This is a genomic window from Bradyrhizobium sp. Rc2d, from assembly GCF_900099855.1.
Lineage (GTDB): Bacteria > Pseudomonadota > Alphaproteobacteria > Rhizobiales > Xanthobacteraceae > Bradyrhizobium.
In genome coordinates this window covers 1-55,854 of sequence record NZ_FNCU01000010.1, presented here as the reverse complement: position 1 = coordinate 55,854, position 55,854 = coordinate 1, and the positions used below count along the sequence as shown (strand labels likewise).

The following is a 55,854-nucleotide window of genomic DNA, read 5'->3' as shown; positions in this document are numbered from 1 at the left end:
CGTTATTCCCCTTTTCGCGTTTGAGCGCGGCGCGAGTGTCCCCCGCACGACGACGTCTGTTTTGGCGACTAGGACGCCCGATTTTGACCGCAAATGGGCCGAGATGCGGCAAGGGCGGACCATTCGGGGGTTTTGCCGTGGCGTATGGTTAGGAGAGTGTGAATGGCTGCGGTTCGAGCAGGCGTCGACTCCCTCGCCCCGCTCTTGCGGGGAGAGGGTGGGGTGAGGGGCGTGGCCGCAAACACGGTGAGAGTTGGACTCGCGGAGGCTCCCCCTCACCCGGAATTTGCTATCGCAAATTCCGGCCTCTCCCCGCAGGCGGGGAGAGGCGAAAGAGCTACCAGCTCTTCTTGAACCCGGCCGTCAGGCTCTTATTGATCGCGCCTTGCGAGGTCTCGCCGACCGAGCCGGAGACGGTGACGTTGTCGAACAGCTTCTGCTCGGCGCCGAACTTGCGCAGCCATTTGTCGTCGGTGGTCGACAGCGTCTGGCCGGCGGTGATGCTGGTTCCGGTGTCAGTGAGGGTGATCTTGGCCGATTGGTCGGTCTCGTAATTTCGCGTGATGTGGCCGCCGATGCCGGGGACGGCTGTCGTGCCCTGCTGGTTGACGCTGTAGCCGTTCTGGAGCGTCAGCGACGTGTCGCCGGACAGCGGCACCGACTTGGTCAGCGAGGCCCCGATCTTGCTCTGTTCAGTGCCGGGATCGACCCGGGCTTCCACCGCGGTCTTGTCCCAGATCGAGCCCGCGCCCGGCGCGGTCGCGGCGGCCCAGGCGCTGCCGGAGGATTGCGGCAGGTTGCCGCCATTGGTGGCTTTCTGCGCCAGCAGCTCGGACATCGTCCGCGGCTCGCGCGTCACCGTCATGTCGGCGCCGATCCGCGTATCCCAGAACGAGAACACGGATTGCTTCACCTTCACCGCCGAGGAACCGTTTGCATTGGGGTTCGACGACCAGTCCAGGCCATCCTTGGCCGCGGCCTGGGCGCGCTTCTTGGCGGCGATGGGGTCAATGCCGGTGCCGGCATCGACCGCGAGCTGGCTCCAGTCGAGCTTGTCGACGTCAATGCCTTTGAGCACATCGGGGTCGTTGACGTCGGGGGCCTCCGTCGCCGCAGTCTCAGCCTCGTCGTCAGGCGCGGCCGCTGTGGGCGGAATGATCTGCGCCGAGACCGTCAGCACCGACCCCAGAATGAATGCGGCCGCCAGCAACGGCAGCCTGGTCCAGCCCAACCCTGTCGAGAATTCCATCGTCCTGCCCGCGAACCCCAGCGCATGCTTTTCGATAATATATATATCGGCATTCGGCCACGCGCCATTCCGCGCGAAACATGCTGATTCATCGTCGCGAAATTGTGACGGCTCGCCGCGAAATGACGAACCAACGGGCCGCGCGGCAGGCGCGCGCCCGATGACGAGCTTCTGACACGGCCGCATCCGGCGGGGCTGGAGGCCAGGGCGTCATGTGAGCGTCGTCATCGGTCCCGAACAGCGGGACCCGTTGGCGTCCCCCTCAGCCGGCGCGGCTCATCTTCGGCAGATGAATGGCGCGGCCGAGTGCCTGCTCGACCAGGTCGAAGGTGTCGATCAGCACCCGCATGCTGACGAGCTTGCCCGCCCTGAACTGGGCGAACTGCGCGACGCGCAAGCTGATCGGTTTGTTGGAATCGAGCGCCGTCAGCGAATAGCGCAGCATCGAGGCGGCGGAATCGACGCCGAGCATGATGCTCTCGCGATCGAAGCGGCGCACATGGAAATTGTCGGCGAGCTGGCGGATGACGTCGAGCACGGCGTCCTTGCCCTGCCGTGCACCGAGGAATGGAAACATGTCGATCGGGCCGTACAGCGCCCACTCGATGTCCTCGTCGATCAGGGCCTCGATATCGCTGAAATGCCGGTCGTTGATGGCGCGGTGCAATGCGCGCGAGAAACGCCAGAGGCTGTGCTCTGTCATTTGGGGCAGTCCTGAAGCTGGCTTGCAAAAAAAACGGAAAACAACCCCATGCACAGTAAGGTGCCGGGGCTCAACTCGTTCGTGTACGAATAACTACGGGATTTCGGTCAAAACGCAATTCACGTTTTCGCAAAGCACCATTGAACGCGGTTTGTGAGATTTACAATAGAGTCCCGTATTTTCCGGTTCTGAGCGCAGGCAGGCCTTATGGAACCGAAGGCCCGCGTCCACCCCCGGTGTCGTCCTGGCGCAGGCCAGGACCCATATCCACCGGCCTCCGCAATGGGCAGGCTGGTGGTTGACCGCGTGCCGGCGCACCGGCAGTCGGGGTAATGGGTCCTGGCCTTCGCCAGGACGACGCCATGGAGATGGTGGGCAGCGGAGCCGCCGCTCGACCTTACATCCCGCCCGCCCGCGCGAGACGCCCGCTTTGGCGGGCTCCGCAAGCGGGGCGAGGTGAAGGGCCCGCCGCACCGCGTGACCCATCTCACATCACCCCTGTCCCGACCCCGCTAACGTCATCGGCATGTCATCAGGGAGACGTGCTATGGCCGCCATCGCCACCGCGAGAAAGTCCCGCCTGCATAACGCGCTCGAAGGCCTCGCGCTGACCGCGACCCTCCAGAGTTTCCCGACCTTCGCCGCCGCGGCCTTCCTGCTCAAGCTCGTCGGCAGCCACGATCTCGTCGGCGACCCCGGCGTCGCCATCTTCGTCGCCATCGCCTCGCTCGCCCACGCGCTGCTCGCGGTGACCCTTGGCCCGAGCTTCCCGGCCTTCTTCAAGACCGTCTACGAGCCAAAATTCTTCGAGGCCCATCTGTCGCTGTCCGACAAGATCACCGCCTGGCGCACCCAGCCAGTCGCCTCGCTCCAGCTCGTGACCATCGTACTGCTGCTGTCGGTGATGGCCGTGGTAACGGCGAGCGTGGGGTGAGCAGCGCAAATCTCTCCTCGTCATTCCGGGGCGCCGCAAAGCGGCGAGCCCGGAATCCATAGCCACCACTCGCGCGGATGCGCCTATCTCTTCTTCCAGCCACCCCGTCGCCCTGGCGCCCCGCCCGTCGACTTCGGCGCGGGCCCGAACTCCGGGCCCGACTGCCGCGAGTCCGTCGGCTGGATGATCCGGCTGGTGCTGCCGAACGGCTTTGACGGCAGCGTCGGGCTCGCGCGGTAGGGCAGGGATTCCGGGCCGTGCATCTCGTCGAGATGCGGCTTGTGCACGCGGGAGCCCTTGCCGCCGCCGGCCTTCAGCGCCGTTGCGGCGCTCTCGTTCTTCATCGCGCTGACCGGGAGGTTGGCGGCATCGCCGTATTTCTTCGTGCCGGCATAGGCGCCGGCCTTGCCCTGCACGGTGCGCTGCTTGGCGGTGGGGTCGTCGACCACCGCGAGCTCGGTGGCGCGCAGGCGCTTGACTTCGTCGCGCAGGCGGGCGGCTTCCTCGAAGTTCAGATCGGCGGCGGCCTCGCGCATGCGCGTCTCGAGATCGGCGAGCACGGCTTCGAAATTGTGGCCGATCGAGATGACGTCGTCGGTCATGTCGTGGCCGCCGACCTCGACCAGCACGTGGTCGCGCTCGTAGACCGAGTTGAGGATGTCGCCGATCTGCTTCTTCACGCTCTCCGGCGTGATGCCGTTGGCGGTGTTGTACTCGACCTGCTTCTCGCGGCGGCGGTTGGTCTCGGCGATGGCGCGCTCCATCGAGCCGGTCATCTGGTCGGCATAGAGGATCACCTTGCCGTCGACATTGCGCGCGGCGCGGCCGATGGTCTGGATCAGCGAGGTCTCGCTGCGCAGAAAGCCTTCCTTGTCGGCGTCGAGAATCGCGACCAGCGCGCATTCGGGAATGTCGAGGCCTTCGCGCAAGAGGTTGATGCCGACCAGCGCGTCGAAGGCGCCGAGGCGGAGATCCCTGATGATCTCGATGCGCTCGATGGTGTCGATGTCGGAGTGCATGTAGCGGACGCGAATGCCCTGCTCGTGCAGATATTCGGTGAGGTCCTCCGCCATGCGCTTGGTCAGCACGGTGATCAGCGAGCGATAGCCGGCCTGCGCGGTGGCGCGGACCTCGCCGACGAGATCGTCGACCTGGGTGCGGGCGGGGCGAATATCCACGGGAGGATCGATCAGCCCCGTCGGGCGGATCACCTGCTCGACGAACACGCCGCCGCTCTCGTTCAGCTCCCAGCCGCTCGGCGTCGCCGACACCGCGATGGTCTGCGGCCGCATCATGTCCCACTCCTCGAAGCGCAAGGGGCGGTTGTCCATGCAGGAGGGCAGGCGGAAACCGTATTCGGCGAGCGTCGCCTTGCGGCGGAAGTCGCCGCGGAACATGGCGCCGATCTGCGGGATGGTGACGTGGCTCTCGTCGGCGAAGATCAGCGCGTTGTCGGGCACGTATTCGAACAGCGTCGGCGGCGGCTCGCCGGGGCGGCGTCCGGTGAGATAGCGCGAATAGTTCTCGATGCCGGCGCAGCTCCCCGTCGCCTCCATCATCTCGAGGTCGAAGGTGGTGCGCTGCTCCAGCCGCTGCGCCTCCAGAAGACGTCCCTGATCGTGGAGCTGGTCCAGCCGCTGCTTCAATTCGAACTTGATCGACTTGATCGCCTGAACCAGCGTCGGGCGCGGCGTCACATAGTGCGAGTTGGCGTACATCTTGATGAACTCGAGCTCGTCCTGCTTGTGGCCGGTGAGCGGATCGAACTCCTCGATGTTTTCGATGGTGTCGCCGAACAGGTTCACGCGCCAGGCGCGGTCCTCATAGTGCGCGGGGAAGATGTCGATGACGTCGCCGCGGACGCGGAACGTGCCGCGGGTGAAATCCGCCTGAGTGCGCTTGTACTGGAGCGCGACGAGGTCGGCGATGAGCTGGCGCTGGTCGATGCGCTCGCCCTTCTTCAGCGCGAACGTCATCGCGGTGTAGGTCTCGACCGAGCCGATACCGTAGATGCAGGACACCGAGGCGACGATGATGACGTCGTCGCGTTCGAGCAGCGCGCGCGTCGCCGAGTGGCGCATGCGGTCGATCTGCTCGTTGATCGAGGAATCCTTCTCGATATAGGTGTCGGTGCGCGGGACGTAGGCTTCCGGCTGGTAGTAGTCGTAATAGGAGACGAAATACTCGACCGCGTTGTCCGGGAAGAAATTCTTGAACTCGCCATAGAGCTGGGCCGCGAGCGTCTTGTTCGGCGCGAGGATCAGGGCGGGGCGCTGCGTCGCCTCGATCACCTTGGCCATGGTGTAGGTCTTGCCCGAGCCGGTGACGCCGAGCAGCACCTGCGAACGGTCGTTGCGATCGACGCCCTCGACCAGCTCGGCGATCGCGGTCGGCTGGTCGCCCTTGGGCTCATATTCAGACTTGATCTCGAAGCGCACGCCGCCTTCGGATTTTTCCGGGCGCGGCGGCCGGTGCGGCGTCCAGACCCGCATCGAGCCATCGTCCTTGCGGAATTCCGGGCGGCCCTCGCGGATCAGCGCCTCCAGCGCATCCGCGGTGGCCTTGACGCCCAGCGCCTCCATCTTGGAGCGCGGCGGCCGCGCCAGCGCCTCGGCGTCGTCCTCTTCAGTGGGAAGACCGAGCTGACGGGCCAGTTCCGGATCGAGTTTCGGGATCGTGGCCGAGGTTCCGTAATTGGCCTGCGGTGCTTCGTCGAAGCCTTCGGTCGAGGCCCGCGGCGGCATCGGCTTTGCAATAGTCTTTGCAATGTTCTTGGCCGTATCCTGCGGAAACTCCTTCGGCGTCGATGCGCGCGCGCGATGCGCGGCGGCCTCGCCCCCGGACCGGCGATCGCGCGAATTGTCCGGCGGCGGCTGAAGGCCGGTGCCCGATCCCAGGCCCGCATCGCCGCGATTGATCGCGGGATTGAGCAGCTCGGCCAGCGCCGGCCCGATCGGCTGCACATCGGGGCGATGCGCCTTCGAGTTCGGGGCCTTGGTCTTCGGGGATTTGCCGGATTTTTCGGAGGATGCAGGTTTCTTCGCCATGGGGCGAATATGGGACGAGTCCGCCCCGCGATAAAGGGCGAATGCCCGTCGTCATGCAGCCTGCTGACAGCAGGTTGGCAGCAGCCTCGAGGCTCACGCCGCCGGCCGCGGCCCCTCGTCGTCCTCACCCGCCTGATGCGGCCTCAGGATGTCGAGATGGATGCCGCCGCAATCGCTGCAGCGCATGGTCCAGTACTCGCATCCGGCGCGACCGCCGATCACACGGAGCACCATAAGATCGCCGTCGCATTCCGGGCAGTTGGACAGCACGGCGCGGGCATAGATCCGCGGCCGTAGTCCGTCGGCTTCGATGATTGACATGACCGGTTCCCCGCCGCCCTGTCGCTGATCCGTTGCAGACCCGCTCGTCTATTCGTCGTCGCTATCGGCCCGCCGGCGGAAGCGATCGATGTGGTGCTTTGCATCGGCAATCGCAGCGTCGCGATCAGGCCAGGCGAAGCCGACTTCCATGGCCGGAAACAGCACGCCGTCGATGGCAACCGGGCTGAAATCGGCGCGCCGGATGCGGGCGTGCCACAGTCCCTTGCCAGCTTCGAAGGATTCGATGTCAAAGCCGTCGTAAAGGGTCGTCATTCTTGTAGGTCCCACTTTTCTTTTCGGAGGGTCAGGGGACCACATTTGCGAATTTCAGGATGTGAAGCCGTTCACAAGCCGCGGCGCTTTTTTGCCGAGCGCGTCAGTTCCGCGCTGCAGCACGGCCGATCCGCCGCACCGGACGCGCCGCCGGTTCCGACGCCGTCCGCATGATCCAGCGGCGGAACGCGGCGAAGTCGCGTTGCTCGGTCTGGAAACTGCGATAGAGCAGGTACCAGCGCATGCCCTTGGGCACCGAGAGATCGAATGGCGCCACCAGCCGTCCGGCGGCGAGATCGTCGTCGATGTAGGGTCGGATGCCCATGGCGATGCCGAGCCCGTCGGCGGCGGCCTGGAGCGCCTGGCCGTAGAACTGGAACTCAGGCCCGCGCGCGCTGATGCGCGCCAGGTTCGCGGCCTTGAGCCAGAGCGGCCAGTCCTCCGGCGAATGTGCGACGCGAATCAGGCTCGGTCCCCTCAGATCGGCCGGCCGCTTCAGGCCGCTCGCAAGGCGCGGCACGCAGACCGGCGTGAGGTCGCCGGCGAACAGCGGCTCGGCGACGAGGCCGGGCCAGTCGCCGGTGCCGAGCTTGATGCCGCAGCTCCAGTCCTCGCCAAATGGCACCGAGGCGCCGCCGGTGGTGAAGCGCACCTCGATGTCCGGCTCCTCGCTGCGAAATTCCGACAGGCGTGGGATCAGCCAGCGCATCGCAAAGGTGTGGCCGACGCCGATGGTGAGCACGCGCATGCTGGAGGGCGCGGTCACCTGCGCGGTGAGGCTCGCCAGCGCATCGAAGATCGGCGTCAGACCGCTCTGATAGGCACGGCCGGCCTGCGTCAGCACGAGCTTGTTGGCCTTGCGCTCGAACAGCGCGAGGCCGAGCCGCTGTTCCAGCAGATGCACCATGCGGCTGACGGCGGCCGCCGAGACGTTGAGCTCGACGCCGGCCGCGGCAAAGCTGCCGGTCCGCGCCGCCGCCTCGAATGCCTTGATGCCGTTGAGAAACAGCAGCCGCCGCAAATGCCCGACCCTCAGGAAAGCTGATGCCAGGCCAAGATAACTCAGTTTGCGAAGGAAGGGCAAGCGAGGCACGTTCTCTTAGCCTCTCCCCGCGTGCGGGGAGAGGCCGACGCGCGCCGAGCGATGCGAAGCATCGTCCGAAGCGCGGCGCAAGCAGCCTGCGTCCCTTACCAGCCGACAGGAGACTCCCTTCGTGACGTCCATCATGATCGCTGCCCTCGGATTGCTGATGGTCGCCACCGCGTTCCTGTCCGGGCTGTTCGGCATGGCGGGCGGGCTGATCCTGATCGGTGTGCTCTTGGCCTTGATGCCGCTGCCGACCGCGATGGTGTTGCATGCGATCACGCAGATGGCCTCGAACGGCTGGCGCGCCTTGCTGTGGCGGGCGCATATCCGCTGGCGGCCGGTCGCGAACTACATGGTCGGCGCTGCCGTCGCTCTGACAGTCTGGTCGCTCACCCGCTATGTGCCGGACAAGCCGATGGCGCTGCTGCTGCTCGGTGTGACGCCGTTCATGGCGCGGCTGCTGCCGTCAAACATCAAGCCCAACCCCGACCGTCTCTGGCAGGGCACGGTCTACGGCACGATCTGCATGGGTTTGATGCTGATGACCGGCGTCTCCGGCCCGCTGCTCGATACCTTCTTCCTCGGCGGCGATTTCGGCCGGCGCGAGAAGGTGGCGACCAAGGCAATGTGTCAGCTCGTCAGCCATTTCACCAAGCTGGTCTATTTCGGCGGCATCATCGACCAGGCCGCGAGCCTCGATCCCGTGCTCGCCGGCGTCGCGATTGCGGCCTCCATGCTCGGCACCACGCTGGCGCGGCGCATCCTCGAAGCGATGACCGACCAGCAATTCGTGGCCTGGTCGAACAAGCTGATCACCACCATCGCCTGCTACTACATGGCCTATGGCGGCTGGCTCCTGGTTCGCACACCGGTGCTGGCGGCCTTCGACAAGGGAGGTTTGCAATGAGCGAGGCCACCGATCCGCTGGTGCTGGATTTCGTCGAATGGGTCGCACGCGAACCGCGCGCCTATGCCGAGGTGATCGCGACCTGGAAGACCTCGTGCCCGCGCCTCACCATCTGGGAAGACGCCACTGAGCGCGGCTACGTCGCGCGCGAGACGGTGCCCGGAATCGGGCTGATCATCGCGGTGACGGAAGGTGGCGAGCGGCTGTTGCGCGCGAACGGGCGGTGATGCCTTCACTTTCCCCACGCCCTCGCTGTCATCATCCGCGAAGGCGGATGATCCAGTAAACACCAGCAGCAGTGTGTCTCACGACCGCCGCGGCGTACTGGATGCCCCGGTCAAGCCGGGGCATGACAGTCGTCGTCGGCGCGCCCCGCTCTCCACATCGTCATTGCGAGCGTAAGCGAAGCAATCCAGAATGTCCCTGCGGCGGCGGTCTGGATTGCTTCGTCGCAAGAGCTCCTCGCAATGACGGAGCGGATGGAGTTGCCTTTCATGTCACTCAAACTCTTCGAACTCGTCGGCACCGACGCTTCGCGCCCGTTCAGCCCGTATTGCTGGCGTACGCGGATGGCGCTTGCGCATAAGGGGCTGACGGCGCAATCGCTGCCCTGGCGCTTCACCGAGAAGAGCGCGATCGCGCCGCACGGCTCTGAGAAAGTCCCGGTACTGCTGCATCACGACAAGCCCGTGGTCGATTCCTGGATCATCGCGAACTATCTCGAAGACAATTTTGCGGATCGTCCGTCGTTGTTTGGCGGCGAGGGCGGTCGCGCCATGGCGCGCATGATCAATGCCTTCGGCGATATCGCCATCGTCGGCGGCATCTTTCCGCTGATCGTCGCCGACATTCCGAACAACCTCGCCGAGGTCGATGCCGCCTATTTCCGCCAGTCGCGCGAGGCGCGCTTCGGCGGCAAGTCGCTGGAGGAGGTTATGGCCCACCGCGACACCGGCGTGGTCGCGTTCCGCAAGTCGCTGGAGGTGATGCGGCAGACGTTGAAGAAGCAACCCTTCATCGGCGGCGCCGCGCCGAACTATGCCGACTACATTGTGTTCGGCGGTTTTCAATGGGCGCGGGTGGTGAGCCCGTTCAAGCTGCTCGAGGCGGACGACCCGGTCTACGTCTGGCGCGAGAAATTGCTCGACGCGTTCGACGGCATGGCGCGGAAGTCGCCGGGGCATGAGGTATAAGCTTCGTAGGGTGGGCAAAGGCGCAAAGCGCCGTGCCCACCATGTTTCCAATCGCTCCAAAGGTGGTGGGCACGCTTCCGCCTTCGCTCTTCGAGCTACGGCGGACAAGTCGCTTTGCCCACCCTACGATACTGCCGTAGCCCGGATGGAGCGAAGCGCAATCCGGGATTTGCGTTCGCGGAATGATTCCCGGATTACGCTTGCGCTCCATCCGGGCTACGCGCCTCTGCCGCCGCCTTCCGCAAACACGCCCGGCACAGGCAATCCTCGCCCTCGATTGGCATCGGCAGTTTTGCCGTCTCCTCCGCGCACCAGCAATTGCCTGAGAGGTCGCAGCCGAACTCGGTGCCGCAGCGGGAGCAGGTGAGGCGGCGCGGTTCCTGCGATGAGGATTCTTGCGGATTTGTCATGATCTACGTCGAAGCTTCGCCGTCATTTTCATGTCGGGTTCATCTGTCGCTGCGGTATATTACGCGTTGCGCACGGACTCCGAAAGCGGCTCCCAACGCGCGAAGGACAGATCGATGGCCCGCGATTCGCAAGCCGCGCTCGTTGCGCTCAACCGCTTCGGCTTCGGCGCCCGCGGCGGCGCGTCCGGCGATCTCATCAACGCCGCCTCCGATCCGCGCAGTTTCGTGAAGGCAGAGCTCGCGCGCCCCCATGGCGTGCTGCTGGAAGCGCCGGGCTTGCAATCGACGCCGCAGCTTGGGCAGGCGGTGTTCGCCTATCAGGATCAGGTCAAGCAGGCGCGCGAGGCCGCGAAGGCGGCCGCTGAAGCACCGCCGACACAAGCGCCTGCCGATCAGAAGCCCGCCCTGCGCCGCAATCTCTCGCTGAACGCAGCGGCGGCGGAGGTCGCCGGCCAGATGGCGGATGCAAGACCGGCCGATCATGCGGCGAAGCCGGAGGCCATGCAGCCCAACGCCGCCGCGCCGCCCGCCGCAAAGCCCGCGCCGCAACCGCTCAACGTTATCCAGAAGACGTTTCGCGCCGAGGCGCTGGCCCGATTGCAGCGCGCCACCCTCGCCGAGTGCGGCTTCACCGAGCGTCTCGTCGTGTTCTGGTCTAACCATTTCTGCATCTCCGCCGGCAAGGGCGAGCTGGCGCGGATCTGGGCCGGCGCGTTCGAGCGCGAGGCGATCAGGCCGCATGTGCTCGGGCGCTTCGCCGATATGCTGAGGGCGGCCGAGCAGCATCCGGCGATGCTGTTCTTCCTCGACAACCAGCAATCGCTCGGACCGGATTCGCGCGCAGGGCAAAACCGCAAGCGCGGGCTGAACGAAAATCTGGCGCGCGAGATCATGGAGCTGCATACGCTCGGCGTCGGCGGCGGCTACACGCAGGACGACGTCACCTCGCTCGCGCGCATCATCACCGGCTGGACCTTTGCCGGACGGCAGGGGCAATTAGGAGTGCCTGGCTCCTTCGTGTTCAACGTCAATGCGCATCAGCCCGGGTCGCAGATCCTGCTTGGCAAGACCTACGCTCAGGCGGGCCTCGCGCAGGGGGAGGCCGCGCTCGCCGACATCGCGCGCCATGCCTCGACCGCGAATTTCATCGCCACCAAATTGGTCCGTCACTTCGTCGCCGATGATCCGCCGCCTGCTCTCGTTGCGCGGTTGCGCGACATCTTCGTCAAGACCGACGGCGACCTCAAGGCGCTTGCCATGGCGCTGGTCGATTCCGATGAAGCGTGGAAAGCGCCGCTGACCAAGATGCGCTCGCCGTACGATTTCCTGGTCGCCAGCGGCCGGCTGCTCGCGCGCGTGCCGGAGGATCCCGGCACCTATCTGAACAATCTGAACTTGCTCGGCCAACCTCTGTGGTCGCCGGCGGGACCGAATGGTTTCCCCGACACCAGCGCCGCCTGGGCCGCGCCCGAAGGCATGAAGCTGCGGCTCGACATCGCGGCGCAGATGGGGGCGCGGCTCGGCAACAACATCGATCCGCTGGACCTGCTGGAATTCGCGGCTGCGGACGCGGCCTCCATCGAGACACGGCGAACCATCGAGCGCGCGGAGTCGCGGCAGCAGGCGCTGGCGCTGCTGTTGATGTCGCCGGAAATGCAGCGGAGATGATGATGATCGACTGCGTCGAGAACCGGGTCCTCACCTCGCGCCGCGGACTCTTGCTCGGCGGCGCCTCCTTCGCCGCCTGGGCTTATCTGCCCAAATTCGCCCGCGCCGCCGACGGGCGCGATCCGCGCCTGGTCGTGGTGATCCTGCGCGGCGCACTCGACGGGCTTTCGACCGTCGCCCCGATCGGCGACCCCGATTACGCCGGCCTGCACGGCTCGATCGCGCTGACCGCGGATGGCGCGCATCCCGCGATCATGCTTGACTCGTTCTTCGCGCTGCATCCGGCGATGCCGGAATTTTCCCGCATGTATCGCGAGATGCATGCCGCGGTGATCCACGCGGTCGCAACACCGTATCGCGATCGTTCGCATTTCGACGGCCAGGACGTGCTCGAAAGCGGCTATGCCGGCCCGGGCCGGGTGCAGTCCGGCTGGCTCAATCGCGCGCTGGAAGCGCTGCCGCGCGGCGAGCGCGTGTCGAGCGGGCTTGCCGTCGGCCCGACCACGCCGCTAGTGCTGCGCGGCAATGCACCGACCGTCGGCTGGGCGCCGGTCGCGCTGCCGCAGGCCGACGACGACACCGCGATGCGCCTCGTCGAGCTCTACCGCCATCGCGATCCGGTGCTGGCGGCGGCCTTGTCGCAAGGCCTCCAGCTCGACAAGGCCGCAAGCGGCGACGACATGAAGCCGAAACGCGGCAACGCAGCCGCGCAGATGCGGCAGGTGGCGCGCGGCGCGGCAAAGCTGATGGCGGCCGACGACGGTCCGCGCATCGCGGCGCTCGCCTTCGACGGCTGGGACACACACGCCAACGAAGGCGGCCCGGTCGGGCGTCTCGCCTTCCTGCTCGGCGGGCTCGACGGCGCGCTCGCCGAATTCGAAAGCGGGCTCGGCGCCCGCTGGCGCGACACTGTGGTTGTGGTCGCCACCGAGTTCGGCCGCACCGCGCGCATCAACGGCACCGACGGCACCGATCACGGCACGGGAACGATCGCGCTGCTCGCCGGCGGCGCCGTGAAGGGCGGCCGCGTAATCTCCGACTGGCCGGGCCTCAAACTCGCCAAACTCCATGAAGGGCGCGACCTCAAGCCCACCACGGATCTGCGCTCCGTGATCAAGGGCGTGCTGCAGGGGCAATTTGGGCTCTCGGATCGCGTGCTCGCGGAAACGGTATTTCCGAATAGCGCGGGAGCACGGCCGATGAAGGGATTGGTGGCTTAACCTCTCCCCGCTCTTTGCGGGGAGAGGTCGGATTGCGCTTGGCGATGCGAAGCATCGTCCAAAGCGATCCGGGTGAGGGGCAGGGCACGGTGTAGCCGTCATCAAAAATCCATCCGACTCGTACGATGAAGGTGCGTGCCTCATGCGCTTCGACTACAATTCAGACCGAACTCGCGGAAGCGCCCCTCACCCCACCCTCTCCCCACAAGAGCGGGGCGAGGGAGCGAAAGGGCGGTGCGTCCCTCACTCTGGTCTTCAGGAGAAATCACCCATGTACATCGCCATGAACCGCTTCCGCGTCGCCAAGGGCTCCGAGGCCGCTTTCGAGCAGGTTTGGCTCACGCGCGACACGCATCTGGACAAAGTGCCGGGCTTCGTCGAATTCCATCTGCTGCGGGGCCCCGAGCTCGAGGACCACACGCTGTACGCTTCGCACACGGTCTGGGCGAATTATGCGGCGTTCGAGGCCTGGACCAAGTCAGAGGCGTTTCGCGCGGCGCACCACAAGGCAGGCGACAACAAGCCGCTCTATCTCGGCCATCCCCAGTTCGAAGGCTTTGAGGTGATGCAGACTGTGGGACGCGGCGCGAAGTAGCGCCGCGCCGCAAAGATCAGCCCTGCGTGATCTTGTCGATCTCCATCATCTCCTCCGCGCTGAGTTGCCAGGCGATCGCCTTGACGTTCTCCTCGACCTGCTCGACGCGGGTGGCGCCGGCGATCACGCTCGACACTTGCGGGCGCGCGGCGAGCCAGGAGAAGGCGAGCTCGAGCAGGCTGTGCCCGCGTGCTTTGGCAAAGGCCGCGAGCTTCTCGACGATGTCCTCGTTGCGCGGCGTGACGTAGCGGTCGCGCAGCCGCGGCACCTTGCCGAAGCGGGTATCGTCAGGCGCGGCCTCGCCCCTTCGGTATTTGCCGGTCAGAAGTCCGCTTGCGAGCGGGAAGAACGGCAATAATCCGAGCTTGTATTCCGTTGCTGCCGGCAACAGATCTTTCTCGATGTCGCGCACGAGGAGGGAATATTCGTCCTGGCAGGAGACGAAGCGGCTGAGATTCATCGCGCGTGCGACGTACTCCGCCTCTGCGATGCGCCAGGACGGAAAGTTCGAATTGCCGATGTAGCGGACCTTACCCTGCCGGACGAGATCGTCGAGGGCGCGCAGGCTCTCCTCGATCGGCGTCAGCGGATCATAATCGTGCTGCTGGTAGAGGTCGATGTAGTCGGTCTTGAGCCGCTTCAGACTCGCCTCGACCGCGTTCATGATGTAGCGGCGCGAGGCGCCCTGCTTGGTTCCGTCCTCCGCCATCGGCTTCGAATATTTCGTCGCCAGCACGATATCCTTGCGGCGGTCGCCCAGCACGGTGCCGAGCACCGTCTCCGAGCCGCCCATGTTCGAATAGATGTCGGCAGTGTCGAACAGCGTGATGCCGAGATCGAGCGCGCGATGGATCACCTTGCGCGAGGTCTCCAGATCTGTGCGCTGGCCGAAATTGTTGCAGCCGAGCCCGACCGCAGAGACGCGCAGGCCGGAGGCGCCGAGATTGCGAATGTCCATGGGAGATCCTGTCAGATGAGCCGCGGCGCATTCTGATCACGGCGCCCCCCATCAGCAAGCCGCTCGCCGCGCTGCTGCCATGCCCATGAGGCGGACAAAAAAATGCGGCCCCTGTCAGACGCGGCGACTGACGGGGACCGCTTGGGGCGCTTGATCGGTGACGGGGGGCCTGATCAGACGCAGGCGTGAGCGTAATCCCGCTATGTTACGCGAGGGTGACAGGCAGGGTTATCCACAGGCTCTGCCTGCGAACATCAGAAGATCTTGCGATAGACGATGAAGCCGGACCGCTCGGCGACCTTGTCGTACAGGCGCTGCGCCGTGACGTTGGTCTCGTGCGTCTGCCAGTAGACGCGCGGCGATCCCGCCAGTTTCGCCCGTTCATACACACCATGGATCAGCGCGGAGCCGACGCCCTTGCCGCGCACGACCTCGCGCGTGAACAGATCCTGCAAATAGCAGGACGGCTCGATTGCGGTGGTGCTGCGATGGAAAAGATAGTGCGTCAGTCCAAGCAATTGGCCATCGCTCTCGGCGACCAGCGCATGCACCGGCTCATAGGCGTCGAAGAAGCGCTGCCACGTCATGCGCGTGATCTCGGGCGCGAGCGCGGTTGGGCCCGAACGGCCGTAGAAGGCATTGTAGCCGTCCCACAGCGGCAGCCATTGTTCGTAGTCCTGCTTCGTGACGGCTCGAATGGTGAGGGACATGTGAATTTCCGCGATCGATGAAGGATACTTCATACGCGATGACGGGCGTGCTGATCAATTTGTCTCGCGAGTCGGATGGACATTCAGTCGTGGCGACAGCTTGCCTTGCCCCTCACCCGGATCGCTTGCACGATCCGACCTCTCCCCGCAGAAGGGCGGGGAGAGGTTGAGATATCGGCACAGTCGAAAGCAAGGTGCGCACCGGCTTCTCGCTCCCTCGCCCCGTTCTTACGGGGAGAGGGCGGGGTGAGGGGCTGTATCCGCGAGCGCCGGCGTACGATGCGCGCACGTTGCCGCGCCTACTCCGCAACGCGCAGATAGCTCATCAGCCTTCGGTTCGCGGGATCGCGCAGCGAGCGGTAGTAATCTGCGCTCGCCGGCGCATCGGTGTGACGCACGAGGTCGGTCACCGGCGTGTAGCTCAGCATGCGGCCGCCGTCGGGCAGCGCGGTGCAGACGAAACGCAGCACCTCGCCGTTGCGCAAGGCGATGTTGATCGGCGTGGCATCGCCGATCCGCACCATCTCCATGCGCTGGGCGATGAAGGTGCCGAGCTCGTCCTCGGGCAGCTCGAACGCGCCGGTGTCGCGGCCGTGATACATCAGCGCGATGAAGGGCGGCTTGCCGTCGGCGATCTGGTCCGGCACCGCAAAATATTCGCGGAACGCGCGGTTGATGAATTCGGCCCGCGTCTCGGCATCGAGCAGCACGACGCCGATATCGATCTGGTCGAGCGCGGCCGACAGGCGTGCGGCGGTGGCGTGGCTCTGGCGCTCGGCCGCGAACGTGCCGAGCATCCGCGCGCGCATCAGGCCGGTGATGCCAGCGGTGCCGGCGACCGTGATTGCCAGGAGGCCGAGCCGGACCAGATCCGCGTTGCCATAGCCGGAGACGCCGTGATGGTTGAGGAAGAGCAGTGCCGCGCCGATCACCGCGACCGCTGCACTGGTCATGGCCGAGGCGAGGCCCGACAGCGCGCCGGCAAGCGCCACGAGGCAGACCAGCAGCGGCGCAGGCGAGGGAGTGGGGACGACGCGATCGAAGAGCATCGCCAGCAGCACGGTCGCTGCCGTCAGCACCGGACCGGAGATCGTGCGCCATCCGAACCGCATGGGCCAGTCTCGCTCCTCCCCACGAGGTAAGACCGCAACACTGGCGGATCGTTGCGCCGATGCGATGCGATTTCGCGCGATGCGCTTAATGGGCGCTTGCGGCGGAGCGCAAATCTTTCGGATGATTTTAGACCAAATGCGCGTGCCTCAGACGCTGTTGCAGCGCAGGCGCATTCAGCGTCGAGCTGCCCGAGCTCTTGCGCATGCCGGTGAAAATCAACAGCGATGCCGCGACCAGGATGGCCGCAGTCAGAGTGATCGCAACGACTACCACAGGTGACTTCATCGACGTCCTGTCGCAATGCCGGTCGGCGCGGGCCGCACGGCGCCTTGAAGGCTGGTCCAGGATGAAACGGGAATCAGATCGGCAGGCCCATCGCCATGGTCGCCTTGGTCGACATCACCGTCAGAGTGACGATCAGGCACAGCGAGAGTGCGGCGACGGCGAGCGAGGCCGCGACCGCGTTGGTCAGCCGGGAAGACGCGACGGTGGCGGATTGGCCCTGAAAGCCTGCCGTGCCGGACGCCCGAATCATGGGTCTAAATCCCTCAATACGCGAGCGAATCACCCGCGACTTTCCACAATTTCCCAGTTTCAACCGGCAATATTGCGGCGGCTGTCGCGCCGAAAGCGGCGACATTGCGGCAAAGGCGACCCTTATGCCCGCTATTTGCCGGAGCGGCGGGCAGGCCTGTCAGGCGCCCGCGGCAATGCTGGCGGGGTCGTCGATGTCGGCTGGGCGCCAGTCCATCGTCACGAAGCCGGGCGCAGCTTCCACGCGCTTCAGCCAGTCTCGGACCGCCGGGAAGGTCGAAAGATCGAAGTCGCAGCGGTCGGCGAGGTGCGTGTAGCCGTAGAGCGCGATGTCGGCGACCGTGAGCTGGCGGGCGGCGAAATAGGCGTTGCACTTGAGATGGTTCTCCATCACCTGGAGCGCGCCATAGCCGCGCTCCATCCAATCCTCCAGCGAATGGGTCTGCAGATCGCGGCCGCCCTTGACCAGCGATAGCCAGAAATAGGCCGCGCCGATGTTGGGTTCGAGCGCATGCTGCTCGAAGAACATCCATTGCAGCGCCTCGGCGCGGTCGATGCGGTTCTCCGGCGCGAGCGGCGTGCCGACGGCAACGTACCAGAGGATGGCGTTGGACTCGGCGAGATAGCGGTCGTTCCCGACCTCGAGCAGCGGCACCTGGCCGGACGGGTTCTTCGACAGAAAGTCCGGCGTGCGGCTCTCGCCGCGCAGAATGTCGATCTCGATGGCCTCATAGGGCACGTTGAGCAGCGCCAGCGCAAGGCGGACCTTGTAGCTGTTGCCGGAGCGCTGCATCGAATAGAGCTTGTACATTCTGGGAGTTCGTTTCCGAGGATGGGAAGGCGCGGCGCTGGCTGCCCTGCAGCGCGGCTAAACAATGATGCCGATGCGAATCCGCCGCAAGAGCCGGCCCATAGAAAAACTCGAAAACCCTACCGCACTGCAACGCCACGGAAGATCATTTCCGCGCGACCATGCAACCGAGATCACGCTTGCGTCAGCACACCAATGCGTTGCTCCGCGCAATCGTGAAGTCCGCGGACGACCGTATGGATCGGGTTTAGGGCGCCAGTGCTTCCGCGTTGTCATGGCCGGGCATAGCCGACCGAAGGACGCCATCGCTTCCGCTCGGCCAGGTCCCGGCCATCCACGCCGCGTCAAGCGGTTCGAGGAACGTGGATGCCCGGGACCCGACTATCAATTGCTCCGAGGACAAGCCTTGCCGGATATGAGGAATTTGGCCGGCAAAGTTGCGGAACATTGCGGTCAATCGCGCCTCGAAACGCGGGAAATCCGCAAACTTTTGCCGGATCGGACCGAAGTTTCTTGCGGTGCAGCGGCTCACGTTTTAGGGTGGCTCATTCCCACAATCAGAGTCGTGAGGCCGAGGGCTTCACGACGCTTGTCAGGAGATGACGATGTCCTTCCTTGCCGCTGCGCTCGACCGTGTGAAGCCGTCCGCGACCATCGCGGTCACGGATAAAGCACGCGCGCTGAAAGCGGCGGGCCGCAACGTCATCGGCCTAGGTGCCGGCGAGCCCGACTTCGACACGCCTGCCAACATCAAGCTGGCGGCGATCCGCGCCATCGAGGCCGGCAAGACCAAGTACACCGCGGTCGACGGCATCCCCGAGCTGAAGGAAGCCATCATCGGCAAGTTTCAGCGCGAGAACGGCGTCGCCTACAAGCCGAACCAGATCATCGTCGGCACCGGCGGCAAGCAGGTGCTCTACAACGCGCTGATGGCGACCATCAATCCGGGCGACGAGGTGATCATTCCCGCGCCCTATTGGGTCAGCTACCCTGAAATGGTGGCGCTTGCCGGCGGCGAGCCGGTGCCGGTGGTCTGCACCGCCGCGACCGGCTTCAAGCTCCAGGCCGAGGCGCTGGAGCGCGCGATCACGCCGAAGACCAAATGGGTGATCCTGTGCTCGCCGTCGAATCCGACGGGAGCTGCCTACACCAAGTCCGAACTGAAGGCGCTCACCGACGTGCTGCTCAGGCATCCCCATGTCTGGGTGATGACCGACGACATGTATGAGCATCTCGTCTATGACGACTTCCAGTTCACCACGGTCGCGCAGGTCGAGCCGAAACTCTACGACCGCACGCTCACCGTGAACGGCGTGTCGAAGGCCTATTGCATGACCGGCTGGCGCATCGGCTATGCCGGCGGCCCGGCGCAGCTGATCAAGGCGATGTCGACCATCCAGTCGCAATCGACTTCGAACCCGTCGTCGATTGCACAATGGGCGGCGGTCGAAGCGCTGAACGGTCCGCAGGACTTCATCCCCGCCAACAACAAGGTGTTCAAGGAGCGCCGCGACCTCGTCGTCTCCATGCTCAACCAGGCCAAGGGCATCGAGTGCCCGCGGCCCGAAGGCGCGTTCTACGTCTATCCGTCGTGCGCCGGCACGATCGGCAAGACCGCGCCGTCGGGCAAGGTGATCGACAATGACGAGACGTTCGTCACCGAGCTCCTGGAGACCGAAGGCGTCGCCGTGGTGCAGGGCTCGGCCTTCGGCCTTGGACCTGCGTTCCGCATCTCCTATGCGACCAAGACCTCCGACCTTGAAGACGCCTGCAAGCGCATCCAGCGCTTCTGCGGCAATCTGCGCTGAGCGCGTCGCAACGAACTGCGAAAGGCCCGCCTCCGGCGGGCCTTTTTATTGTTTGCACGCTTATCGCCGTGCGCGATCTGGCACCGCCACGGCTGTTGTGGCATAGACCATCGTGCGCCACGAGTAGATCGTGCCTCTGCACGCAATCACCTTCATCGCCGGAGACGTTTCATGCGCCGTTCGTTCCTCCTCGCCGGGCTCGCCGCCGCAAGCCTCGTTGTCTCCGTCGTTGCTGCCAGCTCGCAGCAACGGATGACGCGGATCGGCGTGCTCGAATGTCGCGGCGGCGCCAGCGTCGGCTTCATCGTGGGATCGGTGACCCATCTCGGCTGCGTGCTGCGCGCCGACGGCTTGCCCGACGACCGCTACGTCGCGACCATCCGCAAAGTCGGCCTCGACATCGGCATCACCCAGGAGACGGCGCTCGCCTGGGGCGTGTTCGCGCCGGTCGACCGGCTCGGCCCCGGTGATCTCTCCGGCAATTACGCGGGCGCGCAGGGCAGCGCCTCGGTCGGCGTCGGGCTTGGTGGCAACGTGCTGGTCGGCGGCTCCAACAATTCGATCGCGCTCCAGCCGCTCAGCGTGCAGGGCCAGGTCGGCCTCAACGTCGCCGCGGGTCTGGAGAGCCTGGAACTTCGTCCGGGGCGTTGAGCCGTCGTCAATTCTAATTGACTGAGCCAGCTACGAGACTCACCTCTCCCTCCGGGAGAGGTGAATACCGACGACGCACCGCAGCGACGTTTGATGCTTGCCAAATCTTGGGGACGGGCAGAGCATCTGCGTTTGCCGACCCAATCATGGGCCGAGCTCCACAAGAAGGAGGCGGCGAATGGGACAAGACGTCAGAAGTCCCCGAGGTCCACGGTGCATCGCGCTGGTGGGCCCATTCCAAAGCGGTAAAACCACACTTCTCGAAGCAATCCTGGCGCGAACGGGTGCGATCCCGCGCGCCGGCAGCGTCGATGCCGGAACTTCCGTCGGCGACGCCACGCCAGAGGCCCGTGATCACAAGATGACCGTCGGGCTGACTGCCGCCACCACGAGTTTCATGGGTGATAGCTACACCTTCCTCGACTGTCCCGGTTCCGTCGAATTCGCCCACGACATGCGCGCCGTGTTGCCCGCGGTCGATGCCGCGGTCGTGGTCTGCGAGGCCGACGAGAAGAAGCTGCCGCAGCTTCAGATCATCCTGCGCGAGCTGGAGGAGCTGAAGATCCCGCGTTTCCTGTTCCTCAACAAGATCGACCGCGCCAGCGAGCGCATCCGCGAGACGCTCGCAATGCTCCAGCCCGCCTCGTGCGTGCCGCTGGTGCTGCGCCAGATTCCGATCTGGAACGGCGAGCTGATCGAGGGCTTCGTCGATCTCGCGCTGGAGCGCGCCTTCGTCTATCGCGAGCACAAGGCCTCCGAGGTGATCGCGCTCGAAGGCGGCAATCTCGACCGCGAGAAGGAGGCTCGCTTCTCGATGCTGGAGAAGCTCGCCGACCACGACGATGCGCTGATGGAGCAGCTGCTCGAAGACATACAGCCGCCGCGCGATGCCGTGTTCGACGACCTTGCCCGCGAATTGCGCGAAGGACTGATCTGTCCGGTGCTGCTGGGCGCCGCCGCGCGCGAAAACGGCGTGCTGCGTCTGATGAAAGCGCTGCGCCACGAGGCGCCCGGCGTTGCGGAGACCGCAAAACGTCTCGGCGTTCCCGACACCAAGGATGCGCTCGGCTACGTCTTCAAGACGCTGCATTCGCAGCACGGCGGCAAGCTGTCGCTGACGCGGCTGCTCGCCGGTCATCTCGACGACGGTGCGACGCTGCAATCCTCAGCCGGTGGCACGGGGCGCATCTCCGGCATCCTCGCCGTCAACGGCGCCTACGACACCAAGCGTGCCTCGGCCGAAGCCGGCGACACCGTGGCGCTCGCCAAGCTCGACCCCGTAAAGACCGGCGACACCGTCTCGAGCGGCAAGACCCCGCCGGCTGCGCTCGTCGCCGTGGAGCCGACGCCGCCGGTGCTCGCGATCTCGATCGCGGCCACCGATCGCAAGGACGACGTGAAGCTCGGCCAGGCGATGGCCCGGCTGCACGAGGAGGATCCTTCGCTGGTCGTGGTGCAGAACGCCCAGACCCATGACACCGTGCTGTGGGGCCAGGGCGAGATGCATCTGCGCGTCGCCGGCGAGCGGCTGCGCGACCGCTTCGGCGTCAAGGTCACCTCGCATCCGCCCGCGATCGGCTATCAGGAGACCATCCGCAAGCCGATCACCCAGCGCGGGCGTCACAAGAAGCAGTCCGGCGGTCACGGCCAGTTCGGCGATGTCGTGCTCGACATCAGGCCGCTGCCGCGCGGCGACGGCTTCAAGTTCGCCGAGAAGGTGGTCGGCGGCGCGGTGCCGCGCAACTACATCCCGGCGGTGGAGGAAGGCGTCGTCGACGGGCTGGCGCGCGGCCCGCTCGGTTTCCCCGTCACCGACGTGGAGGTGACGCTGACCGACGGCTCCTATCACAGCGTCGACTCGTCGGACCTCGCCTTCCGCACGGCGGCGCGGGTCGGACTCAACGAGGGCCTGCCGCAATGCCAGCCGGTGTTGCTCGAGCCGATCCACATGGTCGAGATCGTCTGTCCGACCGACGCCACCGCCAAGATCAATGCGATCCTGTCGGCGCGGCGTGGCCAGATCCTCGGCTTCGACACCCGCGACGGCTGGAGCGGCTGGGACTGCGTCCGCGCCATGATGCCGGAAGCCGAGATCGGCGAACTCATCGTCGAGCTGCGCTCGGCCACCGCCGGCGCCGGCAGCTTCACCCGCCAGTTCGACCACATGGCCGAAGTGACCGGCCGCGCCGCCGACCAGATCATCGCCGCCCACCAGCACGCGGCGTGATCCCTAAGGAAGGTAATGGCTTCTCACTCCCTCTCCCCGTTCTTCACGAGGAGAGGGTGGGGTGAGGGGCTGCCTCCGCGGATGCGGCATTTCATTGAGCCGAACCCGCGCCCAACCTCCGTCATTGCGAGCGCAGCGACTTGTCCGCCGAAGCCTTTGGCGAAGGCGGAAGCAATCCAGAATGTCTCTGCGGAGGCAGTCTGGATTGCTTCGTCGCACCAGCGCAAAATTGCTTTGCAATTTTGTCGCGGGCTCCTCGCAATGACGACGGAGGCAGATGGGCAGCCGATCCAGGCCTTGCGCCCGGCCTCATATGATGTATTTTATATCATTGTATATGTCCCAGATATCACTTATAGGCTCTGATACGTGAGGCCACGGTGATCACGTCGTTCCAGATGCGGGCAGCGCGGGCGCTGCTCGGCATTGACCAGAAAACCCTGGCCGAGCTCGCCGGCGTTTCGCTGCCGACCATCCAGCGGATGGAAGCCAGCACCGGCAATGTTCGCGGCGTGGTCGAGACCCTGATCAAGGTGGTCGAGGCGTTCGATCGGGCCGGCGTCGAGCTGATCGGCGAGCAGGCGCGCAGCGACATTGGCGGGCGCGGCGTTCGCCTCAAGGAGCCGGGGCCGCCGCGGCGGGTGGGGGCATGATCGGGCGTTGATCATGCTCGGGATCAGGAATGGGATAGCGCATCGTCGCACCTCGGCAACACGGGACGCACGATGCTTCGGAGCATCGTGGGCATGAGCATCACAAGCGATCAAGCGGGCCAACTGCATCAGCTTCGCCGGCCGACCTTTGTCGAATTGTATTTGCCAAAGCTCGTCACCATTTGGCGTGAGGGGTACGGCGTCGCGGACTTTCGCGCCGACGTCTTCGCCGGCCTCACCGTCGCGATCGTGGCACTGCCGCTGTCGATGGCGATCGCGATCGCCTCGGGCGTGACACCGGACCGCGGCCTCTACACCGCCGTCGTCGGTGGCTTCATCGTGTCCCTGCTCGGCGGCAGCCGCTTCCAGATCGGCGGACCCGCGGGCGCCTTCATCGTCCTGGTTGCGGTGACGGCCGAGCGGCACGGCGTCGACGGCGTGATCCTCGCCACCATGATGGCGGGGCTGTTCCTGGTCGCCGCGGGCCTGTTGCGGGTCGGCACCTACATCAAGTTCATTCCCTATCCCGTGACTGTCGGCTTCACCGCCGGCATCGCCGTGATCATTTTTGCGAGCCAGCTCCGCGATCTCGGCGGGATCACGCTGGCCGGGAAAGAGCCCAGCGAATTCGTTCCCAAGCTCGTTGCGCTCGCCGGCAGCCTCGACACCATCAATCCATCGGCCGTCGTGGTCGCGATCGGCAGCATCGTCATCATCGCCGCCTTGCGGCGCTGGCGGCCGTCCTGGCCCGGCATCCTGATTGCGGTTGCGCTCGCGGCGATCGCCAGCGCCGTGCTGTCGCTGCCGGTCGAGACCATCGGTTCGCGCTTCGGCGGCATTCCGCGCGAGCTGCCCTCGCCGGCGCTGCCCGCGTTCTCGCTGGAGAAGGCAAAGGCCGTGCTGCCGGATGCGATCGCGTTCGCGCTGCTGGCCGCCATCGAATCGCTGTTGTCGGCTGTGGTGGCCGACGGCATGACCGGACGCCGTCATCGCTCCAATTGCGAGCTGGTGGCGCAAGGCGTCGCCAATATCGGCTCGGCGTTGTTCGGCGGCATCTGCGTCACCGGCCTGATTGCGCGCACCGCGACCAACATCCGCGCCGGCGCGCGCGGCCCGCTCGCGGGCATGCTGCATTCGATCTTCCTGCTGCTGTTCATGCTGATCGCGGCGCCGCTCGCAAGCTACATTCCGCTCGCAGCGCTCGCCTCCGTGCTCGTCGTGGTGGCTTGGACCATGGCGGAGAAGCAGGAATTCGCGACGCTCCTGCGCTCGTCATGGGGCGATGCCGTCGTGCTGCTCGCAACCTTCCTGCTCACGATCTTCCGCGATCTGACCGAAGGCATTCTGGTCGGCTTCGCGCTCGGCGCGGTGCTGTTCATCCATCGCATGGCGGAGATGACGGGCATCGAGGAGCGCACGCCGCTGGTGGTCCCCGATCGCCCCGATGACAGCAACGGTGCGCGCGTTCCCTACGATTCCGCGCTTGCGGTCGACCGCGACGTGCTGGTCTATCGCATCACCGGTGCGTTCTTCTTCGGCGCCGCCTCTGCGATTGGAGGCGTGCTCGACGGCGTCGCCGACCAGCGCAAGGCCTTCGTGGTCGATTTCGCCGCGGTGCCGTTCCTGGACTCCACCGCGGCGAACGTGCTCGGGCGCGTCGCCGCCAAGGCCCACCGCCAGGGCATCAGGCTGTTCATCACGGGGGCATCGCCGGCGGTTCGCCGCGCGCTGCTCACCCATGGCGTGACGCCGCCGCGCGCGCGCTATCGCCAGAGCCTCGAGCGCGCGATTGCCGATATCAAGGGCCGCGCAACGCAGCCCGAGGCCGATGAGGTTGCCGCGAGCTGACAGCGCCGTGGCGATGCGGCGCTCGTGCGCTTGACAGAGCCTTCGGGACGCGAAATGGATCGCCTTCCACATCGCTTGAGGGAAGGATGACGTGACCAGGGCTCCCGCCGCTTGTCTGATCGGATGGCCGGCGGCGCATTCGCGCTCGCCGCTGATTCATCATTACTGGCTGCGCACGCTCGGGATCGAGGGCGGCTACGTTATCGAGGCGGTTCCGCCCGAGGACCTGCGCGACTTCGTGCTGCGGCTGTCGCTGCGCGGCTTCGTCGGTGCCAACGTCACCATCCCGCACAAGGAGGGCGTGCTGGCGCTGTCGAAACCCGATGCGCACGCAACGGCCGTCGGCGCGGCCAATACGCTGTGGTTCGAAGACGGCGAGCTGCACGCCACCAACACCGACGTCGAAGGCTTCATCGGCAATCTCGACGCCAGCGCGCCCGGCTGGGATGCGGCTGAGGAGGCGCTTGTGCTCGGGGCCGGCGGCTCTTCGCGCGCCGTCGTGTTCGGGCTGCGCGAGCGGGGCATCAAGCACATCCATCTCGCCAATCGCACCATCGCGCGGGCGGAGACGCTGGCGAAACAGTTCGGGCCGAACGTGCACCCCGTTGCATGGGATGCGATCAACGACGTTCTGCCACGTGCAAAACTTCTCGTGAACACGACCTCGCTCGGCATGCATGGCCAGCCTTCACTCGATGTCGATGTTGCGCGCCTGCCGCAGGCGGCCGTGGTCGCCGATCTCGTTTATGTCCCGCTGGTGACGCCGCTGCTTGCGGCAGCAAAAGCGCGCGGCCTGAAGACCGCCGACGGGCTCGGCATGCTGCTGCACCAGGCGGTGCGCGGCTTCGAGCTGTGGTTCGGCCAGCGGCCTGAGGTCACCGCCGAGCTGCGCGCGCTGGTCGAGGCCGATCTCACAAAGACTTGAGAGAATAGCGCGGCTGTTCCGGAGTTCTCCCTCGGTGGGGATAACCGGAGACCGTCATGTCTGTTCAACGTGCAACTTTCACACGTCCACTTCTCGCCGTCGCAATGGTGGCCCTCTCGACCTACGGCGCCTTCGCCCAGAAAGCGCCGGTGCCGACGCGCGTGCGCGGAACGATCGAGAGCGTCAATGGCGACACCATGCAGGTCAAGTCGCGCAGCGGCGAAGACGTCAAGCTTCACATTGCCTCTGACGTGAACGTCGCAGGCATCACCAAGATTTCACTCGCCGACATCAAGCCGGGTTCGTTCATTGGCGCGACCACCGTGCCTGGGCCGGACGGCGGCCAGAATGCGGTCGAGGTCCACGTCTTTCCGGAGAGCATGCGCGGCACCGGCGAGGGCTCGCGGCCCTGGGATCTCAAGCCCAATTCCAGCATGACCAATGCGACGGTCGCCGAGAGCGTGGTCGGCAATGACGGCCACACGCTGCTGGTCAAGTACAAGGACGGCGAGAAGAAGGTGTTCGTCGCCGACAACACCCCGGTGGTCACTTATCTGCCGGGCGAGAAGTCCGAGCTCAAAGCCGGCGCCAAGATCATCGCCTTCACGAAGCAATTGCCGGACGGCTCTTTCGAGACCAACCGCGTCGGCGTCGGCCGCGACGGGGTCACGCCGCCGATGTGAGGCGCGGGATATATTGCGCAACTATCGCGACAGACACCGCTGTCGTCCCGGACAAGCGTCAGCGCAGATCCGGGACCCATAACCACAGGGTCAAGTTGTTGCGCGAAGGAGGTAACTCCGAGTCCCCGTAGCCACGTCCGCCTGTGGCTATGGGTCACGGATCGGCGCGCGCTCAGGGCGCGCTTGTCCGGGACGACGGCTGTGTTTGACGCGACGGTTTCGCCTCACACCGCAATGACGTGATCGTCGATCTCGTCGATCCTGTTGACGCCGCACAGGCCCATGGTGGTGAGCAACTCTTTCTGGATGATGTCGATCGCCTTGGCGACGCCAGCCTGGCCGCCGGCCCCTAAGCCATAGGCGTAGGCGCGGCCGATCATGCAGGATTTTGCGCCGAGCGCGAGTGCGCGCATCACGTCCTGGCCGGAGCGGATGCCGCCGTCGAACATGATCTCCATCTTGTCGCCGACCGCGTCCGCGATCTCGGGCAGCACCTCGATCGAGGACGGCGCGCCGTCGAGCTGCCGGCCGCCATGGTTGGAGACGACGAGGGCCTGCGCGCCGGTCTTGGCGGCTTCCTCGGCGTCCTCGACGTCGAGGATGCCCTTGATGATGAGCTTGCCCGGCCAGATGCTGCGGACCCACTCGACGTCCTTCCAGCTCAAGGAGGTGTCGAACTGCGATGCGGTCCATTCGGCGAGGCGGTTGAGATCCTCGGTGTTCTTAACGTGGCCGGCGATGTTGCCGAAGGTGCGGCGCTTGCCTTGCAGCACGCCGGAGACCCAGGCCGGCTTGCTGGCGAAATCCAGCAGCTTCGATAGCGACCATTCCGGCGGCACCGTCATGCCGTTCTTGATGTCGGCGTGGCGCTGGCCGATCACCTGCAGGTCGACGGTGAGCACCAGCGCGCTGCACTTGGCCGCGATGGCGCGCTGGATCAGATCCTTGATGAAGCCGCGGTCCTTCATGACGTAGAGCTGGAACCAGAACGGCTTCTCGACATTGGCGGCGATGTCCTCGATCGAGCAGATCGACATGGTCGATTGCGTGAACGGGATACCGGCGGCCTGCGCGGCGCGGCAGGCATGGATCTCGCCGTCGCCATGCTGCATGCCGAGCAAGCCGACGGGCGCCAGGATCAGCGGCATGGTCGAGGGCTCGCCGAGGATCGTGGTCGAGGTGTCGCGCTTGGAGACGTCGACCAGGATGCGCTGGCGGAACTTGATCGCCTGCATGTCCTCGCGGTTGGCGCGCAGCGTCTCCTCGGCATAGGAGCCGCGGTCGCAATAGTCGAAGAACGCCTTCGGCACGCGGCGCTTATGCAGCGCGCGAAGATCGTCGATACAGGTGATGTGCTTCATGATCGTTTCCCCGGCCCGTCTTGCATCGGATGATTTCGGGGTCATCTAGCATGGTTAGATGCACAGCCAAATCGTTTGAGAGGAGGGCGCCATGACGAGGCCGCACGCCGCACCTTCGCCGGAAGAGATCAAGGAGAAGCGCGACCTCGAGGAAGCGCTGGAAGAAGGCCTGGAAGAGACCTTTCCGGCCTCCGATCCCGTCAACGTCACCCAGCCACCGCCGAGCCGCGGCGACGGCCATGTGAAGCGCACCGGCTAGGGCCGGGTTCCATCCCGTTCCGGCTTCCCTGCAGGGAAATATAGTGTTAACAATACGTTATCGGGCACGCGGCGGGCCCGGTTCCGTAATGATTCATCATATTTTTTGAAGCCAAGTTAGCCGCGATGGTTTTATAAGAGCTCAGCAAATCAGGGATGCGGGGCCTTTTCGGGCAGCCCGTGGTTGTCGAGGGGACCCCTGATTGTTGCCTGGGGGACGATATGAGCCGCAAATATTTCGGGACGGACGGGATTCGGGGCCGCGCCAACGGACTGATCACGCCGGAGCTCGCGCTCAAGGTCGGCCAGGCCGCGGGCCTTGCGTTTCAGCGCGGCGACCACCGCCATCGGGTCGTGATCGGTAAGGACACCCGCCTGTCCGGCTACATGATTGAATACGCGATGGTCGCGGGCTTCACCTCGGTTGGCATGGATGTGCTGCTGGTCGGCCCGATGCCGACACCGGCGGTCGCGATGCTGACCAAGTCGATGCGCGCCGATCTCGGCGTGATGATCTCGGCCTCGCACAATCTGTTCGAGGACAACGGCATCAAGCTGTTCGGCCCGCAGGGCTTCAAGCTCTCCGACGACGTCGAGCGGCAGATCGAGCAGCTGCTCGACGAATCCCTCGACAAGAGGCTCGCGCAGAGCGCGAGCTTGGGCCGCGCCCGCCGCATCGACGGCGTGCATGACCGCTACATCGAATTCGCCAAGCGCACGCTGCCGCGCGATCTGTCGCTGGATGGTTTGCGCGTCGTGATCGATTGCGCCAACGGCGCCGCCTACAAGGTGGTGCCGGAAGCGCTGTGGGAATTGGGTGCCGACGTCGTTCCGATCGGCGTCGAGCCCGACGGCTTCAACATCAACAAGGAATGTGGCTCGACCTCGCCGGAAGCGCTGTCGAAGAAAGTGCGCGAGATGCGCGCCGACATCGGCATCGCGCTCGACGGTGACGCCGATCGCGTCATCCTGGTCGACGAGCGCGGTCATCTCGTTGACGGCGACCAGCTGCTCGCGGTGATCGCGCAGAGCTGGAAGGAAGACGGCCGGCTGTCGCGGCCGGGCATCGTCGCGACCGTGATGTCCAATCTCGGCCTCGAGCGCTTCCTGAACGGGCAGGGGCTCGACCTCGTCCGCACGCCCGTCGGCGACCGCTACGTGCTCGAGCAGATGCTGAACGGCGGCTACAATCTCGGCGGCGAGCAATCCGGCCACATCATCCTGTCCGACTACGCCACCACCGGCGACGGCTTCGTTGCGGCCTTGCAGGTGCTGGCGGTGGTGCAGAAGCTGCGCCGCCCCGTGTCCGAAGTCTGCCACCGCTTCGATCCGCTGCCGCAGATCCTGAAGAACGTCCGTCACAAGGGCGGCAAGCCGCTCGACGATTCCGACGTCAAGTCGGCGATCTCCGACGGCGAGAAGCGTCTCAACGGCTGCGGCCGCCTCCTGATCCGCTCCTCCGGCACCGAGCCGGTGATCCGCGTCATGGGCGAGGGCGAGGACCGCATCCTGGTCGAGGACGTCGTCGACACCATCGTCTCCGCGCTCGGCCAGGCGGCGGCGTAAGGTCTTCCTTCTCCCGCAGTGACGTAGGGTTGGCAAAGCGACTTGTCCGCCGTCGCTCGAAGAGCGAAGGCGGAAGCGTGCCCACCGCTTCTGTTGCAGTTTTGGATCGATGGTGGGCACGGCGCAAGTGCGCCTTTGCCTACCCTACGATTCCGGACTCGCGGAGCGGGTAAGACAAGCTGCGCAGATCTATCTCTTCATCTTTCTCGCGGCCAACGCCGTCGGTGCGTTTCTCGGTGGTCCCTTGGGCGACCGATTTGGTCGCAAGATCGCGATTCCTGCCCAGGCTGCCGGGGCACGCGCGTTAACGCATCCTCTCTCGCCGCGTTGCGGTTTCACACATCGTTAGGAATTGCGGCGAGGTCGTCGCATTTGGCGCGGCATTCTTGCAACGCTGGCGCGGCGCGCGCGTGTATGGTGAGAAAAAATCAACCTTAAAAATTAGGGTTAAGTGGCGCTTAAACATTTGCTGCCATCGTCCGGGTCGTGAGTTTCCAGAACGTGGGGCGTCTGCATTTTTGCCTCACCGGCCATAAGGACGAAGCCAAATGCGTAGCGTTAAGTCTCTCCTTGCCGCGGGTGCGGCAACCCTGATCTCGTCGATGGCGTTCGCCGCTGATATGCCGATCGCGGCTCCGCCTCCGATGTACGCGCCGCCGGCTCCGCCCGCCGATTTTGGTGGCTGGTATCTCCGCGGCGACATCGGCATGACCAACCAGAGCGCCAAGCGCATCGACGCCGCCGTAGCGCCGGGGTTTACGAGGACGACGGAGGGACTCGGCTTCGACTCGTCGCCGTTGTTCGATCTCGGTGTCGGCTATCGCTTCAACAACTGGTTTCGTGCGGACGTGATCGGCCAGTACCGGGGCAAGGCTAATCTGCATGGTGCCGACAACGTCATTGGGCCCGGCTTCGTCGGCTCCAACAATTACAGCGGCAGCAAGTCCGAGTGGGTCGTCATGGCCAACGCCTATGTCGATCTCGGCACGTGGTGGTGCATCACTCCGTTCGTCGGTGCCGGTGTCGGCGGCTCCTACAACAAGATCAGCGGCTTCCGTGATGACGGCGTGTCATTCAGCGGCGGCACCCTGTCCAACAGCGTCGCCTACTTCGCCGACAACGGAAAGTGGAACTTCGCCTGGGCCGCTCACGCCGGTCTCGCCTACAAGGTCAATCCCGGCTTCACCGTCGAACTGGCCTACAGCTACATGAACCTCGGCGACGCGGCGCCCGGCAACTTCCGCTTGTTCGACAACAGCGCCTCGGGTCCGACCTCGATCAAGATCAAGGAGCTCACCTCGCACGACGTCAAGCTCGGCGTGCGCTGGGATCTCAACAGCCCGCCGGTCTACGCGCCGCCGCCGCTGGTCACCAAGGGCTGATCGTCAGCCTCATCGCTTAAGACGTCTTAACGGCGCGGGATCATCCCGCGCCGTTTTGCTTTGCGGATTTTTCATGGCCCGACAGCGGCGAACGTGGCGAACGCAACCATTGGTTAAGGTTAACAGGCGATGATCATCGCAACAGTTCGAGTCCGATGGAGCGTTGCGATGCGTAGGCTGATGGTGGCGGCGGCGATGTTGGGGACGGTGTCCGCCGCGCATGCGGCCGACATGCCGGACCTGCCGATCCTGCGCGGCAGCTTCACCGACGGTCTGAGCACCTCCACAGTCAACTGGCAGGGCTTCTACATCGGAGGCCAGGGCGGCTATGGCTCGTCCGACGAGAATTTCAACGGATCGACCAGCAATATGATGGCCGCGCTGCTCGCGGACACCCTGATCGAGCAGGAGATGCAGGTCTCGCAATGGAATCTCGGCCTCGGAAAGGCCTCTCAGCGTAGCAGTGGATACGGTGCTTTCGTGGGCTACAATGCTCAGTGGGACGATGTCGTGATCGGCCTGGAGGCGAGCTATCTGCACGGCAAGTTCGGAGGATCGACCACCGCCAGCGAAGCGCGCAGCAACCAGCTGTCCGACGGCAACGTGCACAGCGTGACAGCGAGCTCGACGGCTTCGATCGCGATCAAGGACATGGCAACGTTTCGCGGCAGGGCCGGCTATGCATGGGGGTGCTTCCTGCCCTACGTGTTCGGTGGGCTCGCGCTCGGCAATGCCGATATCGTGCGTACGGTGAGCGCCCAGGATTTCGTGACTCCCGCCGGCGTTCTGCTAGGGCCGGTCTCCGCGAGCGAGGCGCAGCACAATCATCTGATCTATGGCTACAGCGGCGGCCTCGGGGTGGACATCAACCTCGTCGGCGGTCTCTTCATGCGCGCCGAGTGGGAGTACATCCGCTTCACCTCCCAGGTCGACACCAGCATCAACACCGTTCGCGCTGGCCTCGGCTACAAGTTCTGACGCGGCCACATCTGACGTGCTTCGGCTACGCCGCGGTTGACAGCTCTCGTCCGTCCTGATGCTCTGTCGCTCAAAAGCAGGGCGGCGGCGATGCAGATCTACGGCGATAGCAATTCCGGCAATTGTCTGAAGGTGAAATGGGTCTGCGACAAGCTCGCGCTGCCCTACCAGTGGATTGAAATCGACACAAGCAAGGGCGAGACCCGCACGCCGCAATTTCTGAAGATGAACGGCGCCGGTCAGGTGCCGACCGTCGCATTCGACGACGGCCGCACGCTGGCGCAATCCAATGCCATCATCCGCTATCTCGCCCGCGACAGCGCGCTCGTTCCGCGCGACGCCTTCATTGCTGCCAAGATGGACGAATGGCTGTTCTGGGAGCAGTACAGCCACGAGCCCTATATCGCGGTGTGCCGCTTCCTCCTGGTCTATCTCGGCAAGACGGCATCCGAGCTCGACCCCGAGAAGGTCAAGCGTGGCTATGCGGCGCTCGACCGCATGGAGCAGCATCTTTCGGTCAGCCGCTTCTTCACTGGTGAGGCGGTTTCGCTCGCGGATGTCTCGCTGCTCGCCTATACCCGCGTTGCGCATGAGGGCGGCTTCGATCTCGCTCGCCATGCGGCCGTCCGCCGCTGGATCGGCGAGGCCGAGACGTTTCTCGGCCTTGCGCCGGCGCGCTGAGCCTGGAGTATAACGCGCATGAACACTGAGGCCGTTTCCATTCGCCCCGCGCGCCGCGACGATGTCGCCGCGATCGTGGCGATGCTCGCCGATGATCATCTCGGACGCGGGCGTGAGCGCGTCGAGGATCCGCTGCCCGCCGCCTATTACGAGGCATTCGCGCGGGTCGAGCGCGATCCGAATCTGACGCTTGTGGTCGCCGAGAGCGAGGGCAGGGTGATCGGCTGCCTGCAACTCGCGATCCTGCCCGGCATCAGCTCGCAAGGCGGCGTGCGCGGCCTGCTCGAAGACGTCCGCGTTGCTTCCGGTTGTCGCAGCCGCGGCATCGGCGAGCGATTGGTGCAATGGGCGATCGCGGAAGCGAAAGCGCGCGGCTGCAATCTGGTCGAGCTGCTGACGCATCAGACACGCGTCGATGCGCAGCGCTTCTACACGCGGCTTGGATTCGCTGCGAGTCATGTGGGCATGACTGTCCGCTTTTGAGGCAGCAAGAGCGTTTTCGAGCGAAGTGGATACCGGTTCGCGTAAAGAAAACGCGTCAATACAAAAATCCAGAGTCCCGTTCCGATTGTATCGGAATGGGGCTCTGGTCGCGGGCGTTGCGCAATCAGCACATTCGGATCGCGCATTCGTTCATTTTAAGAGCTGATAAACTACCCGCCCGTCGTTCATGTTTGTACAGGAACGAACGGTGCTACGGCAGCGTCAGACACCGAGCTCGGTCGGTTCGGGGATTTCGATGACAAGCTATTCGATGATCAAGGTCGGCAACGACTACGTCGTGCAGGCCAATGACAAATGCATATTGAAGGTCGGCAGCCGCCGCAGAGCCGCGCAATTGATCAGCGAGGCCACGGACTTGCTGAATGCGCTCGCTGCCGTCGAATCCCCTGGTATCGCGCCGGAGGCGCCTTCACTCCCCCGTGAGACGCCGGAACCTCCTTGACTGCTCTTCCCGATTCCCGTATCAGCCGCGGCGGGACACCTCCCCCCAACGGGAGGCTTACTATCTGGAAGGGTAGATGATGACTGTAGCGAAGCCCGCTTCGCGGCCGAACGTGCCGCACTTCTCCTCCGGCCCCTGCGCCAAGCGCCCCGGCTGGAACGCCCAAAATCTCAAGGACGCAGCCCTCGGCCGCTCGCATCGCGCGAAGATCGGCAAGGCCAAGCTCAAGCTCGCGATCGATCTGACGCGCGAAGTGCTCGAGGTCCCCGCCGATTACCGCATCGGCATCGTGCCGGCCTCCGATACCGGCGCGGTCGAGATGGCGCTGTGGTCGCTGCTTGGTGCGCGGCCCGTCACCACGCTCGCCTGGGAATCCTTCGGCGAAGGCTGGGTCAGCGACATCGTCAAGGAATTGAAGCTCAAGGACGTCACCAAGCTGAACGCAGCCTATGGTGAGATCCCCGATCTCTCCAAGGTGGATCCCAAGAGCGACGTCGTCTTCACCTGGAACGGCACCACTTCAGGCGTGCGCGTGCCGAATGCGGACTGGATCAGCGCTAACCGCGAAGGGCTCACGATCTGCGACGCAACCTCGGCCGCCTTCGCGCAGCCGCTCGATTTCGCAAAACTCGACGTCGTCACCTTCTCCTGGCAGAAGGCGCTCGGCGGCGAGGCCGCGCACGGCATGCTGATCCTCTCGCCCCGCGCGGTGGAACGGCTCGAGACCTACAAGCCGGCCTGGCCGCTGCCGAAGATTTTCCGCATGACCAAGGGCGGCAAGATCAACGAAGGTATCTTCGTCGGCGAGACCATCAACACGCCCTCGATGCTCTGCGTCGAGGATTATCTCGATGCACTGAACTGGGCCAAGTCGATCGGCGGCCTCAAGGCGCTGATCGCGCGTGCCGACGCCAACACCAAGGTGCTCGCCGACTGGAAGGCGAAGACGCCGTGGATCGACTTCCTGGCGAAGGATCCTTCGATCCGCTCCAACACCTCGGTGTGCCTGAAGTTCACCGATCCCGCGATCACCTCGCTCTCCGAGGACGCGCAAGCCGACTTCTCCAAGAAGCTGGTCGCGCTGGTCGAGAAGGAAGGCGCCGGCTTCGACTTCGCCTACTATCGCGATGCGCCGGCCGGCCTGCGCGTCTGGTGCGGCGCCACCGTCGAGGCCAAGGACATCGAGCTCTTGACGCAGTGGATCGACTGGGCCTTTGCCGAGACCAAGGCGCAGTTGGCCAAGGCAGCGTGAGTTTATTTTTCGCCTCTCCCCGTTCTTACGGGGAGAGGCCGGATTGCGCAGCAATCCGGGTGAGGGGCTCTCTCCGCTTGCACCTTCGCCTGTGGCTGCCCCTCACCCCAGCCCTCTCCCCGTAAGAACGGGGAGAGGGGGAAGACAAAGCCTCCTCATTCAATTCCGGCCATCGCAGGCCGATCCTCCCGTTAGGGAAGGCGAAGGATCATCCCCATGACCAAACCCAAAGTTCTCATTTCCGACGCGCTCTCGCCCGCAGCCGTGCAGATCTTCAAGGACCGCGGCGTCGAGGTCGACTTCCAGCCCAATCTCGGCAAGGACAAGGACAAGCTCGCCGAGATCATCGGCAATTATGACGGCCTCGCGATCCGCTCCGCGACCAAAGCGACGGCCAAGATTATCGACAAGGCCACGAAGCTGAAGGTGATCGGCCGCGCCGGCATCGGCGTCGACAATGTCGAGATTCCCGCCGCCACGGCCAAGGGCATCATCGTGATGAACACGCCGTTCGGCAATTCGATCACCACCGCCGAGCACGCCATCACCCTGATGCTGGCGCTCGCCCGCGAGATCCCGCAGGCCGACGCCTCGACCCAGGCCGGCAAGTGGGAGAAGAACCGCTTCATGGGCGTCGAGATCACCGGCAAAGTGTTAGGCGTCGTCGGCTGCGGCAATATCGGCTCGATCGTCGCCGACCGCGCGCTCGGCCTGCGCATGAAGGTGATCGCGTTCGATCCGTTCCTGTCACCGGAGCGCGCCAAAGACATCGGCGTCGAGAAGGTCGATCTCGACGATCTCCTCAAGCGCGCCGATTTCATCACGCTGCACACCCCGCTCACCGAGAAGACCAGGAACATCATCGACGCGGCCGCGATCGCCAAGATGAAGAAGGGCGTGCGCCTGATCAACTGCGCCCGCGGCGGCCTCGTCGACGAGCAGGCCGTGGTCGATGCGCTCAATTCCAAGCACATCGCCGGCGCCGCCTTCGACGTCTTCATCGAGGAGCCTGCGACGTCCAACGTGCTGTTCGGCCATCCCAACGTGATCTGCACGCCGCATCTCGGCGCCTCCACCACGGAAGCGCAGGAGAACGTCGCGCTCCAGGTCGCCGAGCAGATGTCGGACTATCTGCTCACCGGCGCGATCTCGAACGCGGTCAACTTCCCCTCGATCACCGCCGAAGAGGCGCCGAAGCTGAAGCCGTTCATCGCGCTCGCCGAGAAGCTCGGCTCGTTCGCCGGCCAGCTCACCGAAAGCGGCATCCTCAAGGTCGAGATCACCTATGAGGGTCACGTCGCCGAGATGAAGATCAAGGCGATCACCTCCGCGGTGCTGTCGGGCCTGCTGCGGCCGATGCTGGGCGAGGTCAACGTGGTGTCCGCGCCCGTCGTCGCCAAGGAGCGCGGCATGGTGGTGGACGAGATCGTGCGCGCAGCCCAGAGTGACTACGAAAGCCTGATCACCGTCACGGTGGCGACGGAGCGCCAGGAGCGCTCGGTCTCCGGCACCGTGTACCATGACGGCAAGCCGCGATTGGTCGACGTCAAGGGCATCCGCGTCGACGCCGAGTTCGGCAAGTCGATGATCTACGTGACCAACGAGGACAAGCCGGGTTTCATCGGCAAGTTCGCGAGCCTGCTCGGCGATGCCAAGATCAACATCGCGACCTTCCATCTCGGCCGCGTCGCCCCCGGCAGCGATGCCATCGCGCTGATCGAGGTCGACGGCGCGGTGCCGGCGGATGTGCTCGCCAAGGTGCAGGCGCTGCCGCAGGTCAAGCAGGCCAAGGCGCTGACGTTCTAACATCGACATATTCCGACCCGCGGAACAACGCCGCCTCCATCACCTGGAGGCGGCGTTTTATTTTCCCGCGCTCGCCAAACTTTGTGTACCAATGGCGCAAGGACGCTCCGTTCAAAATCGTTCGAAAAGGGAGAAGACAATGCGTGAAGCCGTCATCGTTTCCTATGCGCGCACCGGCCTTGCGAAATCCGGCCGCGGCGGGTTCAACATCACGCCGCCGATGTCGCTCGCGGCCCACGCCATCCAGCACGCGGTGAAGCGCGCCGGCGTCGACAAGGACTATGTCGAGGACTGCTATCTCGGCAATTGCGCCCATGGCGCGCCGAATATCGGGCGTCAGGCCGCGCTGCTCGCGGGCCTGCCGAAGACCACTGCCGGCGTCTCGGTGAACCGCTTCTGCTCCTCGGGCCTGCAGACCATCGCGATGGCCGCCAACTCGATCCGTTCCGACGGCGCCGACTGCATCGTCGCCGGCGGCGTCGAGAGCATCTCGATTCCGGGCGGCGGCTCGCCGAAGGAGTCGATCGATCCGGAACTGCTCAAGGTCGCCCCTGACATCTTCATGGCGATGATCGACACCGCCGACATCGTCGCCGAGCGCTACAAGCTCAGCCGCGAATATCAGGACGAGTTCTCGCTGGAATCGCAGCGCCGCATGGCCGCGGCCCAGCAGGCCGGCAAGTTCAAGGACGAGATCGTCCCGATGAAGACCAAGATGAAGGTCGTCGACAAGCAGACCAAGGCCGAGAGCATCGTCGACTACGTCGTCGATCGCGACGAGTGCAACCGGCCCGACACCACGATGGAAGGCCTTGCCAAGCTCGAGCCGGTCAAAGGTCCCGGCAAATACGTCACCGCCGGCAATGCCAGCCAGCTCTCCGACGGCGCCGCCGCCGTGGTGCTGATGGAGGCCAAGGACGCCGAGAAGCGCGGCCTCAAGCCGCTCGGCCGCTTCGTCGCCTGGGCGACCGCGGGCTGCGAGCCCGACGAGATGGGCATCGGCCCGGTGTTCGCGATCCCGAAGCTGCTCAAGCGCACCGGCCTCAAGATCGATGACATCGATCTGTGGGAGCTCAACGAAGCCTTCGCCAGCCAGTGCCTGTATTGCCGCGACAAGCTCGGCATCGATCCCGCCAAGTACAACGTCAACGGCGGCTCGATCGCGATCGGCCATCCCTTCGGCATGACCGGCGCGCGGCTCACCGGCCATCTCCTGCAGGAAGGCGCGCGCCGCAAGGCCAAGTGGGGCGTGGTGACGATGTGCATCGGCGGCGGCCAGGGCGGCGCCGGCCTGTTCGAGATCTACAGCTGATCCAGGCCGCAGGAAGGCGAAAGGGCACGGCGCAAGCCGTGCCCTTTTTGCTTGGGCGGCTCTCTCAAATCGAGTCGTCCCGGCGGAGGCCGGGACCCATACCGCGGGTTCCATCGGTTGCGGATGGTGTTAGTCCCGCGACGGCGCGTCTTCGCCAAACTCAATTCGGTGATTATGGGTCCCGGCCTTCGCCGGGACGACGATGTGGTGGAAGCTACGCCTTCGCCAGCGCCGGCGCGAACACCACTTCGATCAGCGTGCCGGAATTGCCCGCGCTCTTGATGTTGAACTGGGCGCGGTTGGCTTCGACCAAGGCCTTGGTCAGCGACAGGCTGAGCGCGGCGCTGTCCGCGGCATCGCCCGGCGGCGGAGTGCGGAACGGCTCCATCGCGGCGGCGACTTCGCGTTCGCTGAGGCCATGGCCGGTATCGCGGATGCGAAGCGCGATCTCGCCGCGATCGGTCAGCGCGGTCGAGACGATGACCTGGCCGCCGGCGCTGGCGAGCCGGATCGAGTTCGAGATCAGGTTCACGGTAATCTGCCGCATCGCGCGCGCATCTGCCGTGACCTGCGGCAGCGCATGCGCCAACGAGGTGCGGATGATGATGCGCTCGCGGTTGGCCTGCGGCTGCATCACCGTAACGCAGGCCTCGACGAGGTCGTTGAGACTGAGGTTGGCGAAGTTGAGGTCGAGCTTGCCGGTCTCGATCCGCGACAACTCCAAGAGATCGTCGATGATGGCGATGACGCGCTCGCCGGAGGCGCGGATGTCCTTCATGTATTCGCCATAGCGCTCGTTGCCGAGCGCGCCGAAGCGTTCGGAGATCATCACTTCGGCAAAGCCGATGATGGCGTTGAGCGGGGTGCGGATCTCGTGGCTGATCCGCGCCAGCATGTCGGCCTTGGCCGTGGCTGCGCCGTCGGCGCGACGGCGGGCCTGCGTCAGCTCGCTCTCGCCCTTCTTGCTCTGCGAGAGATCGCGGAACACGGCGAAGAAGTTCGGGCCGTCCGGCCGCGTGCGGCCCATGATCATCGCGAGCGGAATGACGCCGCCCTTCTTCTCGCGGCCCAGCACCTCGCGGCCGTGGTCGAGCAGGCTGGCAATGTCCTGGCTCTTCAGGCTTTCGAGATAGTCGGCGACGATCTGCTGGCTCTCCGGCGCGAACAGCGTCGCCAGATTCTGCTCGAGCAGCGCTTCGCCATCATAGCCGAACAGCGCCTCGGCGCTGCGGTTGCAGGCGTGGATGTTGCCTTCGGCATCGAACATCACGATGCCCTCGGCCGTGGTGTCCAGGATCGCGGCGAGATCCTCGGCGTCGGCATCGCCGGCCGCGGGCTCGAGGTCGGGCGCGTAGGGGAAGGATTCGGGGACGATGGTCTCGGCGATGACGGGCGCGGCGACGATTGGCGCGGCCTGCGGCAGCGCGCAGATCAGCGCATGCGCGCTCTCGCCGTCCCAGTCGATCGTGTGAAGATGCGCCTCGGTGGTCGCAAGCGGCGCTTCGCCATTCGCGATCGCCGCACTGATCGTCACCGGCGTGCCGCCTTGCGACGTGCTGCTGGCCGCGGACACGCCCGGCTCGACATAGAGTGCGTCGAGCCCGCCGGCATCCTCCAGCGCGCTAAGGTTGGCGTAGCCCATGCGCGCGAGGAAGGCAGGGTTGGCGTAGAGCAGGCGGTCGAGGCGATAGATCAGGATGCCCGTCGGCAACAGGTCGAGCAGCGCGCGGTCGCGCGCGGGCGCGCCGCGTGCCGGCGGTGCGGGCTCGGTCAGCCATTCGACCGCGGTTTGCAGCGCTTCAAGCTCCGCCGCAGGCGGTTCGGGCGTGATCTCCGCGGCCGGCGGTTCGGATGTATCAGCCGCGATCATCTCGCGGTCGCGTTCGAGGCGCTCGGACAATTGCCGGGCGAGCTCGTTGAACGCGCTGTTCTCGACCGGCGTCAGCGTCGGCGAGCGCGCATCGCCATGCGGACGGAACGGCACGACGTTGGGAGGCGTTTCCACTGGCGTTTCCACGGACGTCTCGGGCTCGGTTGGGTGTGAAGTCACATCAGTTGCGGGGTCGGGCAGTTCAGCTTCAGACTCAGGCTCGTGTGCAGCCGGTTCGATGGGCGGAGGCGGCGCCGCGGCCTCGGCCTCCGGCCCCGGGTCCGGCTCGACGACATCGGCGGACAGGCCGCGCTGCGCCGGCAACTCGGCCAGCCGCTCGAAACGCCGGAGCGCTTCAAGCCGGTTGAGGCCGTCCAGATCGCGGCAGACGCCAAAGCCCTTGAAGCCGGCGAAATTGCGCTCGCGATCGTAGATCGGGAGCCCCGCGAGCTCGACCGGCAAATGCTCGCCGCCATCGGCGGGCCAGTTCACGGTGATGCCGGCCCAGGTGTCGTGGCTTTCCAGCGCCCGCGCAACGCGCCCCTCGGGATCGAGCGCAAAGTCCGCGGCGATCTCGCGCCAGGGGCGGCCGAAGCCGGCGGCGGTGTGCGGGCCCATCAGGCGGATGAATTCGTCGGAGAGCAGCACAAAGCGTCCCTCGGCATCCATCTGCCAGAGGAAGCGCAGCGGATGCTGATGCGGTGCGGGCGTCTCTGTGTGGCCCGACGGCAGCTCGAACATGGCTGACGTGATCGGCGCGGCCTGCGGCGACACAATGGCCTGGGCGCAGTTTTCAACCGGAGTCTTGGCCGCGGTGGTCTGGTCGGGCACCGGTTCTTGGAAGGCCTCCACGAGCGCTTCGCTCAGGGCAGGTTCAGGCGCGGGCGTCATCGTCTCGGCTGTTTCGCCTGCGTCGGCCGGCTCTGCGAACGCATCGAACAATGCGATCCCGACCGGCGCATTCTGCGGTGGCGGCTCGTTCGGCATGCTTTTAGGCGCCGACGCTGCGCGCGTCTCCTGCGCGGGATCGATCAGCGCGACGAGGCCGATATCGGCGCCGACACCGACCCGTTGCAGCACCATCTGGCCGATGCCGATCGGCGTCGCGGCGCGGCCGCTAGTGAGCGCTTCGCTGCGGGCCCGGTCGAGGCCGGCCTCAAAGAGATCGCGAAAGCCGAGCAGGGAACGGGCGGCCTCGCTGGCGCCGACGAACATCCCGTCGGGCGCGAACGCGGCCATCGGCACCTTGGCGCCAGCGACGAGACGATGCAGCCGCTCGACCAGCGGCATGGGGCGCAGCGTCGGGTCCATCGCGGCGACGAGCACGCCATGGCTGCCGTCGGCAAAGTCGAGCCGGGCGCAGGCGCAGGTCATCAGCATGCCGAGCCGGGCGCCGAAGCCGCGCAGCCGTTCGAGCCGCACAATGCCGTTCGCCGGCAGGCTGCGGGCGAGTCGGGCGACCTGGCGGCGATGGCTGTCCGCCGGGCCGAAAATCCTGTCTGCGAGGGCGGCGGCGTGGGCCGCGCCGAACAGTTTTGCCCCGACCGGATTGGCCCAGAGCACGCGCGTGCCGTCGATCGACCACAGCCAGGCGGGCAGCGGAGAGGTCGCGTGCACGGCCAGCCGGGAATCGCCCACGCCTCGCAACTGGAAATCCGAACTCTTCATCCGACCGGCTTTAAGTCTCGCTTGTCAGCGTGGGGCGGCTGCCGGGAATGGCAGCCTTAAGAAAGGGTTAGTATCACCCGCAGGCGCGGGCAGGTCCACGGCCACGGTCTCTCACAGCCGGCCTAAAGCCGCGATAACCTTAATGGTCCCGAACCCGCAAGCCGCAGCCCGCTTGCATCCAAGGGATTCGCTGGCGGACGGCTAAAAGCCGTCGCGGCATCACCGGTGGCCCATCCTCCCCTGGCGGGTAGGGGAATCGCATATGGATTTCACGAGGACTGTCTGCGGGCTTGCTCCGCCTCTCCCGCTTGCGGGAGAGGCCGACGCGCTCGCCTAGCGCGGCGGGTGAGGGCTCTCGCCACGCAGGGACATCCTCCTCAATCCCCAACAATCCCGACGCGGAGACACCCCCACCCCAGCCCTCCCCCGCAAGCGGGAGAGGGAGCCCAGTGCCGATGCCGCCGCATCGTGCACACCATATGCGATAGCCCTACCCTGGAGGGGGAGGATCGGTTCGCATAGAGCGAAGCGACATGCGAACCGAGGTGGGGTGACAGTCTTTCCACGGAGGCGGTGCCCGAGTTGAGAGATCACCCCACCCCGCTCGCGCTACGCGCGATCGACCCTCCCCCTCCAGGGGAGGGTAAAAGGTGAGACACCGAGATTTCGGCGTCTGCCCACCTCAACCACCGGTTCCCCAGCCCAGGAACCTCACCCTCTCCGAGATTAAATTTTTGCGACGCCTGGCGGATCTCATTGCGATGCACAATGTTGACATGAAGCACGGCAATAATGGCGGTGCTGGGCGAGCCATCTCGTTTGTTTCGCGTTTCCAGTCTACGTACCCGCTCAATGCGAGGGCCCAAACTCGGGGCCGGCGGGCGCGCCAGAAGGCTCACTCCATTTTTTCAATTTGCGTGAGGACAACCATGACAGGTGCGACTGATCCGTTTTCTGCCTCGATCATCCCGTTCGAGGTTCCCGAGCAGATGCGTGCGTTCGCCGAAAAGGGCGTGTCGCAGGCCCGCGAGAACTACGCCAAGTTCAAGGACGCCGCCGAAACCCACAATGGCACCGTCGAGGCCGTGTTCACCTCCGCCAGCAAGGGCGCGACCGAGTACACCGCCAAGCTGGTGGAGTTCATGAAGGCCAACAGCAGCGCCCAGCTGGACTTCGCTCAGCAGCTGTTCGGCGCCAAATCGCCGTCGGAAGCGCTGGAGCTGTGGACCGGCCACGCCCGCAAGCAGCTGGAGACCTTCCAGTCCCAGGCCAAGGAGCTGGTCGAGCTCAGCCAGCGCGTCGCCACCGAGACCGCCGAGCCGATCAAGGCCAGCGCCGAGAAGTTCTACAAGCCCGCCGCCTGAGCGGATCGGCTGGTTTGAATTGAGAAACCCGGGCCGAAAGGCCCGGGTTTTTCTTCACCTCTCCCGCTTGCGGGAGAGGTCGGCGCTCCGGGCGATGCAAAGCATCGTCCCGCGCGCCGGGTGAGGGCTCTCTCCCCACGGGGAGTCTCCCCGCAGGCGGGACAGGCAGCGCAACCCCTTATCGTCGCCATCAAGCGCAATTTCCCCGCGTTGAGGGTGATTTCCGCTGGTTTTTCGTCCGTTTGCGGCCTTGCCAAAAACGCCCGTTGCACCTAGTTTCCGCCCCGTCCAGCCGCCTCGGCCCGGCCTGTTCAAGGCGCCCCGGGGCGGTTCGCCAGGATGCAGTTGTAGCTCAGTTGGTTAGAGCGCCTGTCTGTGGAACAGGAGGTCGGTGGTTCGAGCCCACCCAACTGTACCAGCCCTTTCGACTGGAGCGAATGTGGATGTCGCTACGACCAAGTGGTCTGCAGAATAGAGGCCACAGCTAGGAGTCGTCGCCAAGATCGGTCCGGACAGGATGCCCACGGCGCTTCGCTTCCCTCAAGAAGTCGATGATTGATTGCGGCAGCGGCCGACCGCCACGTCGTCTGCGCCTCCGAATCTCCTCCACTTCGTCCATTCGAAGGGCTGCAGCTTGGCGGCTCAGTCCGAACATCGACATGATGTCTTCAATCGATGCGTCTTCCGGGATCAGGTGTTCGGGCGCGAGTATAATTGGTGCCAAACGGCGGGCTTCGTCCTCCTGCCTGGCGATACGCGGGATCGATACTTCTGCGAGGGACTTCTCTGCCCTCCGATTCAAATATCCTTTGTGCTTGAGCAGATAGTGAGACAATTCGTGCGCGACCGTCATTCTGGCGCGAGGCTCGCCGCGTTGCATGGCAACGAATACGCTCTCCCTCATGCTGAGCTCGAAGTCGTCCGAATACCAATGCGCTTCAGCGTCCGGCATCTCAGCATCTGGTACGCGCCGATAGCCGAAACTAGGCACCTCGCGCTTGATCTTCGATATCAGCGTCATCATGTCCGGCCGGACTTGATATTCGAGTCCGAGCCTTTTCAGGAAACCACGGGCAATCGCTTCAAGATCGTCATTTGTCTTATGCATTGGATGCTGCTCGCGCTGAGGCGGAAACACACTCCCTTGTAGGAAGTGGCAGTTCCAGGCACAAAATCAAGCATCATCAATGATATTTATAGGTCAATATCTCTGTCTTACTTTCCTATTTCGCGAAGCTTCAGGAGGCTCGGGCCTTATGCCTAAGACTTAGTCCCGGACTGCCCGCAACGGTTGTCTCATGGCTTCGTCACGCTAATGTGCCCTAGGGGGATACATGGCATTTGCGGACAAGCTCGTTCAAACGTCACGACGTGAGAAATCAGGCGAGACTGGCTACGAACGATTCGACTATCAGGCCATCTGGGGGCTCGTCCTGATCTTCGAGAGCCATAACGAACTCGATGACTATGCGATTGCTTTCGAGTTTCACGATGACATCTTGCGGCTGAACAGCAGTTCAATGCCCACGCGAGCTCGATTTTATCAAGTCAAGACCAAGGTCAAAGGCCATTGGACGCTCGCTGACCTCAGCGCTAGGAAAAAATCGAAGGATGGCGCTTCGCTGCTTCCGTCGTACATCGGGAAGATGCACGACAACTACGAACTCTTCCCTGACGAGACTGAAAGGTTGAGCTTCGTTTCCAACCTGCCCTGCGACTTCATGGATGCTTCGGCGACGATTGGTTGCTTCGCAGATTGCGATGCCGAGGACTTCAAAAAGTTCTTGGCGAAGCTGAAATATGAGCGTCCGACGGCGACGCAAGAAAGTGCGAAGCTTATGCATTTCGTCAGGGCTGACTTGAGCCTGCACGATGCCTCTGCTCACGTGAAGGGATTGATGCAAGACTTTGTAACAAGTCAGCTCGGGACCATAACCTATAGTCCTGATACACTTTATAAAGCCATCATCGAAGACTGTCGGACGAAATCAAAGTTTACGGGGTCCATCAACACGTTCGATGACTTGATCAGGCACAAAGCGATCACGAAAAGCCATGTAAATGGCTGGCTATCACAGATCGCAAACAACGAGGCGGTGCCGAATTGGCCAGACTTCGCAAACGATCTCACATGCTCCGCGATCGAGAAAGCTAGTATTGCTAAGGAGTGGCGCCTCTATAGAGCGCTAGCATTAGGCGCCGGCAATGAAGCAATAAATCGTGTTCGCGCTCGTATTCGTTTGGAGCTGCGGAAGATCCCCAATTCTTCCCTCGCACTGACGCCTTTGACCGATCAACTGTTTGGCTCAATCTGGAGCTTCGCAAAGGTTACGATATCAGATCTTACGCCAAGTCGCGCAAAGGCTATGATCATCTATGAGGTGATGACCTATGACCCGTCAGGAGATGTACAAAAAGCTGATAAGAGCATTGCGGACGCGAAGTCATGAAAAACTTGCTATTAAAAAGGCTGCTTCTGTTGTCCGGGCGCGAGAAGGCGGCCCGGCTAATGACGTTCGATCCGAGCAAGACAGTCGTACTAGGAGATAACGACACGGGTAAGTCGTGCCTAATCAAATCAATCTATGCTGCTTTTGGTGCGGATTCAGCCAAGGTTAATCCAACTTGGAAGGACGCTGCAGTTGATACTCTGGTCGAATTCTTTGTCGACGGGGTGCCCTACAGTCTCTTACGGTCTGGCAGCACCTTTGCGCTTTTTGACGGGGACGGTGCAGCGATCTGGGTTGGAAATAATGTCACAACTGGGATTGGACCGCAGATTGCTAAGTTGCTGGATTTCGGTCTTACGCTGGCCGATCGAAAAGGCGAGCTGCAGGTGCCGCCTCCCGCGTATTTATTCCTTCCCTTCTATGTGGATCAGGATGTCAGTTGGGTAGAAAATTGGAGCTCCTTCTCCAACCTCATGATGTTTGCCGGTTATCGGAGGGACGTCGCGAACTTCCATGCTGGCCTACGACCGAACGAGTATTATCAGGCTAAGGCATTGAAGGCCTCGGCTGACAAGACCAAAGAAGAGTTCAAGATCGAACGTCGCGCGTTAGATCGGGCAAGCACACGGCTGCGCGCCAATCGTAAGCGGCTCCATTTCGATCTTTCCCCCGACCGGTTCGTAGATCAGATTGATGCTCTCGTTGTAGAGTGCCAGTCACTGCAGTCTGCGCAAGACAAAGTGCAGCGCTCCCTTTCGGAGCTGAACTCCAGACGGTCTCTACTTGTAGAGCAGAGCGTGATAGCTGAAAACGCTTTGGCCGATCTCAGCGCAGACTATGAATTCTTGCGTCGCGAAACTGAGGACGAGATTATATGTCCAACATGTGGAACCGTTCACTCGAATGATTTTGCCAATAAATTCAGCTTGATTTCAGATGTCGATACGTGTCGCGCATTCCTTGTCGATGTTCGGAACGATATCGGCGTAGTGGATGCTGAGATTGCTGCTGCAAAGGAGCAATTAGGGCAATTCACAGCGTCAATCGAACGTATCAATGGAATTCTTGACGAGCAGCGGGGGGATCTGAAGCTGCGCGACCTCATTGAGGGCGAAAGTGAAAAGCTGATGGATGAGACGCTCGTCTCAGAGCAGAAGGAAGTCGATTCTCAGATCGGTGCGCAAGAGATGAAGTCCGACGAGGCGGCTCAAGTCATGAAGTCACTGGATGACAAGAAGCGGCAGGGGGAGATTAAGAGCTTCTATTTGCGACAAATGAACTCTTTCGTTCAGGAGCTTCACGTCCCCAATTTGTCCGAAGACAACTATAAGGCAATTGATTGTCATATTCGCGAAACGGGCAGCGATTTGCCGCGAGGACTTCTCGCTTACTATTATGCATTTATCCATACGATGAAGCGATATTCTACATCCGCGTTCTGTCCAATTGTTATTGATACGCCCGTGCAGCAGGATCAGGACGCTTCAAATGCTGCGCGTATGATCCGTTTCTGTCTCAATGAAATCCCAGAAGGCTCCCAGCTGATTCTCGGTACAGTGAGCCTTCACGGTGTCAAATATGATGGACACATCGTAGAGACAGAGACGAAGAACAGGCTCCTTAAGACTACGTTGTTTGATGAAGTGAGTGATCTCATGCGCCCCTTCTATACCAAGTTGATTCGCTGAGATTCGTTCAAGTTGATGAAGGGTGCGGCGCCCTTCGCCCTCTCCGGCGCCTACTTCCATCCCGCCACCAATCATCACCACCAACAACGTTACCGCCGCCAGCAGCGTCCCAGCGCCACCGCGCCCGAGACCGGGTTCGCCAACCGCTGATACTGCACCGCGCAAATGTATGCATTGGCCCCGGTCGGCATCACCGCGAACAACACGACCACGCCGGCTGCGAGCGGCGGCAGGACTGTTCAGTCCAACCTCATCGCCCGTCAGGAGATCATCGCCTTGATTTGGGCAGTGTCCGCAAACTCGATCAGCTCAACGATTTTGCCATCCTGAAATCTGAACAGGTCTAGGATCTCGGTGCGAGAAGTTTGTCCGGTTGGACGGTATCGAACGTCAACGCGGGAATGAACTGCGACACGATCCCCGTCAACCAACTCAGCCAGAATTTCGCGGCTTTCGAAGCCGAAGTCGGCAATCAATTGGCCGAAGGCCCCGCGCAGGGTCGGGTGCCCCTGCATACTTCCTGTCAGTTCGAGCGCGCTTTTGTCGCCGATCAAAGTGAACAGGCCTTCGGGATGAAAAGCTGTCACTAGGCCCTCGACGTCACCGTCGCGGCGCGCGTCGTAAGCGCTCCTGATCACGTCGAGCATCTCTTCGCGATGTCCCATTTCCCCCTCCCTGTGAACGTATCGGGGCAGACTAGCGACCTTTGCGTGCAAAGGCAAAATCATCGAGACTATGGTGCGATTGCTTAGCGCACCATCACCACCACCACAGGCAACGTCACCGCCGCCAGCAGCGTGCCCAGCGCCACCGCGCCCGACACCGGGTTCACCAGCCGCTGGTACTGAACCGCGAAGATGTACGCGTTGGCGCCGGTCGGCATTGCCGCGAACAGCACGACGACGCCGGTCGCAAGCGACGGCAGGTCGAGCAGTTTGGCCAGCAGATACGCGGCCGCCGGCATCGCCATCAGCTTGAGCGCGCACATCACGAGAATGCTCAGCTTCTCGCCTTTCACCTCGAAGCGGAACAGGTTGATGCCGAGCGCGATCAGCGCGGTCGGCGATCCCGCCTGCGCCAGCAGCTCGATCGTTTTGTCGACGATAGGGTTGAGGCCGAGGCCGGTGAAGCGCCAGATCACGCCAAGACCGATCGCCAGCATCAGCGGGTTGCGCGCGAGGTCCGCGAGCACGGGCGAGATCACCGACAACGCCGAGCCGGTCCGCTTGCGGCTGACAAGCTCCATCTGCAGGATGCCGCAGAGCCAGAGCAGCGGCGTGTTCACCGACAGGATCAGCGCCATCGGGCCTGCGGCCTCATTGCCCAGCGCCGAGAGCGTCAGGGGAATGCCGAGCATCACGATGTTGCCGTAGACCGAGCCGATCGCGAACACGACGCCGTCCTCGCTGTCCTCGCGCCGCGGGCGCAGCAGCGCCGAGAGCGCCAGCGCCGCGATCCAGGTGATCGCGAGCGCGCCGTAATAGGCGCCCCACATCCGGTAAGGGCTGACGTCGGGAAATTCCGAGACGACGATGGTGCGGAAGAGCAAAGCGGGGATGGCGATGCTGAAAGCGAATTCGCTGATGCCCTTGTGCGCGCTCTTCGAGACGAAGCGAAACAGCACCGCGGCATAGCCCGCCGCGATCACGGCGAATACCGGCGCGACGATCAGCAACGTGGCCATGCACCCTCACCTCACGGGGAGCTGGCTGACCCACCCCACGCATTCTCGATGATGCCATCATGCCACTGTTTTGCCCGACGCGTCAAATTGATTTCGTAAAATCCGTAAAAGCCAATCCGCAACTGGACTTGGCTACTGTGCATGGGGTTGTTTTCGCGGTTATTGGTTGGATGGTCGCTGGAGCGGCAGGCTGGAGCCGATCTCGCCCAGTCCGACAAAGGGTTAGAGGGCCATGGATCATGCAGCCTTCTCCGCTGTCGTCACCCGCGAAGGCGGGTGACCCAGTATTCCAGAGACGCCTGACGTTCCCCGAGGGGCTGCGGCGTACTGGATCCCCCGCCTTCGCGGGGGATGACAGCTGTGGGTGGGAGAGACTTCGCGTTGCGCGCCGGCCTTTTGCCGCGCCGGCTGGCCGGCACCAGACCGCCCCTGTTGCCGAGACCGCACACGTGCCGGCTTTCGCATCTCCCCTCGGTTGCCAACCAACGCCCGTTCACCCACTATTCCAACTGAACTCGACATGTGGGGGGATCGATGCTGGCGTTTCGCTTGAAGAAGTCAAAACCCTTGGCCGTTGCAACCCTCGGGATTGCCCTAGCCGTCCTGGTCCTGCCGCGCGCCGGCTTCGCCTACACCCAGGAGGAGCAGCAGGCCTGCACGCCTGATGCGATGCGGCTGTGCGGCGAGTTCGTTCCGAACGTCGATGCCATCACCGCCTGCATGATCGCGAAGAAGTCGCAGCTCTCGCCGCAGTGCCGGGTGTTCTTCCGCCCGGGGCCCGAGCCGGGCGAGGTGCGTGCGGGCAAGCCGACCCACATCGCGCCCAAGACAGCGAAGAAGAGCACCAAGCCGGCGGCGAAGGCGAGCAAGAAGAAGAAATCCAGCGAAGGCTGAGTGCGACGGCACGTTCATCCTTGAAACCCGGCAGCTACGTTTGCCCCGCCGGACTCGTTTTGTTCGCGCAATCGGCGCGCTAGCCGCGCGGCAATGATGAGCGCGCGCGATGGAAAAGAGTCGCGAGCAGGTTTGCCCGGCAAGGTTGCATTCCACTTTATCCCGCCTCGCTGCTCAAAAAACGCACGATTGCAGGTGTTTTCTTGCAGTTTTGATCGGCGTCGTACCTGGCAGTGTGACTCAAAAGCCAACACGCCTTGTTATTTCGTGGCGGCAACGCAACTCCCGATAAATTTTTCTTTCACGAATCACCGCGCTGATTCATTTTCGAGCCACGGGGTCAATCTGGAGGCCGAAGGTATGAACGTTATTGTTTTTGCATCGCGTAAAGGCGGCTCGGGCAAGAGCACCCTGGCTGCACATCTCGCCGCGCAGATCAAGGCGAGCAAGCAGGTCATGCTGGTGGACGCGGATCCGCAAGGCTCGCTCACGCTGTGGCACAAGCTGCGTGGCACCAACGAGCCGCCGATCAAGCCGGCCGTGAACTCCGTCAGCGGCATCGTCTCCGCGGCCAAGCGCGACGGTTATGAATGGGTGTTGATCGACACGCCGCCGAACCTGTCGGCCGTCGTCGACGACGCCATCAGGAACGCGACGATGGTGATCATTCCGGCGCGTCCCGGCGTGTTCGACGTCAACGCGGTTCAGGAAACCATCCAGATGTGCCGCGCCGCGCGCAAGCCCTACGCGGTCGTGCTCAACGGGGCGCCGGCGCGCCGCGACGAGTCGGAAAGCCCGATCGTCACCATCGCCCGCGAGGCGCTGGCGAAATTCCGCGCTCCGGTGTGGGGCGGCCAGATCACCAACCGCTCGGATCTCTTGATGGCGCTCAGCCACGGCGAAGGAGCGCGCGAGTATCAGGCCGAAAGCCGTGCGGCTCAGGAAATTGCACGGTTGTGGGCGGCGATCGAGCGTTCAGTGAAGGCTATTCGCGGCACGGCGTCGGCGTCCGGCGCAATGCACAAGCAGGCGGCATAATTTCATCATTCATTTCCCCGGACGAAAACGCGCGGACGAGCCGCGCGTTTTGCGTTTTCGGGTCTGCTGAAGGCGGTTACGCCACCATCAGCATGTAGAACACGATGACCGGCGACAGGGTGAGGATCACCGACCAGATGCCGGCGGCCCAGAGAATGTCCTCGGTGGTAAAGCTCTGCTGTCCGGCGTCGTAATGCGACGCCATCTCATTATGATTATTCACAAACGCCTCCGCGATTTCTTCGCTTATGGGCGTCAGTGATACGCGGGATGTTTTAAAATTCCGGATCGCAGCTGCCGGTGCATTTGAACACAACTGCTACCACGGGTTAACCATCCGCGCGGCGCTGTCAGCCCGCCAGCCAGACGCGAAACAGCAGCACCGGCATCAGGCCGAGCATCACCGCCCAGAACCCGAACGACGACACCACCAGAATTCCCTGCAAGAGATCGGCCGGCGCGAATTGGCTCGCGGCCGTAGGCCGGGTGCGATGTCCCATGGTCATTCCCCCTTTGGAAGGTCTTAGGCGGAAACGATAGGCGCGGTTCGGTAAACGAGGCGTGGATGCACCATGCGGCGGATGCGAAGGCCGTGTGGGGTGGGATTAACCACGGGCGCCTCTTACCCTCCCCTGGAGGGGGAGGGTCGCTCCGCATGAAGCGAAGCGAAATGCGGAGCGGGGTGGGGTGACAGTCTTTCCGCAGAAGCGGTGCCCGAGTGGAGAGATCACCCCACCCCGCTCGCGCTGCGCGCGATCGACCCTCCCCCTCCAGGGGAGGGTAAATGGAGCGTTACGCCGCGACTTTCATCCGTCGCTCGATCTCGCGATCGATCGTTGCCGCGAGCTCGCTGCTCACTTCCACCATCGGCAGGCGCACTTCGGGGCTGTCGATCAGGCCGCTCCGCCACAGCCAGTACTTCGCCGGCGCCGGGCTTGGTTCGGCGAACAATAGCCGCGTCAGCTCGGCGACCTCCTGCCAGCGCGCCAGCGCGGCGTCGTGGTTGCCGCGCTTGAGCTCCGCATACACGGCCGCAAATGTCGCGGTCTCGACATGGGCGGACAGCACGATGCCGCCGTCGGCGCCGTCGGTGAGCGCCTCGAAATAATTCGCGTCCTCGCCGGTCAGCACGCGAAAGCCCTTCGGCCTGTCGCGCAGCAGCGCGATCGATTGCTCGCGGCTCGCGCCGCAATCCTTGAGGCCGACGATGTTCTTGTGTTCGGCGAGCCGCAGCAGCGTCTGGTTGGTGATGTTCACCGAGGTGCGATAGGGAATGTTGTAGAGCGCAATCGGCCAGGCGGCGTGATCGGCGAGCGCCTCGAAATGCGCCAGCAGCCCGCGCTGCGACGGTCGCACGTAATAGGGGCTCGCGATCAGGTAGCCATCGATCGGCCAGTCCGCGGTTTCATCGAGGCGATCCTTCAGCCGCGAGGTGTCCGCGCCTGACAGTCCGAGGAAGATCGGCAAGGTGCGGCGGTCCGCCGCCATCTCGTCGCGGACGATGGCGACGAGGCGCTCGAGTTCAGTGTCGCGCAGCGTCATGCCTTCACCCGAGGTCGCCCCCAGGATGAAGCCGTCGACGGCCTGTGTGCCGTAGTGCCGCGTCAGCCGCCGCAATGACGTCTCGTCGAGACGTCCGTCGCGAAACGGCGTCACCAGCGGCAGCCACAGCCCGTGCAATTGGTCTCGTAGTCCGGTCATGTTTCAATCTCCTTCTCGGAAAAAAACCTGAGACGGAGGGCACATGAAAAAACCCCGTCCAGGCGGCGGGGTTTTCGGGATCAGCTCGCGATGACGAAGTCAGCCTAGCGCGCGCAACATTCCGAGGTCCCCGGATGGGGGCCTTTTTTCGAAATGAGTGCGCACGACTTCGTGATCATTTGCAAATGATGCGAGGTATGCCTGGAACTGTCAATACACGCGGAAGGCGAAGCGCCATTTTGACGAAAAAAAGCCGGACCCGAAGGCCCGGCTTAGGTATTGGCCACGTGAGGCCGACACAATCACCTTCCAAGAGGGATTACTGAACTCCCGCGCCACTGGAGGAGGGGGACAAATGCGCAACGCGAAGGCTCAGCGTGCAAACAGTATGAGCTTGACGAGCGCCCTGCAGCAACAGCCGAGGCCGCATGTCAGTCATGCGGAAATCAGGACGGCCAGCGCTGCGCCTTGCTCACCACGAAGTCGCGGAACACCTGCACGCGTGCGACCGTCTTCAACTCCTCGGGATAGACGAAATAGGTGTCGAGCTGGATCGAATCCGATTCACCGAACAGCTGCACGAGCTTGCTCTGCTCCTCGACGAGGTAGTCGGGCAGGGCGGCGATGCCGAGGCCCTGCTGGCAGGCGCGCACGAGACCGAGGATGTTGTTGACCTTGAAATAGGCTTCGCGCGGACCCGAGCCGTTGCGACCGGCTTCGACCAGCCAGTTGCGGTTCTGCAGATGCGGCGCGAAGTTGCCGTCAGCAAGCGTGATGATGCGGTGGGAGTCGAGCTCCTCCAGCGTGCGCGGCGTGCCGAAGCGCTTGATGTATTCCGGCGAGCAATAGGCGTGAAAGCCCATCGCGAACAGCTTGCGCTGGATCAGATCGGGCTGCGTCGGCTTGCGGGTGCGGATCGCGACGTCGGCCTCGCGCATCGACAAATCGAGCTCCTCGTCGGTGACGATCAGCGAGATCCGGATCTCGGGATAGAGCGCAGTGAACTCGCCGAGCCGCGGGATCAGCCAGTTGATGCCGACGCCGGGCGTCGTGGTGATCTTGAGGTCGCCGCTCGGCCGCTCGCGGCTGTCGGTCAATTTGGCGCGCGCCGCCTGCAGCTGCATGAACACGTCATGCGCGGTGCGGAACAGCAGGTCGCCCTGCTCGGTGAGGATCAGGCCGCGGGCATGGCGGTGGAACAGCGAGACCGAGAGCTCCTGCTCCAGCGCCGAGACCTGGCGTGATACCGCCGATTGCGACAGGCCGAGCTGCTCGCCCGCATGCGTGAAGCTGCCCGCTTCCGCCGCCGCGTGAAACACCTTCAGCTTGTCCCAGTCCATATCCGTAAATCCGTCGCGTGTTCGGGGCATGATTCTATTCCGCTGCGGCGCGCTCGCTGGCGCGCAGGGCCAAGAAACGTTCGGCTTCGAGCGCTGCCATGCAGCCCAGGCCGGCGGCCGTCACGGCCTGGCGATAGGTCTCGTCGGCGACGTCGCCGGCGGCAAACAGACCGGGCACCGAGGTGGCGGTCGAGTTCGGGGCGACCTCGACATAGCCCGACGGTTTGAGCTTGACCTGGCCTTTGACGAGCTCGGTCGCCGGCGCGTGGCCGATGGCGATGAAGATGCCGTCGGTCTTCAGGTCCCTGCGCGCGCCGGTCTTGACGTTCTTGAGGCGCACATGGGTGACCTTGTTCGGGTTCTCGGTGCCGCAGATCTCGTCGACGGCAGAGTCCCAGACCACCTTGATCTTCGGGTGCTTGAACAAGCGCTCCTGCAGGATGCGCTCGGCGCGGAAGTGATCGCGACGATGCACGATGGTGACCTGCGAGGCATGGTTGGTGAGGTACAGGGCTTCCTCGACCGCGCTGTTGCCGCCGCCGACCACCACGACTTCCTTGTTGCGGTAGAAGAAGCCGTCGCAGGTGGCGCAGGCCGACACGCCGCCGCCCTGGAATTTCGCTTCGGAGGGCAGCCCGAGCCAGCGCGCCTGGGCGCCGGTGGCGAGGATGACGGTGTCGGCGAGATAGACGTCGCCGCTGTCGCAGGTCAGGCGGAACGGCCGCTGCGCAGTCTCCAGCTTGGTGACCAGGTCGGTGACGATCTTGGTGCCGACATGGACCGCCTGCTTCTCCATCTGCTCCATCAGCCAGGGGCCCTGGATCACGTCGGCGAAGCCCGGATAGTTCTCGACGTCGGTGGTGATGGTGAGCTGGCCGCCCGGCTGGATGCCCTGGATCAGGATCGGCTCGAGCATCGCACGCGCGGCGTAGATCGCCGCCGTGTAACCGGCGGGGCCGGAGCCAATGATGATGACCTTTGCATGAACAGGAGCGGACATTTCGATGGACGCCTTTCACGGGGGATTTTGCAGCGCGGGCGCGGAACGTGCCGGGAGGCCTCGCGGAGGCGCTGAAATATCAGAGCTAATCTAAGCCTTCTGGTGAGCTATGCAAGAATTGCATTCCCTACCGGCGGATTTTTCCAACAAGGAACAAAAGTCGATTGCGCTGCACGCGCAATAAAATTGCGCTGCGCGCGTGGACTAGGGTATGACGATTGCGACAAACCACCCAATACCGCCGCAAAGGGCAGGAGTTCCAATCACGTGTCGCGGAACCTAGACGAGATCGACCTGAAGATTCTCACCGAGATTCAGGCCGACGGTCGAATCACGAATGTCGAACTGGCCAAGCGCGTCGGCATCTCGCCGCCGCCCTGCCTGCGCCGCGTCCGGGCGCTGGAGGAGGAGGGCTACATCCACGGCTATCGGGGCCTCCTGGACGCCCGCAAGCTCGGCTTCGACGTCACCGTGTTCGCCGCCGTGCACCTGTCCAGCCAGGCCGAGACGGATTTGCGCGCCTTCGAGGAATTCGTCCGCGCCGAGCCCTTGGTGCGGGAATGCTGGATGCTGTCGGGCGAGGTCGATTTCATCCTGAAATGCGTCGCCCCCGACATGGCGACCTTCCAGGATTTCGTCACCCACCTGACCGCCGCGCCCCATGTCCGCAACGTGCGCACGTCGCTGGTGCTGCATAATTCGAAATACGAGGCGGCGGTGCCGCTGGACGTGAAGGGACGAAGGTAACCTCTCTAAGCGTCCCTGCCGTCATCCTGAGAGCCTGACTCAAAAAGGGCGGCGAGCTTTTTAGGGTGCAGCGAGGCGTCTTGTCAGCAGCCTGAGATGGGCAACATGAAGCCAGGCAAGCTCTGTCGTGGCCGAGCCTTCAAAGTCTCTGGTGAGGCGTCGGCAGCGACCGAGCCACGCAAAGGTGCGTTCGACCACCCAACGTTTGGGCAGGAGCTGGAAGCCCTTGACCCCCGGTGGTCGCTGGACGATTTCGATTGTCCACGGTCCACAGTGGGACAGCGCGTTGGTAAGCTGTTTGCCGCGGTAAACCCGATCGGCAAAGACATGTTGGAGGCTC

At 64.1% G+C, this 55,854-nt stretch carries 54 protein-coding genes, 1 tRNA gene and 1 pseudogene; 32 read left to right on the top strand and 24 right to left on the bottom strand.

The window, feature by feature from the left end; genetic code table 11:
• Nucleotides 1-337: 337 nt before the first annotated feature.
• Nucleotides 338-1,249, bottom strand: a complete 912-nt coding sequence (locus tag BLV07_RS14800; RefSeq protein ID WP_091887070.1) for a hypothetical protein — start codon at nucleotides 1,247-1,249, stop codon at nucleotides 338-340.
• Nucleotides 1,250-1,511: 262 nt separating this feature from the next.
• Entirely contained in the window at nucleotides 1,512-1,952 is a 441-nt protein-coding gene (locus BLV07_RS14795; protein ID WP_091886694.1) for a nuclear transport factor 2 family protein, read from the bottom strand.
• 547 nt (nucleotides 1,953-2,499) lie between these two features.
• On the opposite strand from BLV07_RS14795, the gene BLV07_RS14790 reads away from it, so the two are divergent.
• Complete coding sequence (locus tag BLV07_RS14790) at nucleotides 2,500-2,886, top strand: hypothetical protein (RefSeq protein WP_091886691.1); 387 nt, start codon at nucleotides 2,500-2,502, stop codon at nucleotides 2,884-2,886.
• An 83-nt stretch (nucleotides 2,887-2,969) separates the two neighbouring features.
• On the opposite strand, the gene uvrB is transcribed toward BLV07_RS14790, so the two are convergent.
• From uvrB to BLV07_RS14770, 4 genes are all read right to left on the bottom strand, one after another.
• Nucleotides 2,970-5,933, bottom strand: coding sequence for an excinuclease ABC subunit UvrB (gene uvrB, locus BLV07_RS14785; protein ID WP_091886688.1), 2,964 nt, complete (start codon nucleotides 5,931-5,933; stop codon nucleotides 2,970-2,972).
• 93 nt (nucleotides 5,934-6,026) lie between these two features.
• Nucleotides 6,027-6,254: a hypothetical protein gene (locus tag BLV07_RS14780; RefSeq protein ID WP_091886685.1), complete on the bottom strand. Its 228-nt coding sequence runs from the start codon at nucleotides 6,252-6,254 to the stop codon at nucleotides 6,027-6,029.
• Nucleotides 6,255-6,302: 48 nt separating this feature from the next.
• Entirely contained in the window at nucleotides 6,303-6,527 is a 225-nt protein-coding gene (locus BLV07_RS14775) for a hypothetical protein (protein ID WP_091886682.1), read from the bottom strand.
• Between the two features lie 103 nt (nucleotides 6,528-6,630).
• Complete coding sequence (locus BLV07_RS14770; protein WP_091886679.1) at nucleotides 6,631-7,548, bottom strand: LysR substrate-binding domain-containing protein; 918 nt, start codon at nucleotides 7,546-7,548, stop codon at nucleotides 6,631-6,633.
• 193 nt (nucleotides 7,549-7,741) lie between these two features.
• Between BLV07_RS14770 and BLV07_RS14765 the strand changes: the two genes are divergently transcribed.
• From BLV07_RS14765 to BLV07_RS14755, 3 genes are all read left to right on the top strand, one after another.
• Nucleotides 7,742-8,521: a sulfite exporter TauE/SafE family protein gene (locus tag BLV07_RS14765; RefSeq protein WP_091886676.1), complete on the top strand. Its 780-nt coding sequence runs from the start codon at nucleotides 7,742-7,744 to the stop codon at nucleotides 8,519-8,521.
• Complete coding sequence (locus BLV07_RS14760) at nucleotides 8,518-8,748, top strand: hypothetical protein (protein WP_091886673.1); 231 nt, start codon at nucleotides 8,518-8,520, stop codon at nucleotides 8,746-8,748. Before BLV07_RS14765 ends, BLV07_RS14760 begins: the two co-directional genes overlap by 4 nt.
• Before the next feature lie 267 nt (nucleotides 8,749-9,015).
• Nucleotides 9,016-9,714: a glutathione S-transferase family protein gene (locus BLV07_RS14755; protein ID WP_176945540.1), complete on the top strand. Its 699-nt coding sequence runs from the start codon at nucleotides 9,016-9,018 to the stop codon at nucleotides 9,712-9,714.
• Between the two features lie 194 nt (nucleotides 9,715-9,908).
• On the opposite strand, the gene BLV07_RS48845 is transcribed toward BLV07_RS14755, so the two are convergent.
• Nucleotides 9,909-10,124, bottom strand: coding sequence for a cysteine-rich CWC family protein (locus tag BLV07_RS48845; protein WP_091886666.1), 216 nt, complete (start codon nucleotides 10,122-10,124; stop codon nucleotides 9,909-9,911).
• 114 nt (nucleotides 10,125-10,238) lie between these two features.
• Here BLV07_RS48845 and BLV07_RS14745 point away from each other — a divergent pair, with 114 nt between their 5' ends.
• From BLV07_RS14745 to hmuQ, 3 genes are all read left to right on the top strand, one after another.
• A complete protein-coding gene (locus tag BLV07_RS14745; RefSeq protein ID WP_176945539.1) occupies nucleotides 10,239-11,792 on the top strand; it encodes a DUF1800 domain-containing protein in 1,554 nt (517 codons plus the stop codon).
• A gap of 2 nt (nucleotides 11,793-11,794) precedes the next feature.
• Nucleotides 11,795-13,012 carry a DUF1501 domain-containing protein gene (locus tag BLV07_RS14740; protein WP_176945557.1) on the top strand — a complete coding sequence of 406 codons (1,218 nt, stop codon included), beginning with the start codon at nucleotides 11,795-11,797 and terminating at the stop codon, nucleotides 13,010-13,012.
• 271 nt (nucleotides 13,013-13,283) lie between these two features.
• Nucleotides 13,284-13,607, top strand: a complete 324-nt coding sequence (gene hmuQ / locus BLV07_RS14735) for a heme-degrading protein HmuQ (RefSeq protein ID WP_091886657.1) — start codon at nucleotides 13,284-13,286, stop codon at nucleotides 13,605-13,607.
• Nucleotides 13,608-13,623: 16 nt separating this feature from the next.
• Here the strand turns inward: hmuQ and BLV07_RS14730 are convergent, their stop codons facing one another.
• The 6 genes from BLV07_RS14730 to BLV07_RS14710 all read right to left on the bottom strand — a co-directional run bounded on the left by BLV07_RS14730 (nucleotide 13,624) and on the right by BLV07_RS14710 (nucleotide 17,733).
• Nucleotides 13,624-14,565, bottom strand: a complete 942-nt coding sequence (locus BLV07_RS14730) for an aldo/keto reductase (protein ID WP_091886654.1) — start codon at nucleotides 14,563-14,565, stop codon at nucleotides 13,624-13,626.
• 254 nt (nucleotides 14,566-14,819) lie between these two features.
• Nucleotides 14,820-15,275, bottom strand: a complete 456-nt coding sequence (locus BLV07_RS14725; RefSeq protein ID WP_091887069.1) for a GNAT family N-acetyltransferase — start codon at nucleotides 15,273-15,275, stop codon at nucleotides 14,820-14,822.
• A 299-nt stretch (nucleotides 15,276-15,574) separates the two neighbouring features.
• On the bottom strand, nucleotides 15,575-16,387 hold the full coding sequence (locus BLV07_RS14720) for a PAS-domain containing protein (protein WP_091886651.1): 813 nt from the start codon (nucleotides 16,385-16,387) through the stop codon (nucleotides 15,575-15,577).
• Nucleotides 16,388-16,514: 127 nt separating this feature from the next.
• Nucleotides 16,515-16,673 (bottom strand): hypothetical protein, encoded by a 159-nt coding sequence (locus tag BLV07_RS14715; RefSeq protein ID WP_091886648.1) that lies wholly within the window; start codon nucleotides 16,671-16,673, stop codon nucleotides 16,515-16,517.
• Between the two features lie 73 nt (nucleotides 16,674-16,746).
• On the bottom strand, nucleotides 16,747-16,923 hold the full coding sequence (locus BLV07_RS47535) for a hypothetical protein (RefSeq protein ID WP_164934664.1): 177 nt from the start codon (nucleotides 16,921-16,923) through the stop codon (nucleotides 16,747-16,749).
• Between the two features lie 159 nt (nucleotides 16,924-17,082).
• Nucleotides 17,083-17,733 (bottom strand): glutathione S-transferase family protein, encoded by a 651-nt coding sequence (locus BLV07_RS14710; protein WP_091886645.1) that lies wholly within the window; start codon nucleotides 17,731-17,733, stop codon nucleotides 17,083-17,085.
• A 605-nt stretch (nucleotides 17,734-18,338) separates the two neighbouring features.
• Here BLV07_RS14710 and BLV07_RS14700 point away from each other — a divergent pair.
• From BLV07_RS14700 to BLV07_RS14665, 7 genes are all read left to right on the top strand, one after another.
• Entirely contained in the window at nucleotides 18,339-19,541 is a 1,203-nt protein-coding gene (locus BLV07_RS14700) for a pyridoxal phosphate-dependent aminotransferase (RefSeq protein ID WP_091887068.1), read from the top strand.
• A 171-nt stretch (nucleotides 19,542-19,712) separates the two neighbouring features.
• Nucleotides 19,713-20,192 (top strand): DUF992 domain-containing protein, encoded by a 480-nt coding sequence (locus BLV07_RS14695; protein ID WP_091886642.1) that lies wholly within the window; start codon nucleotides 19,713-19,715, stop codon nucleotides 20,190-20,192.
• Nucleotides 20,193-20,370: 178 nt separating this feature from the next.
• Complete coding sequence (locus BLV07_RS14690; RefSeq protein WP_091886639.1) at nucleotides 20,371-22,419, top strand: elongation factor G; 2,049 nt, start codon at nucleotides 20,371-20,373, stop codon at nucleotides 22,417-22,419.
• A gap of 380 nt (nucleotides 22,420-22,799) precedes the next feature.
• On the top strand, nucleotides 22,800-23,072 hold the full coding sequence (locus BLV07_RS14680; protein WP_091886630.1) for a helix-turn-helix domain-containing protein: 273 nt from the start codon (nucleotides 22,800-22,802) through the stop codon (nucleotides 23,070-23,072).
• A 93-nt stretch (nucleotides 23,073-23,165) separates the two neighbouring features.
• A complete protein-coding gene (locus BLV07_RS14675) occupies nucleotides 23,166-24,920 on the top strand; it encodes a SulP family inorganic anion transporter (protein ID WP_091887067.1) in 1,755 nt (584 codons plus the stop codon).
• 91 nt (nucleotides 24,921-25,011) lie between these two features.
• Nucleotides 25,012-25,845 carry a shikimate dehydrogenase gene (locus BLV07_RS14670; RefSeq protein ID WP_091886627.1) on the top strand — a complete coding sequence of 278 codons (834 nt, stop codon included), beginning with the start codon at nucleotides 25,012-25,014 and terminating at the stop codon, nucleotides 25,843-25,845.
• A gap of 56 nt (nucleotides 25,846-25,901) precedes the next feature.
• Nucleotides 25,902-26,528, top strand: a complete 627-nt coding sequence (locus BLV07_RS14665; RefSeq protein ID WP_091886624.1) for a hypothetical protein — start codon at nucleotides 25,902-25,904, stop codon at nucleotides 26,526-26,528.
• Between the two features lie 224 nt (nucleotides 26,529-26,752).
• Here BLV07_RS14665 and BLV07_RS14660 read toward each other — a convergent pair whose 3' ends face one another.
• The gene (locus BLV07_RS14660; protein ID WP_091886621.1) at nucleotides 26,753-27,889 is read right to left on the bottom strand and encodes an alpha-hydroxy acid oxidase; all 1,137 of its coding nucleotides are present in this window, start codon (nucleotides 27,887-27,889) and stop codon (nucleotides 26,753-26,755) included.
• 91 nt (nucleotides 27,890-27,980) lie between these two features.
• Between BLV07_RS14660 and BLV07_RS47530 the strand changes: the two genes are divergently transcribed.
• From BLV07_RS47530 to BLV07_RS14610, 11 genes and pseudogenes are all read left to right on the top strand, one after another.
• Nucleotides 27,981-28,148, top strand: coding sequence for a hypothetical protein (locus BLV07_RS47530; protein ID WP_164939789.1), 168 nt, complete (start codon nucleotides 27,981-27,983; stop codon nucleotides 28,146-28,148).
• A 221-nt stretch (nucleotides 28,149-28,369) separates the two neighbouring features.
• Nucleotides 28,370-29,713 carry a phosphoglucosamine mutase gene (gene glmM / locus BLV07_RS14655; protein ID WP_091886618.1) on the top strand — a complete coding sequence of 448 codons (1,344 nt, stop codon included), beginning with the start codon at nucleotides 28,370-28,372 and terminating at the stop codon, nucleotides 29,711-29,713.
• Between the two features lie 175 nt (nucleotides 29,714-29,888).
• A pseudogene (locus BLV07_RS50350) lies at nucleotides 29,889-30,023 on the top strand (MFS transporter); the annotation flags it as partial.
• Nucleotides 30,024-30,261: 238 nt separating this feature from the next.
• Entirely contained in the window at nucleotides 30,262-31,095 is an 834-nt protein-coding gene (locus BLV07_RS14645) for an outer membrane protein (protein ID WP_091886613.1), read from the top strand.
• Nucleotides 31,096-31,263: 168 nt separating this feature from the next.
• A complete protein-coding gene (locus BLV07_RS14640) occupies nucleotides 31,264-32,073 on the top strand; it encodes an outer membrane protein (RefSeq protein ID WP_176945538.1) in 810 nt (269 codons plus the stop codon).
• Between the two features lie 90 nt (nucleotides 32,074-32,163).
• Nucleotides 32,164-32,754, top strand: a complete 591-nt coding sequence (locus BLV07_RS14635) for a glutathione S-transferase family protein (protein WP_091886610.1) — start codon at nucleotides 32,164-32,166, stop codon at nucleotides 32,752-32,754.
• 18 nt (nucleotides 32,755-32,772) lie between these two features.
• Nucleotides 32,773-33,237, top strand: a complete 465-nt coding sequence (locus tag BLV07_RS14630) for a GNAT family N-acetyltransferase (protein ID WP_091886607.1) — start codon at nucleotides 32,773-32,775, stop codon at nucleotides 33,235-33,237.
• Between the two features lie 271 nt (nucleotides 33,238-33,508).
• Complete coding sequence (locus BLV07_RS14625) at nucleotides 33,509-33,700, top strand: hypothetical protein (protein ID WP_244551115.1); 192 nt, start codon at nucleotides 33,509-33,511, stop codon at nucleotides 33,698-33,700.
• Nucleotides 33,701-33,779: 79 nt separating this feature from the next.
• Nucleotides 33,780-34,952: a phosphoserine transaminase gene (locus tag BLV07_RS14620; RefSeq protein WP_091887063.1), complete on the top strand. Its 1,173-nt coding sequence runs from the start codon at nucleotides 33,780-33,782 to the stop codon at nucleotides 34,950-34,952.
• A gap of 216 nt (nucleotides 34,953-35,168) precedes the next feature.
• On the top strand, nucleotides 35,169-36,758 hold the full coding sequence (serA, locus tag BLV07_RS14615; RefSeq protein ID WP_091886601.1) for a phosphoglycerate dehydrogenase: 1,590 nt from the start codon (nucleotides 35,169-35,171) through the stop codon (nucleotides 36,756-36,758).
• A 139-nt stretch (nucleotides 36,759-36,897) separates the two neighbouring features.
• Nucleotides 36,898-38,070 (top strand): thiolase family protein, encoded by a 1,173-nt coding sequence (locus BLV07_RS14610; RefSeq protein ID WP_091886598.1) that lies wholly within the window; start codon nucleotides 36,898-36,900, stop codon nucleotides 38,068-38,070.
• Between the two features lie 214 nt (nucleotides 38,071-38,284).
• Here the strand turns inward: BLV07_RS14610 and BLV07_RS14605 are convergent, their stop codons facing one another.
• On the bottom strand, nucleotides 38,285-41,608 hold the full coding sequence (locus BLV07_RS14605) for a PAS domain S-box protein (protein ID WP_091886595.1): 3,324 nt from the start codon (nucleotides 41,606-41,608) through the stop codon (nucleotides 38,285-38,287).
• 929 nt (nucleotides 41,609-42,537) lie between these two features.
• On the opposite strand from BLV07_RS14605, the gene BLV07_RS14600 reads away from it, so the two are divergent.
• A complete protein-coding gene (locus tag BLV07_RS14600; protein ID WP_091886592.1) occupies nucleotides 42,538-42,972 on the top strand; it encodes a phasin in 435 nt (144 codons plus the stop codon).
• 341 nt (nucleotides 42,973-43,313) lie between these two features.
• Nucleotides 43,314-43,390: transfer RNA gene (locus tag BLV07_RS14595), tRNA-His, on the top strand.
• Between the two features lie 66 nt (nucleotides 43,391-43,456).
• Here BLV07_RS14595 and BLV07_RS14590 read toward each other — a convergent pair.
• Nucleotides 43,457-44,080, bottom strand: a complete 624-nt coding sequence (locus BLV07_RS14590) for an ImmA/IrrE family metallo-endopeptidase (RefSeq protein ID WP_091886589.1) — start codon at nucleotides 44,078-44,080, stop codon at nucleotides 43,457-43,459.
• Between the two features lie 226 nt (nucleotides 44,081-44,306).
• Here BLV07_RS14590 and BLV07_RS14585 point away from each other — a divergent pair, with 226 nt between their 5' ends.
• Both BLV07_RS14585 and BLV07_RS46230 read left to right on the top strand, forming a co-directional pair.
• Nucleotides 44,307-45,422 carry a dsDNA nuclease domain-containing protein gene (locus BLV07_RS14585; RefSeq protein WP_091886586.1) on the top strand — a complete coding sequence of 372 codons (1,116 nt, stop codon included), beginning with the start codon at nucleotides 44,307-44,309 and terminating at the stop codon, nucleotides 45,420-45,422.
• Entirely contained in the window at nucleotides 45,419-47,110 is a 1,692-nt protein-coding gene (locus BLV07_RS46230) for a hypothetical protein (RefSeq protein ID WP_143035431.1), read from the top strand. The genes BLV07_RS14585 and BLV07_RS46230 overlap by 4 nt, the downstream gene beginning before the upstream one ends.
• A gap of 260 nt (nucleotides 47,111-47,370) precedes the next feature.
• Here BLV07_RS46230 and BLV07_RS14575 read toward each other — a convergent pair whose 3' ends face one another.
• Nucleotides 47,371-47,775, bottom strand: coding sequence for a nuclear transport factor 2 family protein (locus tag BLV07_RS14575; protein ID WP_091887061.1), 405 nt, complete (start codon nucleotides 47,773-47,775; stop codon nucleotides 47,371-47,373).
• Nucleotides 47,776-47,858: 83 nt separating this feature from the next.
• Nucleotides 47,859-48,794: an AEC family transporter gene (locus BLV07_RS14570; RefSeq protein WP_091886580.1), complete on the bottom strand. Its 936-nt coding sequence runs from the start codon at nucleotides 48,792-48,794 to the stop codon at nucleotides 47,859-47,861.
• 534 nt (nucleotides 48,795-49,328) lie between these two features.
• Between BLV07_RS14570 and BLV07_RS14565 the strand changes: the two genes are divergently transcribed.
• A complete protein-coding gene (locus tag BLV07_RS14565; protein WP_091886577.1) occupies nucleotides 49,329-49,688 on the top strand; it encodes a hypothetical protein in 360 nt (119 codons plus the stop codon).
• A gap of 360 nt (nucleotides 49,689-50,048) precedes the next feature.
• Nucleotides 50,049-50,726, top strand: a complete 678-nt coding sequence (locus BLV07_RS14560) for an AAA family ATPase (protein WP_091886574.1) — start codon at nucleotides 50,049-50,051, stop codon at nucleotides 50,724-50,726.
• A 76-nt stretch (nucleotides 50,727-50,802) separates the two neighbouring features.
• On the opposite strand, the gene BLV07_RS14555 is transcribed toward BLV07_RS14560, so the two are convergent.
• The 5 genes from BLV07_RS14555 to trxB all read right to left on the bottom strand — a co-directional run bounded on the left by BLV07_RS14555 (nucleotide 50,803) and on the right by trxB (nucleotide 54,767).
• Nucleotides 50,803-50,949, bottom strand: a complete 147-nt coding sequence (locus tag BLV07_RS14555; protein WP_165405294.1) for a hypothetical protein — start codon at nucleotides 50,947-50,949, stop codon at nucleotides 50,803-50,805.
• A 127-nt stretch (nucleotides 50,950-51,076) separates the two neighbouring features.
• On the bottom strand, nucleotides 51,077-51,226 hold the full coding sequence (locus BLV07_RS47525) for a hypothetical protein (RefSeq protein WP_164934661.1): 150 nt from the start codon (nucleotides 51,224-51,226) through the stop codon (nucleotides 51,077-51,079).
• 292 nt (nucleotides 51,227-51,518) lie between these two features.
• Nucleotides 51,519-52,427, bottom strand: coding sequence for a 4-hydroxy-tetrahydrodipicolinate synthase family protein (locus tag BLV07_RS14550; RefSeq protein WP_091886571.1), 909 nt, complete (start codon nucleotides 52,425-52,427; stop codon nucleotides 51,519-51,521).
• Nucleotides 52,428-52,873: 446 nt separating this feature from the next.
• Nucleotides 52,874-53,797, bottom strand: coding sequence for a LysR family transcriptional regulator (locus BLV07_RS14545; protein ID WP_027575284.1), 924 nt, complete (start codon nucleotides 53,795-53,797; stop codon nucleotides 52,874-52,876).
• 4 nt (nucleotides 53,798-53,801) lie between these two features.
• Nucleotides 53,802-54,767, bottom strand: a complete 966-nt coding sequence (gene trxB, locus BLV07_RS14540; RefSeq protein ID WP_091886566.1) for a thioredoxin-disulfide reductase — start codon at nucleotides 54,765-54,767, stop codon at nucleotides 53,802-53,804.
• 267 nt (nucleotides 54,768-55,034) lie between these two features.
• Here trxB and BLV07_RS14535 point away from each other — a divergent pair, with 267 nt between their 5' ends.
• Nucleotides 55,035-55,514 (top strand): Lrp/AsnC family transcriptional regulator, encoded by a 480-nt coding sequence (locus tag BLV07_RS14535; protein WP_091886563.1) that lies wholly within the window; start codon nucleotides 55,035-55,037, stop codon nucleotides 55,512-55,514.
• A 60-nt stretch (nucleotides 55,515-55,574) separates the two neighbouring features.
• Here the strand turns inward: BLV07_RS14535 and BLV07_RS14530 are convergent.
• Nucleotides 55,575-55,854 (bottom strand): transposase (locus BLV07_RS14530; RefSeq protein ID WP_143035430.1); only part of this gene is annotated, 280 nt, incomplete at its 5' end.

Coding starts and splice junctions, on each gene's coding strand:
- trxB (WP_091886566.1), bottom strand. CDS start 54,767: ATGTCCGCTCCTGTTCATGCAAAGGTCATCATCATTGGCTCCGGCCCC.
- BLV07_RS14745 (WP_176945539.1), top strand. CDS start 10,239: ATGGCCCGCGATTCGCAAGCCGCGCTCGTTGCGCTCAACCGCTTCGGC.
- BLV07_RS47535 (WP_164934664.1), bottom strand. CDS start 16,923: ATGATTCGGGCGTCCGGCACGGCAGGCTTTCAGGGCCAATCCGCCACC.
- glmM (WP_091886618.1), top strand. CDS start 28,370: ATGAGCCGCAAATATTTCGGGACGGACGGGATTCGGGGCCGCGCCAAC.
- BLV07_RS14565 (WP_091886577.1), top strand. CDS start 49,329: ATGCTGGCGTTTCGCTTGAAGAAGTCAAAACCCTTGGCCGTTGCAACC.
- BLV07_RS14660 (WP_091886621.1), bottom strand. CDS start 27,889: ATGAAGCACATCACCTGTATCGACGATCTTCGCGCGCTGCATAAGCGC.
- BLV07_RS14625 (WP_244551115.1), top strand. CDS start 33,509: ATGATCAAGGTCGGCAACGACTACGTCGTGCAGGCCAATGACAAATGC.
- BLV07_RS14695 (WP_091886642.1), top strand. CDS start 19,713: ATGCGCCGTTCGTTCCTCCTCGCCGGGCTCGCCGCCGCAAGCCTCGTT.
- BLV07_RS14700 (WP_091887068.1), top strand. CDS start 18,339: ATGTCCTTCCTTGCCGCTGCGCTCGACCGTGTGAAGCCGTCCGCGACC.
- BLV07_RS14610 (WP_091886598.1), top strand. CDS start 36,898: ATGCGTGAAGCCGTCATCGTTTCCTATGCGCGCACCGGCCTTGCGAAA.
- BLV07_RS14760 (WP_091886673.1), top strand. CDS start 8,518: ATGAGCGAGGCCACCGATCCGCTGGTGCTGGATTTCGTCGAATGGGTC.
- BLV07_RS14560 (WP_091886574.1), top strand. CDS start 50,049: ATGAACGTTATTGTTTTTGCATCGCGTAAAGGCGGCTCGGGCAAGAGC.
- uvrB (WP_091886688.1), bottom strand. CDS start 5,933: ATGGCGAAGAAACCTGCATCCTCCGAAAAATCCGGCAAATCCCCGAAG.
- BLV07_RS14795 (WP_091886694.1), bottom strand. CDS start 1,952: ATGACAGAGCACAGCCTCTGGCGTTTCTCGCGCGCATTGCACCGCGCC.
- BLV07_RS14675 (WP_091887067.1), top strand. CDS start 23,166: ATGAGCATCACAAGCGATCAAGCGGGCCAACTGCATCAGCTTCGCCGG.
- BLV07_RS47530 (WP_164939789.1), top strand. CDS start 27,981: ATGACGAGGCCGCACGCCGCACCTTCGCCGGAAGAGATCAAGGAGAAG.
- hmuQ (WP_091886657.1), top strand. CDS start 13,284: ATGTACATCGCCATGAACCGCTTCCGCGTCGCCAAGGGCTCCGAGGCC.
- BLV07_RS14730 (WP_091886654.1), bottom strand. CDS start 14,565: ATGGACATTCGCAATCTCGGCGCCTCCGGCCTGCGCGTCTCTGCGGTC.
- BLV07_RS14720 (WP_091886651.1), bottom strand. CDS start 16,387: ATGCGGTTCGGATGGCGCACGATCTCCGGTCCGGTGCTGACGGCAGCG.
- BLV07_RS14575 (WP_091887061.1), bottom strand. CDS start 47,775: ATGGGACATCGCGAAGAGATGCTCGACGTGATCAGGAGCGCTTACGAC.
- BLV07_RS14715 (WP_091886648.1), bottom strand. CDS start 16,673: ATGAAGTCACCTGTGGTAGTCGTTGCGATCACTCTGACTGCGGCCATC.
- BLV07_RS47525 (WP_164934661.1), bottom strand. CDS start 51,226: ATGGGACATCGCACCCGGCCTACGGCCGCGAGCCAATTCGCGCCGGCC.
- BLV07_RS14780 (WP_091886685.1), bottom strand. CDS start 6,254: ATGTCAATCATCGAAGCCGACGGACTACGGCCGCGGATCTATGCCCGC.
- BLV07_RS48845 (WP_091886666.1), bottom strand. CDS start 10,124: ATGACAAATCCGCAAGAATCCTCATCGCAGGAACCGCGCCGCCTCACC.
- BLV07_RS14790 (WP_091886691.1), top strand. CDS start 2,500: ATGGCCGCCATCGCCACCGCGAGAAAGTCCCGCCTGCATAACGCGCTC.
- BLV07_RS14620 (WP_091887063.1), top strand. CDS start 33,780: ATGACTGTAGCGAAGCCCGCTTCGCGGCCGAACGTGCCGCACTTCTCC.
- BLV07_RS14590 (WP_091886589.1), bottom strand. CDS start 44,080: ATGCATAAGACAAATGACGATCTTGAAGCGATTGCCCGTGGTTTCCTG.
- BLV07_RS14800 (WP_091887070.1), bottom strand. CDS start 1,249: ATGGAATTCTCGACAGGGTTGGGCTGGACCAGGCTGCCGTTGCTGGCG.
- BLV07_RS14640 (WP_176945538.1), top strand. CDS start 31,264: ATGCGTAGGCTGATGGTGGCGGCGGCGATGTTGGGGACGGTGTCCGCC.
- BLV07_RS14635 (WP_091886610.1), top strand. CDS start 32,164: ATGCAGATCTACGGCGATAGCAATTCCGGCAATTGTCTGAAGGTGAAA.
- serA (WP_091886601.1), top strand. CDS start 35,169: ATGACCAAACCCAAAGTTCTCATTTCCGACGCGCTCTCGCCCGCAGCC.
- BLV07_RS14665 (WP_091886624.1), top strand. CDS start 25,902: ATGTCTGTTCAACGTGCAACTTTCACACGTCCACTTCTCGCCGTCGCA.
- BLV07_RS14605 (WP_091886595.1), bottom strand. CDS start 41,608: ATGAAGAGTTCGGATTTCCAGTTGCGAGGCGTGGGCGATTCCCGGCTG.
- BLV07_RS14630 (WP_091886607.1), top strand. CDS start 32,773: ATGAACACTGAGGCCGTTTCCATTCGCCCCGCGCGCCGCGACGATGTC.
- BLV07_RS14710 (WP_091886645.1), bottom strand. CDS start 17,733: ATGTACAAGCTCTATTCGATGCAGCGCTCCGGCAACAGCTACAAGGTC.
- BLV07_RS14645 (WP_091886613.1), top strand. CDS start 30,262: ATGCGTAGCGTTAAGTCTCTCCTTGCCGCGGGTGCGGCAACCCTGATC.
- BLV07_RS14775 (WP_091886682.1), bottom strand. CDS start 6,527: ATGACGACCCTTTACGACGGCTTTGACATCGAATCCTTCGAAGCTGGC.
- BLV07_RS46230 (WP_143035431.1), top strand. CDS start 45,419: ATGAAAAACTTGCTATTAAAAAGGCTGCTTCTGTTGTCCGGGCGCGAG.
- BLV07_RS14740 (WP_176945557.1), top strand. CDS start 11,795: ATGATCGACTGCGTCGAGAACCGGGTCCTCACCTCGCGCCGCGGACTC.
- BLV07_RS14755 (WP_176945540.1), top strand. CDS start 9,016: ATGTCACTCAAACTCTTCGAACTCGTCGGCACCGACGCTTCGCGCCCG.
- BLV07_RS14725 (WP_091887069.1), bottom strand. CDS start 15,275: ATGTCCCTCACCATTCGAGCCGTCACGAAGCAGGACTACGAACAATGG.
- BLV07_RS14570 (WP_091886580.1), bottom strand. CDS start 48,794: ATGGCCACGTTGCTGATCGTCGCGCCGGTATTCGCCGTGATCGCGGCG.
- BLV07_RS14545 (WP_027575284.1), bottom strand. CDS start 53,797: ATGCCCCGAACACGCGACGGATTTACGGATATGGACTGGGACAAGCTG.
- BLV07_RS14600 (WP_091886592.1), top strand. CDS start 42,538: ATGACAGGTGCGACTGATCCGTTTTCTGCCTCGATCATCCCGTTCGAG.
- BLV07_RS14550 (WP_091886571.1), bottom strand. CDS start 52,427: ATGACCGGACTACGAGACCAATTGCACGGGCTGTGGCTGCCGCTGGTG.
- BLV07_RS14585 (WP_091886586.1), top strand. CDS start 44,307: ATGGCATTTGCGGACAAGCTCGTTCAAACGTCACGACGTGAGAAATCA.
- BLV07_RS14690 (WP_091886639.1), top strand. CDS start 20,371: ATGGGACAAGACGTCAGAAGTCCCCGAGGTCCACGGTGCATCGCGCTG.